This window comes from Pseudomonas sp. 9_2_1 (genome assembly GCF_059295275.1).
This window is the reverse complement of record NZ_CM181239.1, coordinates 2,564,208-2,620,983: the sequence shown is the minus strand read 5'-3', so window position 1 is coordinate 2,620,983 and position 56,776 is coordinate 2,564,208. Positions and strand designations below refer to the sequence as shown.

The following is a 56,776-nucleotide window of genomic DNA, read 5'->3' as shown; positions in this document are numbered from 1 at the left end:
ACGGTGACGCAGGTGGTCCAGGTACAAGTACACCACCGGCGTCGTATAAAGGGTCAGGACCTGGCTGAACACCAGGCCACCAATGATGGTCAGGCCCAGCGGCTGGCGCATCTCCGCACCCTCGGCACGGCTGAGCAACAGCGGCAGGGCACCAAGAATGGCCGCCAGGGTGGTCATCAGGATCGGCCTCAGGCGCAGCAGGCAGGCACGGCGGATCGACTCTTCCGGCGACAGGCCCTGATGGCGCTCCAGCTGCAAGGCCAGGTCGATCATCAGGATGGCGTTCTTCTTCACCACGCCAATCAGCAGGAATAGCCCCAGCAGCGAGATCAGGCTGAACTCGCCACCGGTGACGTACAGCGCCAGCAACGCACCGACCCCTGCCGAGGGCAAGGTCGAGAGGATGGTCAGCGGGTGAATATAGCTCTCGTAGAGAATACCCAGCACCAGGTAAACCAGCACCAAAGCGCCGAGGATCATGAACGGCTGGCCTTCCTGGGTCTTGGCGAAGGCGTTGGCCGTGCCGCCGAGCTTGGCGATCACCTCTTCAGGCAGGCCCAGCTTGGCCACCGCACGCTCCACGGCTGCCATGGCCTGGTCGGTGCTGTAACCTTCGGCGACATCGAAGGCGATGTCCTCGGAGGCGAACTGCCCCTCGTGGCTGACCCGGTCGTTGGCCAGGCTGTTCTCGTAGTGGGCGATGGTCGACAGCGGCACGCGAGCGCCGTCGGCGGTAATCACCTGCACTTGCTCGAGGGTGCTAGGGTCCCAGGCATACTTGGGGTTGATCTCCAGCACCACCTGGTACTGGTTGAGGCTGTCGTAGATGGTGGAGATCTGCCGCTGGCTGTAGGCGTTGTTGAGCACCGTGGTGACCATGCTCATGTCGATGCCCAGGCGTTTGGCCTGGTCACGGTCTACCACCAGGGTCACCTGCTGGGTGCCAGAACCGTCGCGGGCATCGATGGCGGTCAGTTCGGGCAGCGCGCGTATCGCCGCCACTACCTTGGGGAACCACTCGCGCAGGGCTGACAGGTCACCGCTCTGCAAGGTATAAAGGTACTGCGACGAGCTCTGGTCGCGGCCACCACCCCCCAGTTGCAGGTCCTGGTCGGCCATCAGGAACAGCCGCCCGCCGGGCACCTTGGGCATTTCCTTGCGCAACCGTTCAATCACCTTCTGCGCGTCGATCTTGCGCTCGCTGATCGGCTTCAGGCGCACAAGTACCATAGCGTTGTTGGTACCGCTGTTGCCGCCGATGAAACCGGCCACGCTCTGCACGGCCGGGTCCGCCAGCAGCGCCCGGCGGTAAATTTCCATCTTCGGCTGCATCACCCCGAACGACAGCCCGTCATCGCCACGGATGAAGCCCATCAACTGCCCGGTATCCTGCTGCGGGATGAGCGTTTTCGGCACCACCACATACAGGGCGACGTTCAGGCCGATGGTCGCCAGCAGGCTGATCAAGGTCAGGCGCCGGTGGCGCAGCACCCAGCCCAGGCTGCGGTCATAGCCATCGACCATGCGCTCGTGCAGTTTGTCGCTGTAGCGCTGCAGACGCGTCGGCTGGGCGCGGTGCGGCTTCAGCCAGCGGGCGCAGAGCATCGGCGTGAGGGTCAGCGAGACCACAAGCGAGACGATGATGGCCGCCGCCAGGGTGATCGAGAATTCCTGGAACAGGTTGCGCACGATGCCGCCCATGAACAGGATCGAGACGAACACTGCCACCAGCGAGACGTTCATGGACAGCAAGGTGAAGCCGACTTCCCTGGCGCCGAGAAACGCCGCGCGCATCGGCGGCTGGCCGTCCTCGATATGCCGCGAAATGTTCTCCAGCACCACAATGGCATCGTCCACCACCAGGCCGGTGGCGAGAATCAGCGCCATCAGCGACAGGTTGTTGAGGGAAAACCCGCACAGGTACATCACCGCGAAGGTGCCGACCAGCGACACCGGCACCGCCAGGCTGGGGATCAACGAAGCACGGAAACTGCCGAGGAACAGGTAGACCACCAGAATCACAAGCACCACGGCGACCAGCAGGGTGTGCTCGGCCTCTTTCAGGGTGGCCTTGATCACTGGCGAGCGGTCCATCGCCACGTTCAGCTGGACGCTGGCCGGCAGCAGCGACTGCAGGGCCGGCAGCTGTGCGTGGATCTGGTCGACGGTCTCGATGATGTTGGCGCCGGTCTGGCGGTTGACCACCAGCAGCACCGCACTCTGGTCGTTGAAGAAACCGCTGTTGTAGCGGTTTTCGACGCCGTCGGTCACGGTCGCCACATCGGCCAGACGCAAGATGGTGCCATTTTGCTGGCGGATCACGATCGGTTCGTAGTCCTTGGCCTTTTCCAGCTGGTCGTTGGCGCGCACTTGCCAGTTGCGCTCGCCGTCCTCTACAAAGCCCATGGGCCGGCGCTGGTTGGCATTGGCCACGGCGGTGCGAACTTCGTCCAGCGACAGGCTGTACTGGTTGAGCAGTTGCGGCTCGACGGCAATGCGCACCGCCGGCAACGAACTGCCACCGATCTGCACTTCCCCTACCCCGCTCACCTGGGCCAGGCTCTGCGACAGGATGGTATCGGCCAGGTCGTACAGCTGACCCTTCTGCAACACATCCGAAGTCAGTGACAGCACCATGATCGGTGCCTGCGCCGGGTTGATCTTCTTGTAGGTGGGCATGCTGCGCATGCCACTGGGCAACAGATTGCGGGTAGCATTGATGGCCGCCTGCACTTCACGCGCAGCGCCGTCGATGTCCCGGCCCTGCTCGAAGCCGATGATGACCCGCGTCGAGCCCTGGTTCGAGCTGCTGGTCAGGGTGGTAACGCCGGCGATGCTGCCAAGCTTGCGCTCCAGCGGCGTGGCCACGGTAGAGGCCATGACCTCCGGGCTGGCCCCCGCCAGGTTGGCCTGCACCACGATCACCGGGAAGTCCATCTGCGGCAACGGCGCCACCGGCAGCAGGCCGAAGCTGACGCCACCCAGCAGCATGATCGCCAGGCTCAGCAGCATGGTCGCGACCGGCCGGCGAATAAAAGGTGCGGACAGGTTCATGCCTCGGCCTGCTTCGCGTCAGTGGCCGGGCGCCAGCGCTGGGCCAGGCGGTCGAAGTACAGGTAGATGACCGGTGTGGTGAACAGCGTCAGCACCTGGCTGACCAGCAGCCCGCCGACCATCACCAGGCCCAGCGGCTGGCGCAGTTCGGCACCGGAACCGGTGGCCAGCATCAGCGGCACAGCGCCGAACAGCGCCGCCAGGGTGGTCATCAGGATCGGCCGGAAGCGCAGCAGCGCCGCCTGGTAGATCGCATCCTGCGGGCTCATGCCCTGGTGTCGCTCGGCCTCCAGGGCGAAGTCGATCATCATGATGGCGTTTTTCTTGACGATGCCGATCAGCAGGATGATGCCGATGATGGCGATCATGCCCAGGTCGTTGCCACTGAGGATCAACGCCAGCAAGGCGCCGACCGCTGCCGATGGCAGGGTCGAGAGGATGGTCACCGGGTGGATATAGCTCTCGTACAGCACGCCCAGCACGATGTACATGGTCACCACAGCGGCCAGAATCAGCAGCAAGGTGCTCGACAAGGATGCCTGGAACGCCTCGGCGGCGCCCTGGAATTTGGTCTGCACGCCAATCGGCATGCCGATGTCCTGCTGCACCTGCTCGATCACCTTCACCGCCTCGCCCAGCGAAGCGCCGTGCGCCAGGTTGAACGACATCATCACCGCCGGGAACTGGCCGATGTGCGAGATCGCCAGTTGCGCCTGGCGCTGCTCGACACGTGCCAGCGCAGACAGGCGCACCTGGCCGCCGTCGCTGGCCTTGACGTGGACCGCCTCCAGCGCCTGCGGGCCGATGCTTGCCGCATCGCGCGACTGCAGCACCACCCGGTACTGGCTGGCCTGGGTGTAGATGGTCGAGATCTGCCGCTGGCCGAAGGCGTCGTACAGGGCGTTGGTGATCTGCGAAACGTTGATCCCCAGGCGGCTGGCCATGTCGCGGTCAATCACCAGGTACACCTGCAGCCCCTTGTCCTGCAGGTCGCTGGCCACGTCCTGCAGTTCGGGCCGCTGCTGCAGGGCATTGGTCAGCTTGCCGCTCCACAGCGCGAGCAGGTCGGCATCCGGCGAAGACAGGCTGAACTGGTACTGGGTACGGCTGACCCGGTCTTCGATGCTCAGGTCCTGCACCGGCTGCATGAACAGGCGGATACCGACCAGCTTGTCGACCTGCGGCTGCAGGCGGCTGATCACCTCGGCGGCGGTGGCATCGCGCTCGCCATGCGGCTTGAGGTTGATCAGCAGGCGGCCACTGTTGAGCGTGGCGTTGTCGCCGTCCACGCCAATATACGAGGACAGGCTCTGCACCGCCGGGTCCTGCAGGATCACCTTGCTCAAGGCCTGCTGGCGGTCGCTCATGGCGGCGAACGAAGTGGATTGCGGGGCTTCGGAAATACCCTGGATCACCCCGGTGTCCTGCAGCGGGAAGAATCCCTTGGGTACGATCATGTACAAGAACACGGTCAGCACCAGGCTGGCCACTGCCACCAGCAGGGTCAGCGGCTGGTGCCGCAGAACCCACTGCAAGCCGCGGCCATAGTGCTTGATCAGCCAGTCGATCCAGGCGCCACTGGCGCGGTAGAAGCGGCCCTGCTCCTCTTCCTTGGGCTCACGCTTGAGCAGCCGTGCGCACATCATCGGCGTCAGTGTCAGCGAAACCACCAGGGAGATCAGGATCGCCACCGCCAGGGTGATGGCGAACTCGCGGAACAGCCGGCCGACCACATCGGCCATGAACAGCAGCGGGATCAACACCGCAATCAGCGAGAAGGTCAGCGAGATCAGGGTGAAGCCGATTTGCCGGGCACCCTTGAGCGCCGCCTGCAAAGGGGTCTCGCCCTCCTCGATGTGCCGGGAAATGTTCTCCAGCATGACGATGGCATCATCGACCACGAAACCGGTAGCGATGGTCAGGGCCATCAAGGTCAGGTTGTTCACCGAGAAGCCGGCCAGGTACATCACGCCGAAGGTGCCGATCAGCGACAGCGGCACGGCAATCGAGGGAATGAGGGTGGCGCTGAAGCGACGCAGGAAGACGAAGGTGACCATCACCACCAGCACGATGGCGATCAGCAACTCATGCTGCACGTCCTTGACCGCAGCGCGGATGGTCTGGGTACGGTCGGTGAGCACCGATACATCAAGGCCGGCCGGCAGGTTGTCGGTGATCGACGGCAGCAGCTCCTTGATGCGGTCGACCACCTCGATCACATTGGCGCCGGGCTGACGCTGGATATTCAGCAGCACTGCCTGGTTCTGGTTGGCCCAGGCTGCCAGACGCTCGTTTTCGGCGCCATCGACAATCTCAGCGACATCCTTGAGCCGTAGGGGCGCGCCATTGTTGTAGGCCAGGATCAGGTTGGCGTACTCCGCCGGGGTGCGCAGCTGGTCGTTGGCATCGAGCATCGACACCCGGGTCGGGCCGTCGAAGTTGCCCTTGGGCTGGTTGACGTTGGAAGCGCCTATAAGGGTCCGCACATCTTCCAGGTTCAGGCCATTGGCCGCCAACGCATCGACGTTGACCTTGATCCGCACCGCCTGACGCTGGCCGCCAGCAATGCTGACCATGCCCACACCACTGATTTGCGCGAGCTTCTGTGCCACGCGAGTGTCGACCAGGTCATTGAGCTTGGGCAGCGGCATGGTTTTGGACGAGATGGCCAGGGTCAGCACCGGGGTGTCGGCCGGGTTGACCTTGTTGTACACCGGTGGTGCCGGCAGGTCGCTGGGCAGGAGGTTGCTGGCGGCGTTGATCGCGGCCTGCACCTGTTGCTCGGCGACGTCCATGTTCATGTCGAGGTTGAAGCGCAGGGTCAGCACCGAAGCACCGCCGGAGCTGGTCGAGGCCATTTGCTCCAGGCCCGGCATCTGCCCGAACTGACGTTCCAGTGGCGCGGTTACCGCGCTGGTCATCACCTGCGGACTGGCGCCGGGGTACAGGGTCATGACCCGGATGGTCGGGTAATCCACCTGCGGCAACGCCGACACCGGCAGCAGCTTGTAGGCGATCAGGCCGGCCAGGACGATGGCCAGCATGCTCAGCGTGGTGGCGACCGGCCGCAGGATGAACAGGCGCGAGAGGTTCATGCGCCCGCCTTGCCTGCTGCTTTAACCGGCTGTTGCGGAAGCTGCGGCGCACCGCTTTGCGCCGAGCCTTTGGCGTCCTGGCCCTGCAGGTGCTGACCAGGCGTGGTCGGCACTTGCGAGCTGTCTTCGACCACCTCGACCTTGGTGCCTTCGCGCAGGCGATCGGTGCCTTCCAGCACCAGGCGGTCGCCAGCGGCCAGGCCTTCAAGGATGACGCTGTTGTCGCCGTCGCTGGCGCCGACCTTGAGCTTGCGCACGTTCACGGTGTTCTCGGCGTTGACCACATAGGCGAAGGTACCGTCGTTGCCGAACTGGATCGCCGCTGCCGGAGCCATGACCACCTGCTTGAGGGTGTCGGCCAGCAGGCGCACGTTGACGAACTGATTGGGGAATAGCGCCAGGTCCTTGTTCTCGAAGCGGCCTTTGAACTTCAGGGTGCCGGTGGTGGTGTCGATCTGGTTGTCGATGCTGCCTAGCACGCCGGTGGACTGCAGCTTGCTGTCACTGCGGTCCCAGGCCTCGACCGGCAGGCTGGCGCCGCTGCGATAGCGCTCCAGCACCGTGCTCAGCTCGGTTTCCGGCAGGGTGAAGGCGACGTTGATCGGCTCGGTCTGGGTAATGACCACCAGCGCGGTGGCATCGTTGGCTGCCACCAGGTTGCCCAGGTCGAGCTGGCGCAGGCCCACCCGGCCGTTGATTGGCGAGCGGATCTGGGTGAAATCGAGGTTCAGGCGGGCGTCATTGACCTGCGCCTGGTTGGTCTTGACCAGCCCCTGGAACTGCGCCACCTGCGCTTCGGCGGTATCGAGGGTTTGCTTGGCGATGCTGTCTTCGGCGTACAGGCCTTTATAACGGGCCACGTCGACCTGGGCATTTTTCAGCTGCGCCTGGTTCTGGGCCAGGGTGCCTTCGGCCTGCTGCAGGGCGATGCGGTAGGAACGCGGGTCGATCTCGGCGAGCAGATCGCCGGCCTTGACCTGCTGGCCTTCCTTGAAGTGGATTTTCACCAGCTCGCCCGCCACGCGGCTGCGCACGTTCACGGTATTGGTCGCAGTGACCGTGCCCAGTGCCTTGTAGTACAGCGGGAAGTCGCCCACACGTACCGGTTCGACACGGACCGGCACCGGGTCGGTGGAGCCGCCGAAGCCCGGCCGGCCGCCCATGCCCATGCCCTTGCCACCGCGCCCGCCGCCGGCTTCTTGATGCACAGGCGCCGCTGCGGGCCACAGCCACCAGGCGAGGGCCGCCACCAGCAGCAGGATCAGCAGGCCGACGAGCCAGCGACGGGGGGAACGGGAATTGGACGCTTGCATGGGTTGAACGAACCTTGTTCGGAATGACGACTTGGGAGGGTGAACGATAAGCACTGGCATCGTTTTAGCAAAGGCCCTTTACCAGAGGTTTACCTTTGCCTGACGTTGCCAAAACGCGGAATTTTAAATGAAAACGGCCCGGAACGTGTTCCGGGCCGTTACAGGGTTTTGCTTGGAGTGGAGATGGGCCTGAAGGTTTCCGTTGCCTTTGCTGGCCCTATCGCCGGCAAGCCAGCTCCCACAAGCACATCACAGGCATTGAGAACAGCCTTGTACCTGTGGGAGCTGGCTTGCCGGCGATAGGGCCGGTACAGGCTACAAATGCCTGCCCTGCCCCCCCCCCCCGCAACCCTTACTTCAGTACAGCCAGTGCCGCATCGTAGTTCGGCTCGTCAGCAATTTCGCCAACCAGCTCGCTGTGCAGCACCTTGTCGTTTTCATCCAGCACCACCACGGCGCGGGCGGCCAGGCCGGCCAGCGGGCCGTCGGCGATGGCAACGCCGTAGTTTTCGAGGAACTCGCGGCCACGCAGGGTCGACAGGTTCTTCACGTTTTCCAGGCCTTCGGCGCCGCAGAAGCGTGCCTGGGCGAACGGCAGGTCAGCCGAGATGCACAGCACCACGGTGTTGGCCACGTCGTTGGCCTGGGCGTTGAACTTGCGCACCGAGGTGGCGCAGGTCGGGGTGTCGACGCTTGGGAAGATGTTCAGCACCTTGCGCTTGCCGGCGAAGTCTTTCAGCGACTTGTCAGCCAGGCCTTCACCTACCAGGGAGAAAGCCGGAGCCTGGGCGCCGGCCTGTGGCAGGTTGCCGTTGACCTGGACCGGGTTGCCTTTGAGAGTCACTTGAGCCATGACGAAATCCTTATGCGAGGTTTGAAAAGGACACTGAGTTAAGCATGAAGGCGACCGGGTGCCTATGGGGGCAAGTGAAATTGTTCTAATCACAGACGAATTTTTGTGGACAAAATGCCGATACCTGCCGTGACGGCCAGTTGCCGAGCCCATCCCGACCTCCCACTCCGAGCCTGCTACAAAGTTGGTTTCTTGATTGATATGAGCTGCACAATACTACCCTCATAATGGCTGCATGGCTTGAGCTAGAGCGCTTTACGATAAAGTTGAGCCACCCCTGACAAGTATCAGGGTAAAAAAGCCTACAACTTTATCGGACGTTTCGCCACCAAGTTAATCTTGTACATCTTCCAACCCGATCTACCCTTCTTGCGAATGGTTTTCAAAACTCGGCCAACCCTCAGAGACGAAGTTTCCGCTCATGCACTGGCGAACCAGGCGGTACGAATGATGGAAATTTGCGGGCCGACGCTTCGGGCAGTTGAGTGCACTGATTTACTGGATGACGAACGCTATTTCTTGCATTTCCAATCGGCGGGGTTAGTAGCATGAACCGCCCACCGGATTCGCTCCGGCGCCATCTGTGCTCGACGTTGCTGATTCTGTTGTGTCTGTTAGGTGTATTTCCGCTGGATGTGATCCTCCCATCATTCCCTGCGCTCTCAGATGAGTTTCGGGTCGACTCAAAGCAGATAGCGTACTCCGTGAGCTTTTTTGCTATTGGCGTTGCCATGGCGCAACTAGTGATCGGCCCATTGTCGGATAGCATCGGGCGCAAGCGTTTGCTGCTCGCCGGGTTGGGAGTAGCCATTGCTGGGGCGCTCGGTTGCATATTTTCAACCACCTATGAAACGTTCATGGCGTTTCGTTTAATGCAGGCCCTGGGTTGCGGCAGCCTCGTGCTCGGCCAGGCGCTTGTGCAGGATCTGTATAGGGGTAAACAACGCAATGCCATGCGAATCCTGTTAACCAGCGCAAGTGGGTTATTCATCTCTCTGTCACCGCTGGCAGGTGCCTTTCTCCAGCAGCTCTTTGGCTGGGAGGCAAGCTTCACAGTATTCGTGGGCATCGCTGCGATCGTTTCACTTTTGTCGTATGTGCTGCTTCAGGACGCACCTGGGCTGCACCACCGGGCGTCAGGCTTCTCCAGTTATCTGATGATGCTGCGCGACACGCCCTATCTCGCCTATTCCATGCAGTCCAGCCTCGCCTTTGCCTGCCATTTTTCCTTTATCGTCATAGCGCCATTGCTGCTGATGGGCAGGCTGGAGCTGACGACCTATCAATTCTCCATTGTATTTATCGGCTATGGGTTGGCCTATATCGCTGGCGGAGTAGCTGCAACTTATTTGAACCATCGCGTAAGCCCGCAGGCTCAAATAAAAGCGGGTTTCCTGCTGATAAGTGCTGCGGGCGCCACCCTTTTGATATGGGAGCAGCTAGCAGGGTTGTCTGTGGTGGGTGTTCTGCTACCGATGATTGTCTGTACCACCGGGACAACCCTGGTGCGCCCGGCTGCGACGACCCAGGCCCTGGCACGCTATTCGCGCCAGGCAGGTGCGGCAGCCTCGCTCAACACGACACTGCTGTTCGCTTGGGCGGGTTTGACTGGCAGCGTGGTCGCAAGCTTCGAAAGTACACTTCCGGTAGGCCTGGGACTGCTGTTCGTGGTGGCCAGCCTCTGTGGATGGTGGCTGCTTGCGTGCACCAAGGACGATGAAATGCAACGCTGCTGAAACCTTGGTCAGGCTTAAAAAAATGCCCGGGTGGCGATAGCCGACCCGGGCAGCCTTTACTGCAAGCAGCGAATCAGCTCAGCAGGCCGTAGACCACCGAGGTCAGCGCAACCAGGCCGATCACCACGACGAACACATTGGAGGCCGCGCCGCTGTACTTGCGCATGGACGGTACCCGGCGAATCGCGTACATCGGCATCAGGAACAGCAGCACCGCCAGGATCGGGCCGCCCAGCGACTCGATCATGCCGAGGATGCTCGGGTTCAGGGTGGCGACGATCCAGCACACCACCAGCATCAGCCCGGCAACCACGCGGTCGAGTGCCTTGGCACCTGGGCGCGCGCCGGTCTTGGCAATGATGCCCTTCAGGCCTTCGCTGGCACCGATGTAGTGGCCGAGGAACGACTTGGCGATGGCCACGAAGGCGATCAGCGGCGCAGCGAAGGCGATGGCGGGGTTGCTGAAGTGGTTGGCCAGGTACGACAGGATCGACAGGTTCTGAGCCTTGGCCTCGGCCAGCTGGGCGCTGCTCAGGGTCAGCACGCAGCTGAACACGAAGAACAGCACCATCACCACCATCAGCAGGTGGGCACGGCGCAGGATCTGGCCGCTGCGCTCATCGGCGTGCTCGCCGTAGCGGCGCTTCTGGTCAACCGCGAAGGCCGAGATGATCGGCGAGTGGTTGAACGAGAACACCATCACCGGGATGGCCAACCACAGGGTGTGCAGGAAGGCCGAAGGCGGCGGTACCTGGGTGGCGCTGTCGAGGATGCCGCCGGTCCAGTGCGGGACCAGGTACAGGCCGAGCAGCGCCAGGGCGACGATGAACGGGTACACCAGCAGGCTCATGACCTTGACCGTGGCCTGCTCGCCACAGCGCACGATGGCCAGCAGGCCGAGGATCAGCACGAACGACAAAATGGCCCGTGGTGGCGGCGCCATGTGCAGCTGGTGTTCCATGAAGCTGGAAACAGTATTGGTCAGTGCCACGCTATAGATAAGCAGGATGGGGAAGATGGCGAAGAAGTACAGCACGGTGATCGACGCACCGGCGCTGATGCCGAAGTGCTCCTTGACCACCTCGGTGATGTCGCCGCCGTTGCGCCCCGACAGCACGAAACGAGTCAGCCCGCGGTGGGCGTAGTAGGTCATCGGGAAGGCCAGCACGGCCAGGATCAGCAGCGGCCAGAAGCCGCCGAGGCCGGCGTTGATCGGCAGGAACAGAGTCCCGGCGCCGATGGCTGTGCCGAACAGGCCCAGCATCCAGGTGGTGTCTTGACGCGCCCAGCTGCCGAGGGTGGCGGGGGTCGATTCTGCAAAGCGTTGTTCAACGCTTGGGGCCTGCTCATTCATCCGGGTGAAGCTCCACTCGCAAGACTGCAACAGGCTGAGAATGGCGAAATAGACGATTCGCCCAACTCAACCGGGAAAGAGGGGCGCGATTGTGCACGCAAAGGTTGCACTTGCGAAGCCCTTTTCCGAGGAGCGGTTGCACTTGTCTTTACAAGCAGGTTGTAGCAAGGGCTGCTTTGCAGCCCGATTGCCGCCACGCCGGCTCCCAGCCATGCGCTGTACCAGTGGGAGCCTGCTTGCCGGCGCTCGGGCCGCAAAGCGGCCCCGTGCGGTGTTACTTCTGGACGGCAGCGAACGCTTCGGCAACCCGTTGCAGGTTGGCGGGGCGCAGGCCGGACATGCAAACCCGGCCGCTGTCGATCAGGTACACGCCGAACTCGTCACGCAGGCGGCGTACCTGCTCGACGCTGAAGCCGGTGTAGCTGAACATGCCGCGCTGGCGGAGGAAGAACTGGAAGTCCTGGCCTGGCAGCAGCACGGCCAGGGCATCGACCAGCGCCTGGCGCATGTCGAGGATGCGCTTGCGCATCACTTCGACTTCGGCAGCCCACTGGGCATTCAGGCCGGCATCGCCGAGCACGCCGGCCACCAGCTGGGCACCGAAGTTGGGCGGGCTGGAGTAGTTGCGGCGCACGGTGGCCTTGAGCTGGCCCAGCACGCTCAGGGTGGTGTCGGCGTCATCGCACACCACCGACAGGCCCCCTACCCGCTCGCCATACAGCGAGAAGATTTTCGAGAACGAGTTGCTGACCAGGCACGGCACGCCGGCACGCGCCATTTCACGGATGGCGTAGGCGTCTTCCACCAGGCCTTCGGCGAAGCCCTGGTAGGCGATATCGAGGAACGGAATCAGTTTCTGGGCCTTGACCACCTCGACCACTTGTTGCCACTGGTTTTGCGTAAGGTCGGCCCCGGTGGGGTTGTGGCAGCATGGGTGCAGCAGGACCACGCTGTTGGCCGGCAGGTTGCGCAGGGTGGCCAGCATGCCGTCGAAGTCCACGCCACGGGTGGCCTGGTCGAAGTACGGGTAGGTGTTCACCTTGAAACCGGCGCCCTCGAAGATGGCGCGGTGGTTGTCCCAGGTCGGGTTGCTGACCCAGACTTCGGACTGCGGGAAGTAGCGCTTGAGGAAGTCGGCGCCGACTTTCAGCGCGCCGGAACCGCCAACCGTCTGAACGGTGGCTACGCGCTTGCCGGTCACGGCGGGGTGATCGGCCCCGAACAGCAGCGCCTGGATGGCCTGGCGGTAGCTGGCCAGGCCTTCCATCGGCAGGTAAAGCGAGGCTTCGTGGTCCTGGCCGGCCATGCGTTTTTCCACCGCATCCACCGCTGCCAGTTGCGGCACTACACCGGCCTCATCGTAATACAGGCCGATGCTCAGGTTGACCTTGTCGGCGCGCGGGTCGGCCTTGAAGGTTTCCATCAACGATAGGATCGGGTCGCCGGCATAGGCATCGACATGTTTGAACACAGCGTGCAGCTCCTTGGATCAGGACAGTTCGAAAAGGCAGACCTGAGCATACCCGGAGTGCAGGCTCAGGAACATCCACTAATGTGCAAGGTTGTCTATGCAACATTGCATGGCTGGGGATTTGTGCTGGCGGTGATGTCCCTGTCGCCAGCAAGCCAGCGCCCACAGGTACTTCACAACGCTCAGGGTTAGCGGTGTATCTGTGGGAGCTGGCTTGCCGGCGAAAGGGCCGGATCAGCCAAGCAACTCTCTCAGGCTTTGCAACTCCTGCTCGGTCACTGCCACCCCCTCCTCCTCGGCCACCTCGCGCTCGCGGTAACGTCGCTCACCCGGCATGCGCGTCAGCCCAGCGTGCTTCATCTGCTCCACCAGTTCGCGACTGCGCTGGGCGAAGCGCTCGCCCTCGGTCTTGCTCGGGTCGATCACGATGATCACCTGCCCGGTCCACGGCGTTTTCGCCCCCGGGTGCCCCGACCAGTCGAATTCCCACGAGAAATTCCCGCCGGTCAGCGCCGCCGCCAGCAACTCGACCATCATCGACAGCGCCGAACCCTTGTGCCCGCCGAATGGCAGCAAGGCGCCACCTTCGAGGATCGCCTTGGGTTCGGTAGTCGGCTCGCCACTGGCATCCACGCCCATGCCCTCGGGCAATTGCTGCCCGGCACGCGCGGCAATCTGCACGTCGCCGTGGGCCATGGCGCTGGTGGCCATGTCGAAGACGATCGGGTCGTGTTCGGCGCAAGGCGCGGCAAAGGCGATGGGGTTGGTCCCGAACAGGGGCTGGCGCGCGCCATGCGGCACCACGCAGGTCATGCTGTTGACCACGCTCAGGGCCACCAGGCCCTCGTCAGCGAATGGCTCCACATCCGGCCATAGCGCGGCAAAGTGGTGCGAGTTGTGAATCGCCAGCACGGCGATACCGGCGGTGCGCGCCTTGGCCACCAACAACTCACGGGCCGCTGCAAGCGCAGGCTGGGCGAAGCCCCCCGCCGCATCGACGCTGACATAACCGGGCGCCACATCACTGACCTCCGGCGTGGCCTGGCCGTCGACCCAGCCGCTGGCCAGGGTCGAAACATAGCCCGGCATGCGGAACACCCCATGGCTGTGCGCGCCATCGCGCTGGGCGCTGGCGCAGTTGTGGGCCAGCACACGGGCCACCCTCTCGCTGCAGCCATGACGCTGGAAAATGGCCTGCAACAGGTCCTGCAACTCGGTAAAAGGCACACGCACGTCGGTGCCAGTGGAAGGTGCGGACATCTGAAGCTCCTTGTTGGTATTGGAATGGCTACAGCGTTGCAACGACAAAAACTTTCCTGCATGTGACAGCTATCTGTCAAATGTTGACTTGATGACAGAAAACATTCATTTTCTGTCGCAAGCCTCACCCCTGGAGCCGCAGCATGAGCCAACCGATCAAGCAACGCCTGGAAAACAGCCTGGAAGGGGCCGCTGCCTCGGGCCGCAAGATCGCCACCTACATGCTCGCCAACCTGCACGAACTGCCGTTCCAGACCTCGGCCAGCATCGCTGCCAAGCTGGGCGTCAGCGAATCCAGCGTCGGGCGCTTCTGCCGCTCCTTGGGTTATGCCCACCTCAAGGCACTTAAGCAAGACCTGCAGAACGACCTGGGCGATGGCCCCTGGCTGGTGGGTGACCGTTTGCAGGATTACCGCCACAACCAGGACGCCAGCGACAACGCCGGCAGCCTGGAACTGGAAATCGCCGCACTGATGCGTGTGCACGAGTACCGCCAGAGCCCGGCGTGGCACAGCGTAGCGCAACGCCTGGCGGCCAAGCCGCGGGTGTTCGTCGCCGGTTTCCAGACCGAGCGCGGCATCGCCATGTGCATGAGCCACCTGCTGCAATACCTGCGCGATGGCGTGCAACTGGTAGACATCAGCGCCGGGCACTTCGGCGAAGTGCTGCTGGGCCGTGCCGAAGACAGCGCCCTGGTGGTGTTCGAGGCGCGCCGTTATTCCCGCCACGCCCTGCTGCTGTGCCAGAAGGCGCGCGCGGCCGGCATCGCGGTCACGCTGGTGACCGACACTTTCTGTGACTGGGCCGATGCCAACGCCGACGAGGTGTTCCGCATCCCCACGGAGTTCAACCTGTTCTGGGAATCCACCTCGACAATGCTGTCGTGGGTGCACCTGATGGTCAACGAGGTCTGCAAGAAGCTCGGACCTGATGTTGAAAAACGCTTGGAAGCGACTGCCGCTCTACATAACGAATTCGTCGGCTACACCTCGTGGCCGCCGAGCAAACAACAATAGCAAGAGTGCAATGAGGTGCGAGATGAACAAGACCATGGCCTTGGTGGGTGCGTGCGCCCTGCTGCTGACCGGTGCCGCCAGTGCCGAAACCCTGCGCTTCGCCACCGAGGGTGCCTACCCGCCCTTCAACTATGTAGACGCCGATAACAAGCTGCATGGCTTCGATATCGACATCACCCATGCCCTGTGCGAACAGATGAAAGTCGAGTGCACGCTGGTGGCCCAGGATTGGGAAGGCATTATCCCCGCCCTGATGGCGCGCAAGTATGACGCCGTCGTCGCGTCGATGATCAACACCGAGGAGCGACGCAAGAAAATTGCCTTCACCGACCACTACTACCGCACTCCGCTCACTGTCGCGGTAGCCAAGGACAGCAAGATCGACAGCGCCCAGACCGACTTCGTCGGTTACACAGTCGGTGCCCAGTCGTCGTCCACCCAGGCTATCTACGCCGAGGACGTGTACGGCAAGGCCGGTGCCGATGTGAAGCTGTACCCGACCATGGACGAAGCCAACGCCGACCTGGCCGCCGGGCGCCTGGACGGGGTGATTGCCGACAAGTTCCCGCTGCACGAGTGGATGACCAAAAACGGTGGGGATTGCTGCAAGATCCTCGGAGACGTTGCCGATACCAAGGCCGATGCCGCCATTGCCGTGCGCAAGGATGACGAGGCCCTGCGCCAGCGCCTGAACACCGCGCTGCAACAGCTGGTGGCCAACGGCACCTACCAGAAGATCGCCAGCAAGTACTTTGCTTTCGATATCTACAACTGATCTCAGAGCCCGTCTCGCCTGATCGGGCCCCATCGCCGGCAAGCCAGCTCCCACAGGACCGCACAAGGCCTGAGGGATGCGCAGCCCCTTGTGGGAGCTGGCTTGCCGGCGATGAGGCCGGTCAGGTCAACACAAGGTGTTCGTCATGCTCGATCAATTGTCCTTGCTGTCCTTCGCCAGCGGAGGCTGGGGCCAGGCGCTGCTGGCCGGCGCGCTGGTCACCGTTTCCCTGGCCCTGGCCTGCCTGCCCATCGGCCTGCCGCTGGGCCTGGTGGTAGCCTTGGCGGCGCGCTCGCGCAAGCGCCTGCCCCGGGCTTGGGCCACGACCTTTTCCACAGTATTCCGCGGCCTGCCCGAGCTGCTGACACTGCTGATCATCTATTACGGCTGCCAGATCGCGGCGCAGAAAATCCTTGCGGCCATGGGCTACGAGGGAGAGTTCCTGATCAACACCTTCCTGGCTGCGATGATTGCCTTCAGCCTGGTGTTTGCCGCATTTTCCAGCGAGATCTGGCTGGCAGCCTTCAAGACCTTGCCCAAAGGCCAACTCGAGGCCTGCTCGGCGCTGGGCCTGAGCAAGCGCACCGGCTTCTTCAAGGTGGTACTGCCGCAACTCACCCGCATCGCCCTGCCCGGTTTGTCCAACAACTGGCTGTCGCTGCTCAAGGATACTTCGCTGGTGTCGACCATCTCGCTGGTCGACCTGATGCGCCAGACCAACCTGGCGGTCAGCGTGACCAAGGAGCCGATGTTCTTCTATGGCGTCGCCTGTCTGGGCTACCTGCTGTTCGCGGCGCTGTCCGGGCGGGTGTTCGCCTTCATCGAACGACGCAGTAACCGCCACCTGCAAGGAGCACGGGCATGAGCCTCGATCAACTGCTGGCACTGGTTGTCGACCCTGATTTGCTGGAGCGCTACGGGCCGCGCTTTATCGATGGCCTGCTGGTCACCGCCAAGCTGGTGGCCATTTCCTTCAGCCTGGGCGCCTTGCTGGGCTTGCTGCTGGCCCTGGCGCGGATGTCGCGCAGCCAGCTGCTGCAGCGCATGGCCGCAGGCTACGTGTACTTCTTCCGCGGTTCGCCGTTGCTGGCCCAGTTGTTCCTGCTTTACTACGGCCTGGGCTCGTTCAAGGGCTTCTGGCAGGACGTAGGCCTGTGGTGGTTCTTCCGCGAGGCGTGGTTCTGCACCTTGCTGGCGTTCACCCTGAACACGGCGGCATACCAGGCAGAGATCTTCCGCGGCAGCCTGATGGCGGTCGCACCCGGCCAGCACGAAGCGGCGCGGGCACTGAACCTGAAGCGCTCGACCACCTTCTTCAAGGTGATCCTGCCGCAATCGCTGCTGGTGGCCATCGGCCCGCTGGGCAACGAGCTGATCCTGATGATCAAGGCCAGCGCAATCGCCTCGCTGGTGACCATCTACGACCTGATGGGCGTGACCAAACTGGCCTTCTCGCGCAGTTTCGACTTCCAGATCTACCTGTGGGCTGCCGTGCTCTACCTGGTGATCGTCGAGGTGGTGCGCCGCTTGCTGAAACACCTGGAAGGCCGCCTGGGCCGCCACCTGAACTGACCGAAGGATACGTTCCATGCATTGCCAGACCCTTGTCCTCGGCGCCGGCATCGTCGGCGTCAGCACCGCCCTGCATCTGCAGGCCCGCGGGCGCCAGGTGATCCTGATCGACCGCGACGAACCGGGCAGCGGCACCAGCCACGGCAATGCCGGGCTGATCGAGCGCTCCAGCGTCATCCCCTATGCCTTCCCTCGGCAACTGGGCGCGCTGCTGCGCTACGGCCTGAACCGCCAGCCTGATGTGCGCTACAGCCTGGCGCACCTGCCCAAGGTGGCGCCGTGGCTGTGGCGTTACTGGCGCCAGTCGGCGCCTGGGCGCCTGGCCAGCGCCGCCGCCGACATGCTGCCGCTGGTGCAGCGCTGCGTCGAAGAACATGACGCGCTGATTGCCGCCGCCGGCCTGGAAGGGCTGGTGCAGGCCAAAGGCTGGATCGAGGTATTCCGCGAGCCGGCGCTGTTCGAGCAGGCCAAGGCCGATGCCAAAGGGTTGAGCCGTTACGGCCTGCAATTCGAGATCCTCGAATGCGGCCAGCTGCAGGCCCGTGAGCACCAGCTGGACGCCACCGTGGTGGGCGGTATTCACTGGCTCGACCCGAAGACCGTGAACAACCCCGGCGCCCTCACCCGCGGCTACGCGGCGCTGTTCATGCAGCGCGGCGGGCAGTTCCTGCATGGCGATGCGCGCAGCCTGCGCCAGGCCAACGGCCAGTGGCGCGTGGACAGCCGCCGCGGCCCGATCACGGCCGACGAAGTGGTGGCTTGCCTGGGGCCGCAGTCGGCCGATCTGTTCAGCGGGCTGGGCTACCAGATCCCGCTGGCGATCAAGCGCGGCTACCACATGCACTACGGCACCCGCGACGGCGCGCAGCTGGAGCATTCCATCTGCGACACCCAGGGCGGCTACGTACTGGCGCCAATGGCGCGCGGCGTGCGCCTGACCACCGGCATCGAATTCGACGCCAGCAGCGCCCCGGGCAACCAGATCCAGCTGGGCCGCTGCGAAGCCCTGGCGCGCAAGCTGTTCCCGGCCCTGGGTGAGCGCCTCGACGACAGCCCCTGGCTGGGTCGTCGCCCGTGCCTGCCCGACATGCGCCCGGTGATCGGCCCGGCGTCGCGCCACCCGGGGCTGTGGTTCAACTTCGGCCACGCTCACCACGGCCTCACCCTGGGCCCGGTGAGCGGCAGGCTGGTGGCAGAGCTGGTCACCGGCGAGCGCCCCTTCACCGACCCCGCGCCTTACAGCGCGACCCGTTTCGACTGAACCCACGCGGGAGAACAACAAGATGACCGCACCACTGAGCCTTGCCAGCATTGCCCCTGAACCCGACCCGCGCCCGGTGCTTATCCGCATCGAAGGCCTGAACAAGCACTACGGCGCGTTTCACGTGCTGCGCGACATCGACCTGCAGGTGCGCGAAGGCGAACGCATCGTGCTGTGCGGGCCGTCCGGCTCGGGCAAGTCGACCCTGATCCGCTGTATCAACCGCCTTGAAATCGCCCAGCAGGGCAGCATCCACGTCGACGGTACCGACCTTGCCGCCACCACCCGCGCTGCTGCCCAGGTGCGCAGTGAAATTGGCATGGTGTTCCAGCACTTCAACCTGTTCCCGCACATGAGCGTGCTCGACAACTGCCTGCTGGCCCCCACCAGCGTGCGCGGCCTGTCGCGCAAGGAGGCCGAAGAGCGGGCGCGCATGTACCTGAGCAAGGTCGGCATCGAGAGCCAGGCGCACAAATACCCCAGCCAGTTGTCTGGCGGCCAGCAGCAGCGCGTGGCGATTGCCCGGGCGCTGTGCATGAAGCCGCGGATCATGCTGTTCGACGAGCCCACCTCGGCGCTGGACCCGGAAATGGTCGCCGAGGTGCTGGATGTGCTGGTGCAGCTGGCAGGTACCGGCATGACCATGTTGTGCGTGACCCATGAAATGGGCTTTGCCCGGCAGGTGGCCGAGCGGGTGCTGTTCCTGGAGGGCGGGCAGATCCTCGAGGACAGCCCGCCGCAGGTGTTCTTCAACCAGCCACGTACCGAGCGGGCCAAGGGGTTCCTGGCGCAGATTCTGCACTGAGCAAATTGAGTTGGCCCTGTCGCCGGCAAGCCAGCTCCCACGGGTACTGCACCGGGTTTGAAAGCTGCAGATACCCTGTGGGAGCTGGCTTGCCGGCGAGAGGCCCAGTAGCACAACCACAGAACCACCTTCATTGCAGCGCTGCAAAGACCCAACTGCATCGTTAAATATTATTGACCTCCACCCCCGGCAAACCCACGCCGGCACAGGCCCGCATCGGTTTCAGCCCCCAAAAACCGGTGCATTCCCCGCGTTAAAGCCCTCTGCTGTCGTTTGACATATCGAACGGCTCTGGCAAGCTACAGACAAGCCCCGACCGGAATCGTCGCCTCTGACGAGCCGGCAGTGCTCGGGGCTTCAGGCAGCACTCAAGGCCCCGGGCCGTGCGCCTGCACAACAACGACAGGTCGAACCTGTCCCAAGGTGACATATGTCCAACAGCAACATTGGCAACAAGCAACCTTCCCTGCGCAAACCCGTCGTCCTGATGACCATGGGCAGCCAAGAGCGCAAAGGCCATGACTACCAGGTCATGACCCACAAATACATCACCCCGCTGGTCGAGTTTTCAGATTGCGTCCCGGTACTTGTGCCCACCTGCTGCGGCACCGAAGACCTCGAGACTTATCTGGACATGGCCGACGGCGTGTACCTGACCGGCGCTGGCAGCAACATCGACCCAGCCCTGTACGGCCAGGAAAACCAGACCCCGGGCAAGGGCCAGGACCAGAACCGCGACCTGTTCGACATCCCGCTGGTCAAGGCGGCGCTCAAGCGCGGCCTGCCTATCTTCGGCATCTGCCGTGGCATGCAGGAAATCAACGTGGCTCTGGGCGGCGACATCTACCAGAAGGTCTATGCCGAGCCTGGTTTCAACGACCATCGGGAAAACCCCGAAGACCCGGTCGAGGTGCAGTACGCCCAGGTGCACAGCGTGAAGGTCCAGCCGGGCAGCTGGTTGCGCGATACCCTGGGTACCGACGAGATTCGCGTCAACTCGCTGCATGGTCAGGGCCTGCGCACGCTTGGCAGCGGCCTCGAAGCCATCGCCCACGCCGAAGATGGCCTGGTCGAGGCCATTCATGGCCCGAGCATCTCGCCATTCCTGTTCGCCGTGCAATGGCACCCGGAGTGGCAAGCGGCGAAGAACCCTGATTCGATCAAGATGTTCCAGGCGTTCGGCGATGCTTGCCGCGCCCAGGTACGCAAGGCGCAGATCAAGCGCCAGCACGCTGCCTGACCTTCAGTTTCCTCTGCTTTGATCGCGGGGCGGCGCAAGGCCGCCCTCGCTTCCCCGGTCACCCTCTGCTGGTCCCAGAACACTTCCCGTGGATGCGGGCGGCGGGCTTGTGCTTGTCTCCGCGATCGTTTTTTGCCTTTCCTCCAAGAGATACGATGACTGCCAAGTGGTAGTCTTCAGATTTTCTGCGCCTGTGAGATCGAGCGCCGTGCGGGCGGCGCGCGATATCTGCACCAACACAAACCCTAAACCGATCACCTGTGCGCCCTGGCAAAAATTTCCTGCGAGGGGGCTAGTCATCGAACAGGTTGTACGATAACTTACCTCTAACGCAGCACAACACCCATCACCCAAGCGCCACAGGATGCCAACAACAATGAATCCCCAAGAACTCAAATCCATCCTCTCCCACGGCCTGCTGTCTTTCCCGGTCACCGACTTCAACGCCCAGGGCGACTTCCACCAGGCTGGCTACATCAAGCGCCTGGAATGGCTGGCCCCGTATGGCGCCAGCGCCCTGTTCGCTGCCGGTGGCACCGGTGAGTTCTTCTCCCTGGCCGCCAGCGAATACAGCCAGGTGATCAAGACCGCCGTGGATACCTGCGCCACTTCGGTACCTATCCTCGCCGGCGTCGGTGGTTCTACCCGCCAGGCCATCGAATACGCCCAGGAAGCCGAACGCCTGGGTGCCAAGGGCCTGCTGCTGCTGCCGCACTACCTGACCGAAGCCAGCCAGGACGGCGTTGCCGCCCACGTCGAAGCCGTGTGCAAATCGGTAAACATCGGTGTGGTGGTGTACAACCGCAACGTCTGCCGCCTGAACGCCGACCTGCTGGAAAAACTGGCCGAGCGCTGCCCTAACCTGATCGGCTACAAGGACGGCCTGGGTGATATCGAGCTGATGGTGTCGATCCGTCGCCGCCTGGGCGACCGCTTCAGCTACCTGGGTGGCCTGCCGACCGCCGAAGTGTATGCTGCCGCCTACAAGGCATTGGGCGTACCGGTGTATTCCTCGGCCGTGTTCAACTTCGTGCCGAAAACCGCCATGGACTTCTACAACGCCATCGCCCGCGACGACCACGCCGCCGTTGGCAAGCTGATCGATGACTTCTTCCTGCCGTACCTGGATATCCGCAACCGCAAGGCCGGTTACGCCGTGAGTATCGTCAAGGCCGGTGCCAAAATCGCCGGTTACGACGCAGGCCCGGTGCGCACGCCGCTGACCGACCTGACCGTCGAAGAGTACGAAATGCTCGCCGCGCTGATGGACAAGATGGGCCCGCAATAAGCGACCCTGCGGCCTGCCCTTGCCGCATCCGGAGTGGGAAAAGCCCACTCCGGTTACAATTCGTGAGCCCGCACAAAAATAACTAGTGGGAGTATTGCCAGCATGCAAGCGACTAAGAAGACGCATGTGCGCTACCTGATCCTGTTCATGCTGTTCCTGGTGACCACGATCAACTATGCCGACCGCGCTACCATCGCCATCGCAGGCTCCAGCCTGCAGAAAGACCTCGGCATTGACGCCGTAACCCTCGGTTATGTTTTTTCCGCCTTTGGATGGGCTTACGTGGCTGGCCAGATTCCTGGTGGCTGGCTGCTCGATCGCTTCGGCTCCAAGAACGTCTACGCCTTCAGCATTTTCACCTGGTCGCTGTTCACCCTGCTGCAGGGTTTTGTCGGCGGCCTGCCGGTTGCCTGGGCAGTGGTCACCCTGTTCACCCTGCGCTTTCTGGTCGGCTTCGCCGAAGCCCCGTCGTTTCCGGGCAACGCCCGCATCGTCGCGGCCTGGTTCCCGACCCAGGAACGCGGCACCGCCTCGGCGATCTTCAACTCGGCGCAATACTTCGCTACCGCGTTGTTCGCACCGATCATGGGCTGGATCGTGTTCAGCTTCGGCTGGGAGCACGTGTTCGTGGTCATGGGCGCGCTAGGTATCGTGTTCTCGATGGTGTGGCTGAAGACCATCTACAACCCACGCCAGCACCCCCGCATCAGCCCGGCCGAGCTTGCACACATCGAGCAGAACGGCGGCCTGGTGGACATGGACCAGAAGCGCGGTAACGCTGGCCCGAAATGGGGCTATATCAAGCAGCTGCTGACCAGCCGCATGCTGCTGGGCGTGTACCTGGGCCAGTATTGCATCAACGCCATCACCTACTTCTTCCTCACCTGGTTCCCGGTGTACCTGGTGCAGGAGCGTGGCATGACCATCCTCAAGGCCGGCTTCATCGCCTCGCTGCCGGCGGTATGCGGCTTTATCGGCGGTGTACTGGGTGGGGTGATCTCGGACTGGCTGCTGCGCCGTGGCAACTCGCTGACCTTCTCGCGCAAACTGCCGATCGTGTGTGGCCTGCTGCTGTCGACCACCATGGTGTTCTGCAATTATGTCGACGCCGAGTGGATGGTGGTCGGTTTCATGACCCTGGCCTTCTTTGGCAAAGGCATCGGCGCGCTGGGCTGGGCGGTGGTGGCCGACACCTCGCCCAAGCAGATTGCCGGGCTGTCGGGCGGCCTGTTCAACACCTTCGGCAACATCGCCTCGATCACCACGCCCATCGTCATTGGCTACATCATCAGCGCCACCGGCTCGTTCAAATGGGCGCTGGTCTATGTGGGCGCCAATGCCTTGGTGGCGGTATTCAGCTACCTGGTGATCGTCGGCCCGATCAAGCGTATCGAACTGCGCGACGATGCCCCCAAGCCACAGGCTGAGCCTGGCGCCAATGGCGAACTGGCCAGCTCGCGTCACTGAGTGAACACGCCCGCGCCGGACACCGGTGCGGGCGGCTGTACAAAAAGCCTGAGAACCTGACACGTAGGGCCAAAACATGCAGTTGATCGAACATTCCGACTCGCCCCGCTACGTCCGCCTGCACGACGACGACAATGTCGTGGTAGTGGTCAACGACGGCGGCCTGGGCGAAGGTGCCCGCTTTGCCGACGGCCTGACCCTGGTCGAAGGCGTACCGCAGAGCCACAAGGTGGCCGCCGTGGCTATCGCCAAAGGCGAGCCGGTACGCCGTTACGGGCAAATCATCGGCTACGCACTGGAAGACCTGCGCCAAGGCAGCTGGGTACAGGAAAGCCAACTGGCCATGCCTGCCGCGCCAGCGCTGGACAGCCTGCCGCGCTGCGATGCTGTGCCGCAACCGCTGCCGCCGCTCGAAGGTTTCACCTTCGAAGGCTACCGCAATGCCGATGGCACCGTCGGCACCCGCAACATCCTCGGCATCACCACCACCGTGCAGTGCGTGACCGGCGTGCTGGAACATGCCGTCAAGCGCATTCGTGACGAGCTGCTGCCAAAGTACCCCAACGTCGATGATGTAGTGGCCATCACCCACAGCTATGGCTGTGGCGTAGCCATCAATGCCCGCGACGCCTATATCCCGATCCGTACCGTGCGCAACCTGGCGCGTAACCCCAACCTGGGCGGCGAGGCACTGGTCATCAGCCTGGGTTGCGAAAAGCTCCAGGCCGGCCAGGTGATGCACGACAACGACCCGTCGGTCGACCTAAGCGACCCTTGGCTGTACCGCTTGCAGGACGCCAGCCTGGGCTTCGTGGAAATGATCGAACAGATCATGGCGCTGGCCGAAACGCGCCTGAAGAAACTCGACCAACGCCGCCGCGAAACCGTGCCGGCCAGCGAGCTGATCCTGGGCATGCAGTGCGGTGGCAGCGATGCCTTCTCGGGCATTACTGCCAACCCGGCGCTGGGCTACGCATCCGACCTGCTGGTGCGCGCCGGTGCCACGGTGCTGTTCTCGGAAGTGACCGAGGTGCGTGATGCCATCTACATGCTGACCTCGCGGGCAGAAAACCAGCAGGTTGCCGATGCCCTGATACGTGAAATGGACTGGTACGACCGCTACCTGCAGCAAGGCGCCGCCGACCGCAGCGCCAATACCACACCCGGCAACAAGAAAGGCGGCCTGTCCAACATTGTCGAGAAATCCCTGGGCTCGATCGTCAAGTCGGGCAGCGGTGCCATCCAGGGCGTGCTGGGCCCGGGCGAGCGGGTTGAGCGCAAGGGCCTGATTTTCTGCGCCACCCCGGCCAGCGACTTTGTCTGCGGCACCCTGCAGCTGGCTGCCGGCATGAACCTGCACGTGTTCACCACCGGCCGCGGCACCCCGTACGGCCTGGCCATGGCCCCAGTGGTGAAGGTGTGCACCCGCAGTGAACTGGCGCAGCGCTGGCCCGACCTGATCGACATCGACGCCGGGCGTATCGCCACGGGCCGCTCGAGCATCGAGGAGCTGGGATGGCAACTGTTCCACTACTACCTGGACGTGGCCAGCGGCCGCAAGCAGACCTGGGCCGAACAGCACCGCCTGCACAACGACATCACCCTGTTCAACCCGGCGCCCATCACCTGATGGTTCGGGTTTGCCCAATTCAACATTGCAACGCCGTCCCTGTGGGAGCAAACGCCTCAAGCACGTTCTCTTCCCTCACTATTATCTACAGGAGCACCCCATGCCTGAAATCCTCGGCCACAACTTCATCGCCGGCCAGCGCAGCGCCGCTGGCTCACAGCGCCTGCAGAGCCTGGACGCCAGCAGCGGCGAGGCCCTACCCTACAGCTTTGCCCAGGCCACCGAAAGCGAAGTGGACCAGGCGGCCAACGCTGCTGCTGCCGCGTTCGCCGAGTTCCGCCAGCTGGCCCCGGCGCGCCGCGCCGAGTTCCTTGATGCCATCGCCGCCGAACTGGATGAACTGGACGACGCCTTCGTCGCCATCGTCTGCCGTGAAACCGCCCTGCCCGCCGCCCGCATCCAGGGTGAGCGTGGCCGCACCAGCGGCCAGATGCGTCTGTTCGCCCAGGTGCTGCGTCGCGGCGACTTCCTCGGTGCCCGCATCGACCTGGCTCTGCCAGAGCGCCAGCCACTGCCGCGGGTAGACCTGCGCCAGATGCGCATCGGTGTCGGGCCGGTCGCCGTGTTCGGCGCCAGCAACTTCCCGCTGGCCTTCTCCACCGCGGGCGGCGACACCGCGGCTGCACTTGCCGCCGGCTGCCCGGTGGTGTTCAAGGCGCACAGCGGCCACATGGCCACTGCCGACCTGGTCGGCTGCGCCATCGTCCGCGCCGCAGAGCGCACCGGCATGCCCAAGGGTGTGTTCAACATGGTCTTCGGTGGCGGCGTGGGCGAGTGGCTGGTCAAGCACCCGGCCATCCAGGCCGTGGGCTTCACCGGTTCGCTGAAAGGCGGCGATGCCCTGTGCCGCATGGCCGCCGAGCGCCCGCAGCCGATTCCGGTGTTCGCTGAAATGTCCAGCATCAACCCGGTGATCGTGCTACCGGGCGCCCTGGCCAAGCGCGGCGACGCCATCGCCCGTGAGCTGGCGGGTTCCGTGTGCCTTGGCGCCGGCCAGTTCTGCACCAACCCAGGCCTGGTGATCGGCCTGCAGTCGCCGCAGTACAGCCAGCTGCTGACGGACCTTGGCCAACAGCTCGGCCAGCAGGCCGGCCAGACCCTGCTCAATGCGGGCGGCCTGCGCAGCTATGCGGGCGGCCTGGAACACCTGCATGCCCATGCCGGAATCCAGCACCTGGCCGGGCAACCGCAGGAAGGCAGCCAGGCTCGCGCCCAGCTGTTCAAGGCCGACGCCCGCCTGCTGGTCGAGTCCGACCCGCTGCTGCAAGAAGAAGTGTTCGGCCCTACCACCGTGGCCGTGGAAGTGCAGGACACCGAGCAGCTGCGTGCTGCCCTGCTGGGCCTGCGCGGCCAGCTGACCGCGACCCTGATCGGCGAGCCCGAGGATTTCGAGGCCTTTGCCTGGCTGGTGCCGCTGCTGGAAGAGAAAGTCGGGCGGATACTGGTCAACGGCTACCCGACCGGTGTCGAAGTGTGTGACGCAATGGTGCACGGCGGGCCATACCCGGCCACTTCCGATGCGCGCGGTACGTCTGTGGGCACCCTGGCCATCGACCGCTTCCTGCGCCCGGTGTGCTACCAGAACTACCCGCAGGCGCTGCTGCCCGAGGCGCTGCGCGACGGCAACCCGCTGGGGCTGCGCCGGCTGGTGAATGGACAGTGGAGTGACGAGGCGGTCTGATTGATTGCCTGAAAGCACAAAGCCCTGCGCAAGGCAGGGCTTTTGTACTGGAGGTTGTGACCTATTCGCGGGCTAACCCGCGAATAGGGCCTCAAGCCCCTTGCGCCTCAGCCTCTTCATGCGCCTGGCGCAAGCGTTCGCGGCTATTGCTCAGGTGCATGCGCATCGCCATCTTGGCCCCTTCGCTGTCACGCCGGGCGATGGCTTCGTAGATCGCCTCGTGCTCGTGCATCAGCCGGCTCATGTAGTGCGCCTGGTCATCATGGGCCAGCCGCGCCGAATTCAGGCGGGTCCGCGGGATGATGCTGGTGCCCAGGTGGTTGATGATGTCGGCGAAGTAATGGTTGCCGCTGGCCTGGGCGATGCGCAGGTGGAACTGGAAGTCCGCCGACACGGCATCCGTGGCATTGGCTGCCCCCTCGTTGAGTTCATCCAGCGCCGCACGCATGCCCGCCAACGCCTCATCGCTGCGCCGCTGCGCCGCCAGGCCTGCCGACTCGATTTCCAGGGCGATGCGCAGTTCCAGCACCGCCAGCACTTCGCGCAGGGTCACCACGGTCGCCGGGTCGATACGAAAGCCCCCGGTGGATGGCGCGTCCAGCACAAAGGTGCCGATGCCGTGGCGGGTCTCCACCTGCCCGGCAGCCTGCAGCCGCGAGATCGCCTCACGCACCACGGTGCGGCTGACGCCCTCTTCGGCCATGATCTGCGATTCGGTCGGCAGCTTGTCGCCGCGCTTGAGCTGGCCGCTGCGAATACGCTCGGTCAGCACCGTGACCAGTTCCTGGGCCAGACTGCGCGGCTTGCGCCGGGTCCTTGCCTGTACCTGCTGCTCTGTCATTGCCCTGTGTTTCACCTTGAAAGACAGCGCTCATCATAGCGCAAGCAGTTGTACGATCACATACACCGGGTGCGGTATTTATTGCTCAAGCCTTGGGATCACGGTTTGGGTAACCCGGCACAAGTGCTGGCCCCGAGCCTGCACTGCGCGGTACCTTGTGCCTTCACGCTCACTTATCCATGGAAGGAAACGCAGCATGAAATCTGTCGACCGCGCTTTACTCGCCAGTGGCCTGCTGATCCCCTTGTGGCTGCTGACAGGTGTATGGCTCACGGCACGCGCGTATCCCGGCTACGACCACCTGCAACAGGCCATGAGCCAGCTCGGCGCCGCTGGCTCGCCTACCAGCAGTTGGTCGCCGCTGGTCAACAACTTCCCGCTGGCCGCGCTGTTTGCACTGTTCGCCTGGGGCCTGGCACGGCGCTGGCGTGGCTCGAAGCTTGCGCTGCTGAGCGCCGGCCTTGTGTTGCTGCATGGCGTTGGCAGCCTCGGCACCGGCTGGTTCCCCTGCGACCAGGGTTGCGCAGCCGCGCAGCCGTCCACCTCCCAGCAACTGCACAACCTGTCCGGGTTGCTGATGTTTCTCTCGCTGACCCTGGCCAGCGCCCTGTGGGCCTGGCTGGGCAATCGGCTTGCCGGCTCGCGGGCCTTGGCGTTGTTTTCCCTGGCGTGTCTGGTGCTTGCCATCGTCACTGCCGGGTTGATGGGCCAGGCGGTCGAGAGCGGCCAGCTGTTCGGCCTGTACCAGCGCCTGAACTACGCTGTGTCGGTGCTATGGGTAGCGGGCCTGGCATCGGCCAGCCTGCGCAAGCCAGCTGCCAACCCGTTGCGCCTGGCGGTCATCTGACGGCAAATTGCTGGCCCCCGACTGCCGAAAGCGAAGGCAAACTTCGTTTTTCTTCAGATGCTTAGGACAGCAACATGCGAGTACTTCTAGCAACGATGGCCGGCTGCCTGCTGGCCACGCTCGCTTCGGGCGCCCAGGCGCGGGCCCTGAGCCAGAATGATCGCCACACCTGCGGCTGGGGTGCACAGATTGCCGCCGAGGCGCAGCAGGCCAAACTTTCCGGGGTAACCCTGTATGCCACGCGCAAGAAGCTCCAGGTGCGTAAGTTTGCCAAACCCTGGATGCGTATGACCGCCTTTGGCATTACCGAGCAGACCTACAACAGCCGTTCTCGGCTGAAGCCTGCGGCGATCAAACAGACATACTATGAGCAATGCGTGCAGCATGCTGTAGCAAAAAGATAAATTGATATTTATCAATTAGTTAATAAATAAATATAAAGCTATTTAGGAGAAATAATTCACTGGCGCCAGGGCGCGCCGGCGTTGAAGCGCTCTTCAAGCCACGCCTTGAAGGCGCCCAGGGCAGCCGTTATTCAGGCGTGCGCTCGGCCGTACCAGGTAGATGCATGCCGCCACGTCCAGCTGCCAATCCGGCAGCACCCGCACCAGGCGCCCGCTGGCCAGGTCTTCGCCCATCAGCCAGTCACCGCCAGCAAGAATGCCCACGCCACGCCGAGCCGCTTGCAGCAGCGCTTCGTTATCGTTGCTGCGCAGGCTGCCGGTGACCTTCACGCTTACTTGCTGTTCACCACTCATCAGTCTCCATTCAGGAAATGAGCGCAAGCCACTGAAACCTAAACAATTGTGGTCCGTCAACTGATGCGGATTCACTGGCGCACCCTGGCGCGCCAGATAGTCGGGTGATGCGCACAGGATGCGCTGGTGATCGCACAGTTTTCTCGCCACCAGGCGATTGTCCGCCAGTTCCCCAATGCGGATGGCAGCGTCGAAACCCTCGCCGATCAGGTCGACGAAGCGGTCGGCGTACTCGGCCTCGACCATTACCTGCGGATACGTCAGCACAAAGTCGGCCACCATCGCGCTCAACCAACGCCGGCCCATGGCTGCCGGCAACGCCAGGCGCAGGCGACCACGCACGCTTGCCGCGCCTTCGGCAGCCTCCTGTTCCGCCTCGAAAATCAGATGGTGGGCCTCGCGCACCTTGGCCACCAGCCGCTCACCCTCATCGGTAAAGCGCAACTGCCGCGTGCTGCGAGGCCACGTCCACGCCTTGCCCGTGGGTCAGCTCGCGCACCTGACTGTGTTCCAGCCAGACCTCGCCTGCCGCTGGTGGTAGCACGTTCAAGTGTTCGAGCTGCATGACATCGGCCGGGCCGGTGCTGTCGAGCATGATGCGGGTAGCCATGATCGAATCCTGTTGGATGGAAGTTCGAGTCAGGCTATTGGGTCAGGCAAAATTGAACAATCAGGCGGGGTGCAGATGATTTCTGCACCCCTTGCAGCGATCGCTCAGTGCATCAGCACCCGGTCAGCACCGCAGGGCGCCGTTCGCCGGCGAAGAACAACGGGCGCAGGCGCACGCCGATCAGGTTGCCGGTATACGCCGCCACCAGCCACAGCCAGCCATGCACGCTGCCCGAGGCGATGCCGCTGAAATACGCACCGATGTTGCAGCCATAGGCCAGGCGCGAACCGTAGCCCAGCAGCAGGCCGCCGATTACCGCAGCAACCAGCGACGCAAGCGGGATCTTCAGGCTTGGGGCAAAGCGCCCGGCCAGGCCAGCCGCCAGCAAGGCACCCAGCACGATGCCCAGGTCCATGACCGTGGTGACGTCCTGCCACAGCGGCGAGGCCAGCGCCTTGGCATTGGCCGGGGCCTGCCAGAACACCCAGCTGCCGACATCCACGCCAAGGCCGTCGAGGGCTTTGGCGCCCCACAAGGCGAAGGCCGAGGTAATACCCCACGGCCGTCCGGCCAGTGCCAGGGTGGCGTAGTTGAGCAGGGCCAGCGCGATGGCACCCCACAGCAAAGGCCACGGGCCGCGCAGGAAGCGACGCAGGCCCTGGTACTTGCTGGCAACGGGTGCCTCCAGCGCGCCATGGCGGCGTTTTTCCAGCAATACGGTGGCCCAGGCTATCAACCCGAACACCGCCAGGCTGACCAGCAGCGCCGGCCCGACACCCCAGGCCTGCACAATCGAGGTTGCCGGCAACGACGGCAAGGCAAACCACCAGTCGGCGTGGTGGGTGGCAGTGACCGAACCGATGATGAAGAACAGCAAGGTCACCAGCATGCGTGCATTGCCGCCACCTACCGTGAACAACGTGCCCGACGCGCAGCCGCCGCCCAGTTGCATGCCGATGCCGAAGATGAAGGCGCCGAACACTACCGAGACCCCGGCCGGGGCCACCAGGCCGGTGACCGGGTTGCCGAACAGGCTGCCAGCCGACAGCGCCGGGAAGAACAGCAGCACCGCCACGGCCAGCATGACCATTTGCGCCCGCAGACCCGCGCCACGGCGCTCGTTGATGAACACCCGCCAGGCCGAGGTGAAGCCGAAAGCCGCGTGATACAACGTCAGGCCAAGCGCGGCGCCGACAAGTAGCAGCAACACCTGTTTGAAGCTGGCGTTGAGATTGAGAAACCAGGCACCGGCCAACAGCAGGGCCAGGGCAATTACGGGTGCGCCCAGGCGACGCGGTTCGGGTGTGGCGGTTGCGGAAAGACCCATCGGTGTACTCGGATAACAGTGAAACGGGTGGGGAGTATAACGCCTGTGGCGGCCTCGGTCGTTGCAGGACCGCGCGCAGCCGAGGTATTTGATAAGCTGATCAAGCCAGCCAGAACTGACCAAGGCCATTCACCCTATGGATGAACTGCGCAAGATCGACCTCAACCTGCTGCTCGCCCTGCACGCGCTGCTCAGCGAAAAGCATGTGACCCGCGCCGCCCTGCGCCTGCATCGCAGCCAACCGGCGGTAAGCCACGCCCTGGCACAGTTGCGCAAACATTTCGACGACCCTTTGCTGGTGCGTCAGAATGGCCGCATGGTACTCACCGCCCGTGCACAGTCCCTGGCCACACCGCTGCAGGACGCTCTGGGCAACCTCAACGGCCTGCTGGCCACCCCGCAGTTCGAACCCGCCAAGGCCCAGCGCCGTTTCAGGCTGTCGCTTTCGGACTACTCCTCGCGCATCATCCTGCCACCCCTGCTGCGCCACCTGCGCCAGGTTGCCCCAGGGGTGGACCTGGCCATCAGCCAGGCGAGCCGCGACAGCATGCTGGCCCAGTTGCTCGACGGTGAACTGGACCTGGCATTGGGGCTGTTCCCCGACCTGCCGCAGGACATCACCGTCCAACCCCTGTTTGCCGACAGCTTCATCAGTGTCGCCGATCGCCAGGTGTTGCCCGACCGCGGCGGCCTGGCCCTGGATGACTGGCTGGCGCGACCGCATGTGTTGATGGCCATGCGCCCGGATGCCTTCGATGAGATCGAGCGCGCGCTCGCAGCCCAAGGCCTGCGCCGACGTATCGCCCTGGCCTTGCCGCACTGGAGCGCAGCGGTCGAGGTACTGGCCGGTACCGACCTGATCCTGACCGTGGCCAGCCGTGCAGTGGGCTCACTGCGCCAGCACCCGACGTTGCGCAGGTTCGAGCCTCCACTGGCGATACCCGCATTCGACTACCAACAGGCCTGGCACCGCAGGAAGGACAGCGACCCAGGCCACCGCTGGTTACGCGAAACGGTATGGGCGTGCAGCCAGCCGGGCCGCTAGTCAGCCGTCAGACTGTTTTACAACCGGGGCGGTAGTCACCTTTGAATCCGCAGCCCACGTGCCCTGCACTAGCAGCACTCCGCACAGGATCAACCCCACCCCCGCCAGCCTGGCCACGCTCAGCGGCTTGCCGCCCAGCCCCATCATCCCGAAATGGTCGGCGACAACTGCCGTGATGATCTGCCCGGCAACCACCAACACCAGAAACCCCGCCGCCCCCAGCTTGGGGGTAAGCGCCGCAGCGCCGGCCACGTACAGTGCGCCCAGTACACCACCCACCCATAACCACCAAGGGCCTTGCAGGGCTTTGCCCAGGTCGGGCGCCGGCACCCGCAGCACCAGCAACGCGGCAATCACCACCACTGAGCTCACCGTCAGCGAGGTGAACGCGCCCCACAACCAGTGCCCCAACGCCCGGCCGACAGCGGCATTGCCCGCCGCCTGGAACGGCAGCACCGCCCCCGCCACTAAGGCCATGGCCACTGGCAACACCAGCAGTATCATCGGTTTGCTCAGCACGATCGTTCTCCATCTGTCTACGCATGACCCACATGATGGTTCGGTCAGCCCCGATGATGGAAATCAAAGACATGCACGCCCATTATTCGTAGCATGCATGCACCGCACGACCACATGGAGGTGGCTGAAATGAATGAACGTACAACCTTGATCGACCTTGGCCAGTTGCCCACGCGCAACCTGGCCGAATGCCTGGCAGTGAACCAGGCGGTCCTGGTCAACGCATTGGCAAGCCAACTGCCCGGCTCCTTGGCACAACAGTTGGCGGAGTGTGCCGAAGCCGCCCAGGCGATGGGCCTTTCGAAAAAAATCGCAGCGATCGGGCTGGCGCTCGGTCAGTGGCTGGAACAGGCACCGCCATCCGTTGCCGAAGCCGTCTTCGAGCACTGCAGTGCGCACCTGTCCGATACGGTGCGCAGTTGGGCGGCCTTCGCCCAGGCGTACCTGTCGCGCGACCTGGACCTTGAAGCAGCCTTCCTGGCCCAGCTGCGCTTTGCGCGCGATGAGCATTTCGGCGTCCGCGAATGGGCCTGGATCGCCCTGCGCCCGCGCTTGACCCACAACCTGGACAGTGCGCTGGTGCTGCTCGCCCGGCATGCCAGCGACAGCAACCCGCTGGTACGTCGCTTCTGCATCGAGGTGCTGCGCCCGCGCGGCGTCTGGTGTGAGCACATTGCCGAGCTCAAGCAAACGCCGGAAGCAGCCGAGCCACTGCTGGTACCGAACCTCGCCGAAACAGAGAAATATGCGCAGGACTCGGTCGCCAACTGGCTCAACGATGCCAGCAAGACCCGGCCCGATTGGTTGATTCAGCTATTTGAACGATACCCGCCGTCATGCAAGGCATCACGGCGGATCCACCTGCGGGCAACCCGAAGCCTGCCCAAATGATTGTCAGCGCGAGGTTTCTATACGCAGTACCTCCGTGTAGATCGCATCGACCGTCTGCCCGACCTTGAGATTCTTCATTCGCGCTTGCAGGTCAGGGTTTTCTACCTTGACCACCTGCAGCTTGCCCTCGGGTGGCAACAGGCTTACCTCATGCTGTTTCAGGTCGATCTTCTTGATCTGCGAGGTGACCCTGACCTGGCGGAACGCTTCGCCGCCCGGGTTGGGGTTCGCCGCCGTGGCCCGGATGGTGCCGGACTCCTCGCTGGCCTTCGGCGCCCCGCCCACTTGTGTATTCAGTACATAGGCCACCGCCCGGGTGACGTAGATGTCGACCTGGTCCCCGACTTTGAGGTTGGGCAGCGCCTTGGCTTTTTCGGTGAGCTGGAAGGTCACATCTTTCTTGTCATCCGGGCCCTTCACTGTGACCTGGCGGTTGGCCATATCAATGGCCGTGACCTGCGTGGTGACATGGCTTTCGAGCGCCTCGCTGGCAATGGGGATATCGGCAGCCTGCGCCGTGAAGCTGGCAGCAGAGGCCAGCGTGGCGAGGGCAACAGCACGAGCAACTGAGCGAATAGGGTTCATAGGCCTGCTTCCATGTGATCAAGACCGAACGGGTGGGTGAACTGTGTATGCGCTGACAAGCATAGCCATTCCCTGCCGCTGTGCCGGAACCCGCCCTTGCGACCCATTTTGTCTGCTGGTCTCTGTGGGAGCGGGTTCACCCGCGAACACCGGCTAAGTCGGTGTTCGCGGGTGAACCCGCTCCCACCCGAGGATGCGCCATCCTCGGTAAGTACGTTGAAGCAGCCGCCTGGTAGTTCTCAGCGGTTACGCGTCACCCGCCACACCGTGTTCGCCAGGTCGTCGGCAATGATCAACGCCCCGCGCGGATCCACCGTCACCCCCACCGGCCGTCCACGGGTCTTGCCATCTTCACCCCTGAATCCCGTGGCGAAGTCGATGGGTTCCCCCGCCGGCTTGCCGTCGCTGAAAGGCACGAAAATCACCTTGTAGCCCACCGGATTGGGCCGGTTCCAGCTGCCGTGCTCGCCCACGAACACGCCATTGGCGAAGCGCTCACCCATGGCCGGGATCGAAAAATCGACGCCGAGCGCTGCGACATGCGAACCGAGGCTGTAGTCCGGCTTGGTGGCCGAAGCGACCTTGTCAGGGTTTTGCGGGCGTACCCGGTCGTCGACATTCTGCCCCCAGTAACTGTAGGGCCAGCCGTAGAACGCCCCCTCCTTGACCGAGGTGAGGTAGTCCGGCACAAGGTCCGGTCCCAGCTCGTCGCGTTCGTTGACCACCGCCCACAGTTGCCCGGTCTGCGGCTGCATGGCCAGCGCCGTCGGGTTGCGCAGGCCGGTCGCGTAAGGCCGGTGCGCGCCGGTTTCGGCATCTACCTGCCAGACCATCGCCCGGTCGATCTCCACCTCCAGGCCACGCTCGGTGATGTTGCTGTTGGAACCGATGCCCACGTACAGATAGCGGCCATCCGGGCTCGCAGTCAGCGACTTGGTCCAGTGGTGGTTGATCTCGGCCGGCAGGTCGGTGACCTTGGTCGGCGGGCCACCGGCTGTGGTCTGGCCGTCCTGGTAGTCGAAACGCACCAGCGCATCCTGGTTGGCCACGTACAGCTTGCCGTTGGCAAACGCCAGGCCATACGGCGCGTTGAGGTTGTCCGCGAACACGGTCTGCACCTCGTAGGTGCCATCACCGTCGGCGTCGCGCAGCAGCGTCAGGCGGTTGCCACCTTTGACCTGGGTGTTGCCCTTGGCCTTGATCTGGCTGGCGATCACATCCTTGGGCTTGAGCTTGGCCGCGCTGCCACCCCTGCCCTCGGCCACCAGAATGTCGCCGTTTGGCAGCACCAGGCTCTGGCGCGGAATCTTCAGGCCGGTGGCAATGGCCGTGACGCTGAAGCCCTCTGGCACGGTGGGTTTCTGTTCACCCCAGGCGACCGGTTCGGCAATCTTCATGCTCGGCAGCAGACCGCGCTGCGGGTCAGGCAGTTTCGGGTCTGGGCCACGGGCCTGGGTCGGCTCGCCATCCCCGCCACACGCGCTCAGCAGCAGCGCCACGCTTAACAGGCTCAATGCATGCAAAGGCTTCATGCCGCACCTCCCGAACGCAAGTTGCTCAGGCCGGTCCAGGCAGCTACCACTGCAAGCACCGTCACGATCACCGACAACACCAGCCCCGATGGCATCACCGCCCAGGCGTCCTTGGCATGCTCGAAGGCATTGATCAGCCCGAGTACCCAGGTCACCAGCAGCAGCAGGAAGTACAGCGTCGGCCGCCCGCCCTTGCGCTCGGCGCGGACCAGGTTGGCCAGCGCGAACAACAGGGTCAGGCCACAGAACACCAGGCCACCGGCTATCAGCCAGGCAGCGAAGTTGCTCCACTGAATCTGGTAACTGTTGAAGTAGGCGATGTCGCTCAGTAGCGCGCCTAGAAACAAGGGCACACTGCCAGCCAGCAACAGTGCATGCAGTGGGCTGGGCGTGCAGCGGTACAGCGCTTGGTCAGATGCGGTCACGGTGCCTCCTTTTCATTCAGTGACCCGGGCTGATGGCTGTGCACCATCAGGTGAGCGCAGGATGCGCCTAGCAAGGGAGCCCCTTGACGACGCGATAGTTCACCGCTTCGCTTGAAATGAAATATTCTGTCAGGCATTCCATGCCCAGCGCAGAAGAGGACCCCATGAGCAGAACACAGATCCATCCGGTCGGATGCTGGGCGCTGACCGCGCTGCTCGCCCTCAGCCTGGCGCTCACCGCCGGCTGTTCCAGTAAAGCCGGCAAGGCGCGCTACGCGACGCCTGCCACAGGCTCCAATTGCTTCGCCAAAGCCGTACCGACAACTGGCGAAGGCGGCCTGGCGTGGGGCGACACCCTGAGCATTGCCCGGCACAAATCCATGAACAATTGCATGCGCTATGCCAGCCGGTCGGGAGGTACGCCCAGGACTTGCCAGGTGGTGATGGCCAAGTGCAAAAACTGAGTATGTAGGCTATTTGCTGTCAGATAATTCCTACAACTTACAGCACAACTTCTCCCGCACAGTATCGCGCAAACAAAAACACAAACATACCTCAATAAAATCTTACACTTTCAGCCTCGACCAAAACGCAGGAATGGAGGCATTGTCTTTTACACGCAAGTAATCAGCTTGCGCCAGCATCCAAAGCGAAAGTTGCACCCCGCAGATAATTCAAGCAAAGAAGCTCACACCATCTCAAATACCTGAGCCTTGGTTTGAAAAGGCTTCGCCATGAATAAGGAACTTGCATGAATAATGCCTCCGTCAGCAGTGCCACCTCCGGCCCTGCCTGCAGTGCACGCGTGCCGATCCTGCCGGTGCGCTATGCCATCGTGCCGCGTACCGGCGCTACCCCTGCCTGCCGCTACGCCGACGCAGGCTTCAACCTGGAACAAGGCTTTACCCCCCTGCAGCACTCCGCCTACACCCTGCGTGCCCTGCGCCCTGGCTACATCTACATGTTCATGCAAGGCCCCCAGGGCGAAAAGCTGGTCATTCATGAATACGACGGCGAAGGCCACTACAAGGAACTGCACTACCGGGGCCTGGAGGACTATCACCTGCGTCATCGCTACCAGGCCAGCCGGACCGTGGGCTGGGTGTGGGCCGATACCTGCCCGGACACCGCCAAGGAAGTGTGGATCGGCTACAGCCCGCATTTGTGGACCAACGCCACGACCGCGCGCATCACCGGTTCAGCCGCCTTGCGCAAACGGCATATGCGCCAGCTGGACATGGCCGAGCTGGTGGCCAGCAACCAGTCCCCGTCCAGCCAGCCCCATGTGTTGCCGGTCAGCGCCCTGCAAACCTGGGTCGAAGATTTCAAGCCAGCCAGCCGGCGCATGCCGCTGACCTGGAGCAGCCATCCGTTCACCGACACGCTGCCCATCGGCAACCTCACCGCCATGGCGCGGCACTACCCGAGTACCCAGCCGAAAGTCCCGGTGGTGGTGGCCCTCGCCGATGCCGAAGGCATGGCCCTGGACCTGGGCCTGTCGGTGTCGGCCTACCAGCATCAACTGCGTGACCTGATGCCCGCCGAGCAGCTGGAACATACCCGCCCAGCGCAAGGCCCCGAGCATGAACGGGTGCCGGCGTGCTACCGGCTGGATGCCGAACAGCTGAGCCGACAAAGCCGCGATTTCCACCATCGCAACCTGGTGGGCATGCTGCTGAACAAGACGCTGGAAAGCCTGTACCCGGCCGATGCACCGTCACCGGAGCTGGCCGCCTTCAGGATCAACACGGAACGCCGCGGCCCCGAGCTTGCTCCGGCAGCGGCACGCTTCGAGGCCCTCACCCACCAGGACTATTCCCCCGGCGGCGCACGCCTGGCACAGCGCATCGATACCGCCAAATACCTGCGCTTTCTCGCTGAACGCGATGCGCTGGAAGAGCGGCTTGCAAGTCTGCGCAAGCTGGCCTTGCAAGCCAGCAACGATCACGACGTCTGGCTGGCCACGGCGGAGGCCGCTGCTGTCAATAATCCCTACAGCCTTGCTGCGGCGCTGGCCTGCTACGACCGTGACGAACGCCTCTCCGCCCGCGGCCTGGAAATATCTCTGGCGCTGATAATCAATCCAATGGGTCAGCCAACACCCGGTACCGAAGACCAGGATCGACGCTTCAAACGCCTGGAACAGTGGCTGGATCAGCACGACAGCCCGCTGTACACAGCCCTGGCACCGTTCAACCCGTTCAAGGACAAGGCCGACTCGATCGGCAGTCTGTTCGGCGCCAGCGACAATGTGGTCGAGGGCCTGGCCGGTCGTTTCCCGGCCATGGCCGACATCACCGACCTCACCGCCCAGTCGGTCAATGCCGTGGTGCTCAAGCGCTTGCGTGGAAAGACAAGGTGGGATGCCAGTCATGGCCTGCGTCAGCAAGTGCTGCTGGCAGCACGTGAAGGCAATGCCGAGAAAGCGCTGGGGCTATTGGCAGCCCGGTATCGGATCACCGAGCAGGCCGTTCGGGAAAATCCGTTCAGTCAGGAAGTGGAGAAATACCTCAAGAACGGGATGGCGCAAGTTGAAGAAATGAAGCAACTGCGTATCTCGGGAAGCCGAATGGTGTCAATTGAACTGACCACTACCGCGCGGGTGAAGCCTAACTTTGTCGGGTTGCTTGTTTCTGGCGGCGGAGGCGGTTTGAACGCGGGGATGCTGTGGTTCAACGTGCTGTCGCTGAAGACGGCCTATAACAGCCTGCAGAAGAGCGATGCCCCGGAATACACCATGGGGTTTGCTTCATCCATTTTCGGCGTGATCGGTGCAGCGGCGGCAACATTGGTCAGCGTAAGGGCAGCGCAAAGAGTTGTAATCTCGAGGCTTAGCCCAATGGCGCCAGGCATTGCCTTCGGCAAGGGAATCATCACGCTACTCAATAGTCACCTGTTCGCGAGAGCATCAGGCTACCCGGCGATAATACTGGGCCTTCTATCTGACTTTACCAAGGGATGGCGCCAATCACAAAACGGTAATTCAGTTACCGGTCTATATAATATTACCGGCGGCGCGGTAAGTGCCATAGGCTCCGCCCTCATATTAGAGGGGAGCCTTGCCATCGCTGGTCCGACATTTTTTATACCTTTCGCAGGCTGGGCCGCAGCGGGTGTAGTGTTGATGGGAGCCTCTCTTATGGCAGGAGGGCTATATCTCTATTCCAAGGCGCATGAACGCTTACACAGCCCGATAGAGTTATGGGCGAGCAGATGTATTTTTGGAACCAGACAAAGCGATGGCGAAATCCGCCCTGACTTGACTCTAGACTTTGAGCAAAAACTTCCTCGCTTCGATAACATAATTATGGAAATCGAATCATGGCATTCTGAGACATATGCTCCATTAGCACTTTCGCTGGATCACTCTACACAATTAGGTCTAGAAGGGCTTACCACAGACCTTAGCGTAAACAGCCAATGGCCTACCCCGGACTGGGCAACAATTATACACAGTCAAGTATCACAGGCCACGCCCACAATAGAATTCACCATATTGCTGCCAAACTTCATGCTCGAACAAAGCGAATGGTCAGGAGCGTTGGAGTCCAGCGATCGTGATGGACATACAACAACGATTACCACGCTACCAATATGCTATATAACACCAGCTGGCTTAGTACTCCATTACAAGACCCAAAAAAAAGCAACCAAAAGCGCAAGACTAACAATCAACTATCATCTAAATCATGGATTAGCCACACGATTAAAGCTAAATACCCAATTCTGTATCGAGAGGTGACGCATGGCAACCATATGGTTATTCAACCCCCATCAAAAAAACGACATAGAACCTAAAATCTCAGACCAGCTAGTTGATTCCACCAGCTTCTTCCTGCGCTTGAGAAATCCATGGGTTACTGACTCAGTATTTATGGGGAAAATGTACACGGCAATGTGCCTAGCTACTGCAATATTTGTGTACACTCTTCTTTTAGATGACACAACCAACTATGAGCTAGAGGGCGCCTACGCATTTCTGGTAGCGCAGATTATAGTACCTTTTATTTTTACACCTTTCCTAGCCTATAGAATAATCTATATAAAAAAGCTTTCTGACATCTACCTGAATAGGACAACACAAAAAATCTATTATAAACGCTTCGGAAAACTATTCACTTTTGATTGGAACAACATCAGGGGAGGCCGATTCAAACGCACTGAATTCGGTGGATCATCCTTTACCACCAGCTACGCCTTAGCCTTCGCCCCTCGCCGAGAAGATGGCAGCCTGCACCAGAAAGACTGCCTGTGGGTCGACAGTAACTCGCCCACCGAATCCGACATTCAGTACGTCGCCGAAGTCTGGGAATACCTTCGCCACTTCATGGACCACGGCCCGGACAAACTTCCCCCGCCAGGCGAACCCAACTGGTGGCACAAGCCCCTGCACGCGATCTGCCTGACCCCGGCGGAAGCCTGGCGCCACTATGCCCCATGGCGAACCGGCGAGCCGGGAGAAATGCAGGGCAAAAAGAACTGGCAATTGCCATTCTGGGCCGTTCTGTTCCCTTACAACCTCACAGTCGCCATTGCCTGGTACTTCGTCTGCAAGCTCTTCAATGTCCGCGCAGCGGCGCCACCCGCTGAGGCTTTTGAAAGCGCGCCTGCTAACGCTCTCGAGTGACCACCACCTCGAGATACTCACTCGGCACCACCAGCGACGATGGGCCACCCACATTGTTTGCATTCAACAATTCAGCCAGATCACGCTCCAACGCCTTGGCCGCCTCCGGCTCCAAAGCGGCGAACGCCTTGTGCACCGGCCCGTACCATGTCCGGAAAACCTCGATGAAGTGCGCTGCCGAGCGGTAGCGGAAATTGAAGTGCTGGCGGCTGACGTTCAATTCGCCATGCGCGCCCTCGAACATCACGCGCAGCTGGGCCTCATCGCCCCAGCGCGAAGGCGGCAAAGCCCCGGCGGGCGGTGGTACATGCCGGCCAAGGGTCTTGAACATCTGGCCTACGAAGCCTTGCGGGGTCCAGTTGGCCAGGCCGATGCGACCACCGGGCCGGCACACCCGCGCCAGCTCGCGCGCGGCTTGGGTCTGGTCGGGGGCGAACATCACACCGAAGGTGGACAGCACTGCATCGAAACTGCCATCGGCGAATGGCAAGGCTTCGGCATCGGCGGCCTGGAACACCACGTTCAAGTGCTCGGCCCGCGCCCGTTCTTCGCCGCGCTTGAGCAGTTCGGGCACGTAGTCGGTGGAGGTAACGCGACAGCCGCGCCGGGCAGCGGCCAGGGTGGCGTTGCCGTTGCCGGCGGCAACGTCCAGCACCTGCTCGTCCCAGCGTAGGTCACAGGCCTCGGCCAGGCGTTCGCCAACCAGCTGCAGAGTGGTGCCGATTACCGCGTAATCACCACTTGCCCAAGCGGCTTGTTGGCGGGTTTTCAGGGCATTGTTGTCCAAAGGGGTGCTCATGGTCTGCGCCTTCTTGTTGTGCGCGGCCGAGGTCCTTCTGGCGGTGTATGCGCCGGTGGATCAAAAGGATGGGTGCAGAAAGCTACGCCTTTGGCAGGCGAAGCGGCAAGACGAAATAGGGATAGGGACAAGATCGAGGCGTTATATGAGGTATGCCCGGCCCTTCATATGACTTGGCATTGATTGTTGGCGGTGATATCGGATTCGCCGGCAAGCCCGCTCCACAGGGACCACATGATCCCTGTAGGAGCGGCTGGATGCAGCTGCGGTCAGGCCATTTTGGCCCTGGCGGCGTGCAGTTTCTTGTAGCTTTCGATCAGGCGCAGATGGCGGTCAAGGCCTTCGAGCTTCAGGCTGGTAGGGGTGAGGCCGTGGAAGCGCACGCTGCCGTCCACCGATCCCAGCACAGCGTCCATGCGCGGGTTGCCGAACATGCGGCGGAAGTTGACCTCGTAGTCGGCCATTTCCAGCTCGTCGTCCAGTTGCACTTCCAGCACCACGTTCAGGGCCTGGTAGAACAGGCCGCGCTCGACGGTATTGTCGTTGAACTGCAGGAACGCCTCGACCAGTTCCTTGGCCTCTTCAAAACGCTGCACCGCCAGGCAGATCAGCAGCTTCAGCTCAAGAATGGTCAACTGCCCCCACACCGTGTTTTCGTCGAACTCCACGCCGATCAGCGTGGTGATGGTGGTGTAGTCATCGACGTCACAGTTGTCCAGGCGCTTGAGCAGCAGCTTCAGCGAGCGGCTATCGAGGCTATGCAGGTTGAGGATGTCGGCACGGAACGACAGGGCGCGATTGGTGTTGTCCCAGATCAGGTCCTCGACCGGGTAGATTTCCGAATAACCAGGCACCAGAATGCGGCACGCGGTGGCGCCAAGGTTGTCATACACCGCCATGTACACTTCCTTGTCCAGCGCTTCGAGGATACCAAACAGGGTGGCGGCTTCCTGGAGGTTGGAATCCTCACCGTGGCCGGAGAAGTCCCACTCCACGAACTCGAAGTCGGCCTTGGCACTGAAGAAGCGCCACGACACCACACCGCTGGAATCGATGAAGTGCTCGACGAAGTTGTTCGGCTCGGTCAGCGCGTGGCTTTCGAAGGTGGGCTGCGGCAGGTCGTTCAGGCCCTCGAAGCTGCGGCCCTGCAGCAGTTCGGTAAGGCTGCGCTCCAGCGCCACTTCAAGGCTAGGGTGGGCGCCGAACGAGGCGAACACGCCGCCGGTACGCGGGTTCATCAGGGTCACGCACATGACCGGGAACTCACCGCCCAGCGAGGCATCTTTCACCAGCACCGGGAACCCCTGCTCTTCCAGCCCCTGGATACCGGCGACGATGGCCGGGTACTTGGCCAGCACCTCCTGCGGTACGTCCGGCAGGCACAGCTCGCCTTCAAGGATTTCGCGTTTGACCGCGCGCTCGAAGATTTCCGACAAGCACTGCACCTGCGCCTCGGCCAGGGTGTTGCCGGCGCTCATGCCGTTGCTGAGGAACAGGTTTTCGATAAGGTTGGACGGGAAGTACACCACCTGCTGGTCGGACTGGCGCACGAACGGCAGCGAGCAGATGCCGCGCGCCTTGTTGCCCGAGTTGGTGTCGTACAGGTGCGAGCCACGCAGCTCGCCATCCGGGTTATAGACCTCGAGGCAGTGCGCATCGAGGATTTCGGCCGGCAGCGCATCGCGTGGGCCAGGCATGAACCACTGCTCGTTCGGGTAATGCACGAACGACGCGTTGGCCAGGTCTTCGCCCCAGAACTGGTCGTTGTAGAAGAAGTTGCAGTTCAGGCGCTCGATGAATTCGCCCAACGCCGAGGCCAGCGCGGCCTCCTTGGTCGAGCCTTTGCCGTTGGTGAAGCACATCGGCGACTGCGCATCGCGTACATGCAGCGACCACACGTTAGGCACGATATTGCGCCACGAAGCGATCTCGATCTTCATGCCCAGCCCGGCGAGAATGGCGGACATGTTGGCGATGGTCTGCTCCAGCGGCAGGTCCTTGCCGGGAATGTAGGTGCTGGTGTCCGACACCGGCATCAGCAGCCCCTGGGCATCGGCATCGAGGTTGTCGACCACTTCGATGACGAATTCCGGGCCGGTCTGCACCACCTTCTTGACCGTGCAGCGGTCGATGGAGCGCAGGATGCCCTGGCGGTCCTTCTCGGAAATGTCCTCGGGCAGCTCCACCTGGATCTTGAAAATCTGGTTGTAGCGGTTTTCCGGGTCGACGATGTTGTTCTGCGACAGGCGGATGTTTTCGGTGGGGATGTCGCGGGTCTGGCAGTACAGCTTGACGAAGTAAGCCGCGCACAAGGCCGAGGACGCCAGGAAGTAGTCGAACGGGCCTGGGGCCGAACCATCGCCCTTGTAACGGATCGGCTGGTCGGCGATCACCGTGAAGTCGTCGAACTTGGCTTCTAGACGGAGATTGTCGAGAAAATTGACCTTGATTTCCATGCGGGTTTACCGTGATTTAAGCGTGCAAAACGAAATTGGCCGGCATTATCCGGGTTTTCACGCAGGAAGTCCTCCCCGCATCTGAACGCAGCGCGGCCGCAGGCTTGCGCATTTCACCGGATTGCTTGCCCGATCCTCTGCCGCCGCCCGGTCAAGGGACGCGCGGTCGTAGAGGTGTGCTAGCGTTTCTGCACTGGAGAACAACGTATTCCCCAGGCAAAAAACACAGCGACAGCAACCGTGAATGGCAGGTGAACCATGGAACTACGCATCAACCAGAAGACCTACCAGGTCGAGGCGGACGCCGACACGCCCTTGTTGTGGGTAATTCGCGATGACCTGGGCCTGACCGGCACCAAGTATGGCTGCGGCCTGGCCCAGTGCGGCGCCTGCTCGGTGCTGGTGGACGGCAATGTGGTGCGCGCCTGCGTTACCCCGGTGGCCGGAGTGGTCGGGCGCGAGGTCACCACCATCGAAGCGATCGAGGCCGATGCGGTCGGCAAGCGCGTGGTCGCCGCCTGGGTCGAGCACCAGGTGGCCCAGTGCGGCTACTGCCAGTCTGGCCAGGTGATGGCGGCCACGGCGCTGCTCAAGCACACCCCCAAACCCAGTGACGCGCAGATCGAAGCGGCGATGGTCAACCTGTGCCGCTGCGGCACCTATAACGCTATCCATGCCGCCGTGCATGACCTGGCTCAGGGGGAAACAGCCTGATGAACACCCCAGCCGATACCCCCGCCGAACTGCTCAAACTGCAGCTTGGCGAAACAGTCAATCTGTCACGCCGGCGCTTTATCGCCGGCACTGCGGTCGGCGCCTTGGTACTTGGCTTCGGCCTGCCCATGGGCACGGCCCGGGTGCAAGCGGCGACCACAGCAAGCGCGCAACGCGGCACCCAGGTGCCGGCGTTTCTGGAGATCCGCCCGGACGGTACGGTGCGCCTGCTCAGCCCGTTCATGGAAGGCGGCCAGGGGCCTTTTACCGCCATGGCGCAGATCGTCGGCGAAGAGCTGGATGTCGACCCTGCCAACTTCGTGGTGGACAGCGCGCCACCCGGCGAAGCCTATGTGGTGATGGAAAACGGCATGCGTATTACCGGTGGCAGCATGTCGGTGCGCATGAGCTACCCGACCATGCGCCGCCTGGGCGCTTTGGCCCGTGCCATGCTGCTGCAGGCAGGCGCCGAACAGCTCGGCGTCCCGGTCGAACAGCTGTCCACCACGCCGGGTAACGTAGTACATACCACGACTGGCCGCTCAATTCCCTACGGTGAGCTGGCCGGGCGCGCGATGGACCTGCCGGTGCCTGATCCGAGCACGGTCAAGTTGCGCGACCCCAGCCAGTTTCGCTGGATCGGTAAACCCGTGCGCCGCCTGGATGCCTATGACAAGTCAACCGGCAAGGCCCAGTACTGCATCGACATGAAAGTCGACGGCATGCTGCATGCCGCCGTGCAGCACGCACCCCGTCTGGGCATGACCGTGGGCAGCCTGCGCAATGAGGATCAGGTCAAGGCCATGAAAGGTGTGCATTCACTGCATCAGCTGCCAGGCGCCGTCGCCGTGGTCGCCGAGCGCTGGTGGCACGCCAAGCGCGCGGTGGAAGCGGTCCAGGTAGACTGGAAAGAGCCGGCGGCGGACACCAAGGTGCGGCCGATGCCCGCGGACTTTTCCAGCGACGGCTGGCGCGAGCACCTGGCCACCGTGCAGGGGCCGGCCCGCGACGAGGAGAACGAAGGCGATATCGCCGGCGCACTGGGGAATGCCAAGACCAGCATCGAAGCCAGCTACCATAACCAGTACCTGAACCACGCCCAGCTGGAGCCACCCTCTGCCCTCGCCCGCTACAACCCCGACGGCACCCTGGAGGTCTGGCTGCCCAACCAGGCACCGGACATGTTCCGTGACGACATTGCGAAGCGTACGGGCCTGGACCCTGAACAGATCCTCCTCCACTCGCCGCTGCTGGGCGGTTTCTTTGGCCGCCACTTCCTGTACGACTCGGCCAACCCCTACCCCCAGGCCATCGCCCTGGCCAAGGCAGTCGGCCGGCCAGTGAAGCTTATCTGGAGCCGCGAAGAGGAGTTTCTGCGCGATGTGCTGCGGCCCGTTGCTGTGGTGAAATTCCGCGCTGGGCTGGACGCCGAGGGCTGGCCGGTTGCGCTGGAGGCGGTGAGTGCCACTGAAGGCCCCACCGAGGCCATCGCCGGCAAGCAAGGCGACAAAGTCGACCCAACCGCGCTTGAAGGGCTATCGGGCAAGGCCTACGCCATTGCCAACAAGCGCATTGCCCAGATCTACGTCAAAGGCCCGGCCATGCTGGGTTACTGGCGCTCGGTCGGCAATTCGCTGAACGACTTCTTCTATGAAAGCTTTCTCGACGAACTGGCCGACAAGGGCGGCAAGGACCCGTTCGAACTGCGCCGCCACCTGCTACGCGACAACCCGCGCCTGACCAACCTGCTGAACGCGGTCGCCGAATTGTCCGGTGGCTGGAAACGCGGCCCGTTCACCGCCGAAGATGGCAGCAAGCGCGCGCGGGGCGTGGCCATGGCCTCACCGTTCGGCTCGGAGGCCGCGGTGATTGCCGAGGTGTCGATCGACAACGGCCAGGTCAAGGTGCACGACATCTGGCAGGCCATCGACCCGGGCAGCATCGTCAACCCGGCGATCATCGAGCACCAGGTCAACGGCGCAGTCGCCCTGGGCCTATCGCAGACGTTGCTGGAGGAAGCGGTGTACGTGGACGGCAAACCGCGCGCGCGCAACTACGACCTGTACCCGATCCTGCCACCCTCGCGCATGGCCCGGGTGCATGTACGTATTGTCGAAAGCGGCGCGAAGATGGGTGGCATCGGCGAGCCGCCGCTGCCCGCCGTGGCACCGGCCGTGGCCAATGCAGTCGCGCAGCTTACCGGCCAGCGCGTGCGCAGCCTGCCATTGAGCCGCCATACCTTCAGTTGACTGCACAAGGAACGCCCCATGACCCATCGTTTCGCAAGGACCGCTGGCTGGCTGGTGCTGCCCTGCCTGGTCGCGGCAGGCCTGCTGGCCTGGTACGTCACCCGCGAGCCCGCCTCGCCGTTTGCCGGGACGCCGATCGTGGCCAGCGACCCGGCGCTGGTCAGCCGCGGCGAGTACGTGGCCCGTCTCGCCGACTGCGTGGCCTGCCACAGCCTGCCAGACGCCAGACCGTTTGCCGGCGGACTGGAAATGGCCACCCCGCTGGGCGCAATCCACGCCACCAACATCACCCCTGATCGCGACACAGGTATTGGCAACTACAGCCTGGCCGACTTCGACCGCGCCGTGCGTCAAGGCGTGGCTCCTGGCGGACGGCGGCTGTACCCGGCCATGCCCTACCCGTCCTACGCCAAGCTCAGCGATGATGATGTGAAGGCGCTTTATGCGTTCTTCATGCACGGGGTGCAACCTGCCCGGCAGGCCAACCTGGCCAGCGATATCCCTTGGCCGCTGAACCTGCGCTGGCCCATCGCCCTGTGGAACGGCCTGTTCGCTGCCAACACACCATACACCGACAAACCCGAGCAGGATGCGCAGTGGAACCGTGGTGCCTACCTGGTCCAGGGGCCCGGCCATTGCGGCAGCTGCCATACCCCGCGGGGCCTGGCTTTCAACGAGAAAGCCCTGGATGACAGCGGCAAGCCGTTCCTCGCCGGCGCCCTGCTCGATGGCTGGTACGCACCGAGCCTGCGCGCCGACCCCAATACCGGGCTGGGGCGCTGGAGCGAGGCGGACATTGCGCAGTTCCTGAAGACCGGGCGAAACCGCCATGCGGTGGTGTTCGGTTCGATGACCGAGGCGTTCAACAACTCCTTGCAGTTCATGCATGACGAGGACCTTGCCGCCATTGCCCGCTACCTGAAATCGCTGCCCGGCGACCCGCAGCGCGACGGCGTGCCGTGGCAGTACCAGGCAGAATCTGCAACGGCGCGGCTCGACAGCCCGGGCGCACATACCTATGTGACCCGCTGCGCAACGTGCCACGGCCTGGATGGCAAGGGCCAGGCCGAATGGATGCCGCCGCTGGCCGGGGCCACGTCGGCCCTGGCCAAAGAGGCGGCCTCGGCGATCAACATCACCCTTAACGGTTCGCAGCGCGTGGTAACTGCCGGGGTGCCGGATGCCTTTCGCATGCCGGCTTTGCGCGAGCAGTTGAGTGATCAGGAGATTGCCGAGGTGCTGAGCTTCGTGCGCACGGCATGGGGCAACCACGGTGGTGCGGTGAATGCGCAGGCGGTGGGGAAGCTGCGTGAACATACCGACCCGGCCAGCAGCAGCCCGATCATTCTGCATATGCGCTGAAGCAGGGGCGGGCTGCTACGGCTGCGCCCGCTCCAGGTTCTGCTTCAACAACCGCTCCGGCAATTCCCCGGCAACGATCCTCTCCATCTCCCGTGCCAGCGCTTCACGCAGCTGTGACTGGTTGCAGCGCGAGTTACGCGACAGCGCCAGGTACAACCCCTCACTGGAAACCGGCGGCTCCAGCACCTGGAGAGTACCTGTGATACCCAACGTGCGCGCCAGCGCCATGCCGGGGTACTGCTCGTACACCACGTAATCGCTGCGCTTGTGCATCAGTTTCTCGAACGCCTGCCGGGCACCGGGCACCGCTTCAAGGGTGAGGTTGGCCTTGGCGTAGTCGTCGAATTGCTGGCCGTGGCTGTTGTTGACCAGCGTACCGCCCTTGCGACCTGCAAGATCGGCCCATTGCCGATAGGCAAAGGCGTTGTCCCGGCGCACCCACACCACGCTGGGTGTGTGCAGGAATGGCGGTGCGACGAAGTCCATCTGCTGCCGACGCGCATCGGTCTGAAAATACCCGGCCAGCAGGTCGATCCGGCCAGTACGCACTTCTTCCTGCGCGCGCGACCAAGGCCCGGCGTAGATCACATCGATTTCCAGCCCAAGCTGCTTGCCCAGGTATTTGAGCAGGTCGGCATTGGCGCCGATCAGCTGCTGGGGGTTTTGCGGGTCGCGCCACAGGTACGGGGGGTATTCCGGGTTACCTGTGGCGGTCAGCCGTCGACATTGCTCCGCCGCTGCCGCCGCCAAGGGAAGCAGCAGGCACAGAAAAACTGGCAAGGCGTAGCGAAAGCAACGCTCGATCATCGACGACCCTCGGCACCTGTGACATCCGCCGACCCGGCGGAGCGGCCAAAGGCTGCCACCTCCTGTGGTCGACTGCAGCAATCATCTGCGCGTGCTGCAGACAGTCTGGACCATCAGCGGCTAGCAGGCTGGCCTTTCATCGGCCGGACCACGCATTTTCACGCGCCTTGGCGGCGCATCGCCAGGATCGCTGCACCAAACCCGATAAAGGTCGTACCCACCACCCGGCTCACCCAGCGCGACAGCGACGGCCGCGTCAATACCCCTTTTGCCCGCGCAGCCAGGGCGGCATACAGGCTCAGTGAGGTAAGCGACAACGCCACGAAAATCCCGGTAAGGGTCAGGAACTGCGGTAGCAATGCGGCGCCCTGGTCGATGAACTGCGGAAACAATGCAGTGAAGAACATGGTCGCCTTGGGGTTGGTGACCGCCGTGAAGAAGGCCGACTTGAACAGCTTCACAGGCGTAGGCCGGACCTTGGCCACGCCCTCTGCACTTCCCGCTACCAGCATCGGGCTTTTTTTCAGCAATTGCCGCGCCCCGAGGTAGAACAGGTAGCCCGCCCCCAGGATCTTCACGGCATTGAACAGCATTTCGGAACTGGCCAGCAGCGCGCCCAGCCCCAGCATGGCGGCTGCCGACAGGCAGAACAGGCCCAAGCCATTGCCCAGCGACGACCAGATCGCGCTGCGCTGGCCGTGGGCCAGGCTGTTGTTGATGGCCATCAGGGTGGCAGGGCCAGGGCTGGCAATCGCAATAGCGGCAACCAGGGTAAAAGCAAGCAGCGAGTGGGAATCCATTTCAGGCTCGTCAGGCAATCGGCAAAGGCTGCGTGGATGGCACGCAGGTTCAGTCGGCATTCTGCCGTTTGGCCGCCTTTTTGGCGATAGCCTTCATGCGCGTCGCCGCCCGTTGCACGGTGGCCATCTTTTCCGGGCGTTTCATGCCCCGCCATTTGCGGATTTCGTCACGGCTACGGCCACAGCTTACGCACAGCTCGCTGTTGAGCTGGCATAACGAGACGCAGGGGTTGTCGATGTCTTTGGCCATGCCGGTGCTCAGCCAGACAATTGCGCACGCGCGCGCTCGGCGGCGTCGTGGAAAACCTTGCGCAGTTCTGCAGCCTTGACCTTGCTGACCGACCTGGGCGGCAGCAGTTCATCGACCACGCGAATGCCTTGGGCCAAGGCGGTATTCAGTTGCTCAGTGTCGGAGGCGTCGGCGATATCACCCAGATAATGCGCGATGAGATACACGTAACGGTCCTGCAACTTCAGCGCTTCAAGCGCGTCGAGAGCCTTCTGGAACCGATCGGCTGCGTCAGGGCTCATGCTCAGTTTATCGAAATGAATCAGGCTCACACGGTCAGTGGCCATTGACGAATCTCCGTTTCCTGGTACGGCCTGGCCCACAAGCAGCAGCGCTTCTACGGTGCTCGGATGTGCAGGCCCGGGTAATGACCGTCAGGTTACCAGAACGCGAGGTATAAAGGGTCATGGCCCCCGGAACTAAAAGCAGTTGGCAGGTCGCGCAATGGACGCCCCAGGGCGTAATCGGGACAGGAGCCGCCTTTTGCGGCACAGGATAATCGCGGCGGCAACTCACCCGGCCGAGGCCGTCATCGAGCTCGGTAGCCCACACAACAACAAGCCTGCACCTGCAGGTAAGCCACAGGGGCCTCATTCTTCATGGCAAAGGAACACATCACCGAAACGCTCGACCTTGGGGTGACCGACCCCTCGAAAACCGCAGAAGCCCGCCAGGACCGGCGTTTCGAGGGCAAGCTCGACTGGATCGTGTTTGGTTGCACCAGCGTCCTGGCCATCGCATTCGTGCTGTGGGGCCTGCTCAACCAGGCCAGCCTCGCCAGCAGCGCTTCCAGCGCGCAATCCTGGGTCATTCTCAACTTCGGCTGGTTCTTCGTGCTCACTTCCACCCTGTTCGTGGTGTTCGTGCTGTGGCTGGCCGCCAGCCGTTACGGTCGGGTGCCGCTGGGGCGTGATGGCGAACTGCCAGAATTTCGCACGGTGTCCTGGGTGGCGATGATGTTCAGCGCCGGCATGGGTATCGGCCTGATGTTCTTCGGCGTGGCCGAACCGTTGTCGCACTATGTGTCGCCGCCGCCTGGTTCGGCCAGCCCCCAGTCGAGCGAAGCGATGCAGGTGGCCATGGCCACCACGCTGTTCCACTGGACCCTGCATCCTTGGGCCATGTACGCCATCGTCGGCCTGGCTATTGCCTACGGCACCTTCCGCCGCGGCCGCTCGCAGCTGATTTCCGCTGCCTTCCGCCCCTTGATCGGCAAGCACGCCAACGGCCCGCTGGGCCGGCTGATCGACATGATGGCGATCTTCGCCACGCTGTTCGGCTCGGCCGCCTCGCTGGGCCTGGGTGCGCTGCAGATCGCCGGCGGCCTGGAGTACAACGGCTGGATCGAAAGCCCGGGCAAGCTGTTCTACATTTCGATCATTACGCTGCTGACCATTGCCTTCGTCACCTCGGCGGTATCGGGCATCGGCAAAGGCATCCAGTGGCTGTCCAACACCAACATGGTATTGGCACTGCTGCTGGCGCTGTTCGTGTTCGTGGTCGGGCCGACCCTGCTGATGCTCAACCTGCTGCCGACCTCGATCGGCATCTATATCAAGATGCTGCCGGAAATGATGGCCCGCACCAACGCCAGCGGCGGCGAGCAGATGGACAACTGGCTGGCCGGCTGGACGGTGTTCTACTGGGCCTGGTGGATCTCCTGGACACCGTTCGTGGGCATGTTCATCGCCCGCATCAGCCGTGGCCGCACCATTCGCCAGTTCGTGACCGGCGTGCTGCTGGTGCCGAGCCTGGTCAGCCTGGTGTGGTTCACCGTGTTCGGCGGCGCGGCCATCGACGCCCTGCGCGACGGCGCGCTGCAACTGGCCAACGGGGCGGTCAACAGCAACCATGCGCTGTACCAGTTGCTGGACAGCTACCCGCTGGCCTCGGCCACCTCGGTGCTGGTGATGGTCCTGGTGGGCATCTTCTTTGTCTCCGGTGCCGATGCCGCTTCGCTGGTGATGGGCACGCTGTCGGAACATGGCACCACCGCGCCATCACGGCGCACGGTGATTTTCTGGGGTGCACTGACCGGTACGGTGGCGGCGATCATGCTGGCGATCGGCGACCCGGGTGACCCTGGCGAGGCGCTGACCGGGCTGCAGAACCTGACCATTGTCGTGGCCTTGCCGTTCGTGGTGGTGATGGTGCTGCTGTGCCTGGCGCTGTACCGCGACCTGCGCAAGGACCCGATGATGCTGCGCCACCTGCGTGGCAACGAGCTGATCGAAAAAGCCGTGCTGTATGGGGCGGTAAAGCATGGCGAGGAGTTCTACATCGTGGTGCAGGAGAAGAAGGCCTCAGTGAAGCCGGCGGCAGAGGCCAATGAAGTGGCCCAGCGCTGAAACCGGCTGGCGCTCGTCTCTTTGGGCTTTACCCGCAAATGCGTCGTTGGTTTGGCCAACGCATTCGCGGGTGGGCTCTCGTAGAACTGCACATAACTCACTGATTTAGCAGGGACCCTGTGGGAGCGGGCGTGCCCGCGAACACCGGCGCAGCCGGTGCCATGCACCGGGTTGGATTCTTCGCGGGCGCGCCCGCTCCCACAGGGTACGCGGAGCGCCCAGCATCCGTTCTATGCGCGACACCGTAGCCCAATGAGCTGGGCGATCTCCTACCGGGCCTTGGCAAGCCTGCGGATGTGTTGTTTTTCAGGGCCAGTCAATCGCCCAGGAAGCTGTCCTCGAACGCGTAAATGCAGGCCTCCACGCACAGCGCCATGCCCGCCTGCAGCTCGCCTTCGTAGCCATAGGATTCAGGGTCTTCCGGGTAACCAATGCTCGGGTACTCGTCGCACAGCCCCGCAGCACCGCTGGGGCGGAATAACGGGGGCGCGATCTCGGTGGAAGCGCCCCACAGGGTCACGCATCACCCGTTCAACGCCGCCTCTATACCGGCCACATCAATCTTGCCCATCTGCATCATCGCGTCGAACGCGCGCTTGGCCGCCGCACGGTCGGGGTGGCCGATGGCTTCGATGAGGATGCGCGGGGTGATCTGCCAGGAGATCCCCCATTTGTCCTTGCACCAGCCGCATACACTGGCCTCGCCACCGTTATCGATAATTGCGTCCCACAACCGGTCGGTTTCGGCCTGGTCCTCGGTGCTGACCTGAAACGAAAACGCTTCACTGTGCTTGAACGTCGGGCCACCGTTCAGGCCCACACAAGGGATGCCCATCACCGTGAACTCCACCGTGATCACGTCGCCCTGCTTGCCCGACGGGTAATCACCCGGCGCTTGGTGCACCGCGATCACGCTGCTGTCGGGAAACGTGCTGGCATAAAAATTCGCGGCCTCTTCGGCATCGTGGTCGTACCAGAGGCAGATTGTGTTCTTGGCCGTCATGGTGGTGCTCCATGAATGAGGGAGAACGTTAGAGTCTAGCCTCGGCATTGACCCAAGGCCCGCACAGCCGATTTTACCGTACGCCTGTACGATAAATCCCCCTGCTGCGAGCCCTTCCATTGACCTGCCGTTGGCGGGCTTGCTTGCGGGGTCTGGGCATGGGGGTCTCGCGACTGCTGTTGTGGCGAGGATAGCAAGCTTGGCGCTGCGCTCAACAATCTGCCCGGCGATGGCGGTCAGCAACATCGCCACAGTCAACGACAGCAGGGGCGCTGCCTGAGGCCGGGCGCCGCAACATTCTGCAGACATTTCCGACATCAGGTAGTGAACCTGCTTACAAAAAAGCGGTCTTTCGCTGACGGTCAACTCACCGACCGGTTCACCGGCCCAGTCACCGGGCCTACTTTTGTCCTGTTTCAGCGAAGACCCAACATGCCCGAATCCCGCCCAACTGCCTCCGCCCTCATTGCCCTGCGCGGTGGCCTGATCGCCACCGTGGTGGCCCTTGCCGCACCGGCGCATGCCGAAGAGCCTGCCAGCGATGCACGCTGGGTCAGTGACAGCCTGAGCACCTACGTGCGCAGCGGCCCGACCGACGGCCACCGCATCGTCGGCACGCTCAAGTCCGGGCAGAAGCTGACCCTGGTCGGCAGCCAGGGCAACTACAGCCAGGTACGCGGGCAGAATGGCGATGTGGTGTGGATCCTCAGCAACGACCTGCAGTCGGTGCCCGGCCAGAACGAACGCCTGCCGTTGCTCGATGCCCAGGTCGCAGAGTTGACCGGGCAGTTGAAGACCATCGACGACAGCTGGAAGAACCGTGTGCAGGGCATGCAGGAAACCCTCGACTCACGCAAGAAGCTGGTCGACGAACTGGAGGCGCGCAACAAGGCGCTGAGCGAGCAGCTCGATGAGAGCCAGTCGACCCTGCGTGATACCCAGGCGCGCCTTGGCGATGAGAACAAGCAGGTGATGATGCGCTACATGGTGTATGGCGGCAGCATTGCCGGCGCGGGGCTGCTGATGGGGCTGATCCTGCCGGCGTTGACCCGCGGCCGGAAGAAGAACGACCGCTGGTTCTGATGCCAGCTATGCCGGCGTCTTCGCAGGTTTGTTCCGCGAAGAGGCCGGCACGGCTCACACCTACTTGCTACGCGCCTTGTTGTAGATGGTCTTGGCCTGGTCCGCAGCCGACTGGCACTTGGTCATGTCACCCTTGTCCCGCGCCGTCTTGGCCTCCTCCATTTTCACCTTGAAGTCATGTGCCATGCCACCGTGCATCGCCTGACCGCTAGCTTTGTGGAAGTCTTCCAACTCCTGAATCTTCGCATCGCAGTTGGTCTTGGGATCCGCATGTGCAGCAAAACTCAGCACCGAAGCAATCACCAGCAGTGTCATGGATTTCATGCAACATTCTCCTGGGAAATTCGAAAGATGCTCGAGCGACATCGGCTCGACGCCACACACAGCATAGTCCCCCTCGGGCAACCACACCTGCGCTCAGCCGTGTGATCGTGCGCCTTCAGCGAACAGATAGTCGATGAATACCCGAAGCCGCAGCGGCATGTGCCGGGCCTGCGGGTAGATCAGCACGAACGGCCGCGAGGTGCCGCCGTACTCGGCCAGCACCTCCACCAGCGCGCCGCTGTCCAGCGCCTCCTGCACGGTAAAGCGGTAGGCCTGCATCAGCCCGGCGCCGTGGCGCACCAGGGTTGCGGTGGCAAGAAAATCGCCAAGGCAGGTGAAGCTGCCATCGGTCTCCAACTCCAGTTCTCGGCCATCGCGGCGGAAACTCCAGCGCGGGCGCCGGCCGCTGCTGGCCAGTTCGAACTGGATGCACTCGTGCCCAGCCAGGTCTTCCGGCACTTGCGGTGTGCCCCGGCGTGCCAGGTAGGCGGGCGTGGCCACCACCACCAACGGGGCATCTTCCAGGCGCCGCGCCACCAGCCGCGAGTCGGCAGGCTCGCGGCCACGGATGGCGAGGTCGAAGTGCTCCTCGGCAAAGTCGACGTTGCGATTGCTGACATGCACGTCCACCTGCACCTGCGGGTAGCGTTGCTGGAACGCTGGCAGCAACGGCAGCAGCCGGTGGTGCGCGTAAGGCGTCGGCACACTGATGCGCAGGCGGCCGCTGGGCGCGACCTGGCCGCCTGTGACCTGGCGCTCTGCCTCGACCAGTTGCCCGAGCGCCTGGCGGCATTGCTGGTAATACGCCTGCCCAGCCTCGGAAAGCCGCATCTGCCGGGTGGTGCGCACGAACAGGCGCACTCCCAGGCGTTCCTCCAGACGGGCCACACTGCGGCTTACCGCCGCCGGAGTGACGCCAGCCTCGGTGGCTGCGGCAGTAAAGCTGCCGCTGTCGGCGGCAAGGCAAAACAGCTCCAGGCTGCCCAGTTGCAGGTCATCGAAGTGGCGGGACATGAGGGCTCGATTGATTACATGGTGTATTGATTGAAATGCTATCCGGCACATTTTTCAAGCATGTGTTGCAGCCTACAGTGAGCTCCACCCGAGCCATCGGCTCACCTTCCGGAGTACGCAAGCATGACCCAGCCAAGAACCGTCATCATCACCGGGGCCTCCAGCGGCCTGGGCTTCGCCCTGGCCGAGGCGTTCCTCGAACGCGGCGACAATGTCGTCGGCAATGCCCGCAGCCAGGCGCGCCTGGAGCAGGCCGCCGGCCGCCTCGGCAATCCTTCGCGCTTTGTTGGTGTGGCCGGCGACATCGCCGAACCAGGCACGGCTGAGCGGTTGTTCGCCAGCGCGGTGCAAACCTTTGGTGGGGTCGACATCCTTATCAACAATGCCGGCATCTTCATTGCCAAACCGTTTACCGAGTACACCGCAGTGGATGTCGACGCGCTGGTCGGGACCAACCTGAAGGGGTTCTTCTACCCGGCCCAGGAAGCGGCGCGGATCATGGCAGGGCAAGGGCACGGGCAGATCATCGCCATCACCGCCTCCATCGCCTTGCAACCAGACACCCGCGTACCCGCGTTGTTGCCGGTGCTGGTCAAGGGCGGCCTGAACCAGGCAGTAAAAGGCCTGGCGCTGGAGCTGGCGGCCAGCGG

The 56,776-nt window shown here is 63.1% G+C and carries 49 protein-coding genes and 1 pseudogene (2 of these 50 only partly in view); 25 read left to right on the top strand and 25 right to left on the bottom strand.

The genetic code is table 11. From position 1 onward, the window contains the following. The 4 genes from AC5O5I_RS11770 to tpx form a co-directional block, all read right to left on the bottom strand. Window positions 1-3,054, bottom strand: the 5' portion of a protein-coding gene (locus AC5O5I_RS11770; RefSeq protein WP_172220051.1) for an efflux RND transporter permease subunit. 54 nt of this gene lie to the left of the window's left edge; 3,054 of the gene's 3,108 nt are visible here — the first part of the coding sequence; it begins with the start codon at window positions 3,052-3,054; the stop codon falls past the left edge of the window. Beyond that, on the bottom strand, window positions 3,051-6,149 hold the full coding sequence (locus AC5O5I_RS11765; protein WP_172220054.1) for an MdtB/MuxB family multidrug efflux RND transporter permease subunit: 3,099 nt from the start codon (window positions 6,147-6,149) through the stop codon (window positions 3,051-3,053). Before AC5O5I_RS11765 ends, AC5O5I_RS11770 begins: the two co-directional genes overlap by 4 nt. Next, window positions 6,146-7,462 carry an MdtA/MuxA family multidrug efflux RND transporter periplasmic adaptor subunit gene (locus tag AC5O5I_RS11760; RefSeq protein ID WP_172220057.1) on the bottom strand — a complete coding sequence of 439 codons (1,317 nt, stop codon included), beginning with the start codon at window positions 7,460-7,462 and terminating at the stop codon, window positions 6,146-6,148. Before AC5O5I_RS11760 ends, AC5O5I_RS11765 begins: the two co-directional genes overlap by 4 nt. A gap of 352 nt (window positions 7,463-7,814) precedes the next feature. Then, window positions 7,815-8,315 carry a thiol peroxidase gene (gene tpx, locus AC5O5I_RS11755; protein ID WP_172220060.1) on the bottom strand — a complete coding sequence of 167 codons (501 nt, stop codon included), beginning with the start codon at window positions 8,313-8,315 and terminating at the stop codon, window positions 7,815-7,817. A gap of 548 nt (window positions 8,316-8,863) precedes the next feature. On the opposite strand from tpx, the gene AC5O5I_RS11750 reads away from it, so the two are divergent. Next, window positions 8,864-10,051: a Bcr/CflA family efflux MFS transporter gene (locus AC5O5I_RS11750; protein WP_172220063.1), complete on the top strand. Its 1,188-nt coding sequence runs from the start codon at window positions 8,864-8,866 to the stop codon at window positions 10,049-10,051. Between the two features lie 73 nt (window positions 10,052-10,124). Here the strand turns inward: AC5O5I_RS11750 and AC5O5I_RS11745 are convergent, their stop codons facing one another. The 3 genes from AC5O5I_RS11745 to AC5O5I_RS11735 all read right to left on the bottom strand — a co-directional run bounded on the left by AC5O5I_RS11745 (window position 10,125) and on the right by AC5O5I_RS11735 (window position 14,136). Continuing rightward, window positions 10,125-11,405 (bottom strand): serine/threonine transporter, encoded by a 1,281-nt coding sequence (locus AC5O5I_RS11745; RefSeq protein WP_172220066.1) that lies wholly within the window; start codon window positions 11,403-11,405, stop codon window positions 10,125-10,127. A gap of 274 nt (window positions 11,406-11,679) precedes the next feature. Further along, a complete protein-coding gene (locus tag AC5O5I_RS11740) occupies window positions 11,680-12,876 on the bottom strand; it encodes an amino acid aminotransferase (RefSeq protein WP_172220069.1) in 1,197 nt (398 codons plus the stop codon). Window positions 12,877-13,110: 234 nt separating this feature from the next. Further along, window positions 13,111-14,136, bottom strand: coding sequence for an Ldh family oxidoreductase (locus tag AC5O5I_RS11735; RefSeq protein WP_172220072.1), 1,026 nt, complete (start codon window positions 14,134-14,136; stop codon window positions 13,111-13,113). A 143-nt stretch (window positions 14,137-14,279) separates the two neighbouring features. On the opposite strand from AC5O5I_RS11735, the gene AC5O5I_RS11730 reads away from it, so the two are divergent. The 11 genes from AC5O5I_RS11730 (at window position 14,280) to AC5O5I_RS11680 (ending at window position 26,871) form a co-directional block, all read left to right on the top strand. Then, window positions 14,280-15,152, top strand: coding sequence for a MurR/RpiR family transcriptional regulator (locus AC5O5I_RS11730; RefSeq protein WP_172220075.1), 873 nt, complete (start codon window positions 14,280-14,282; stop codon window positions 15,150-15,152). 22 nt (window positions 15,153-15,174) lie between these two features. Then, window positions 15,175-15,927 (top strand): transporter substrate-binding domain-containing protein, encoded by a 753-nt coding sequence (locus AC5O5I_RS11725; protein WP_172220078.1) that lies wholly within the window; start codon window positions 15,175-15,177, stop codon window positions 15,925-15,927. A 145-nt stretch (window positions 15,928-16,072) separates the two neighbouring features. Continuing rightward, window positions 16,073-16,792 (top strand): ABC transporter permease, encoded by a 720-nt coding sequence (locus AC5O5I_RS11720; protein ID WP_172220081.1) that lies wholly within the window; start codon window positions 16,073-16,075, stop codon window positions 16,790-16,792. Beyond that, the gene (locus AC5O5I_RS11715; RefSeq protein WP_172220084.1) at window positions 16,789-17,499 is read left to right on the top strand and encodes an ABC transporter permease; all 711 of its coding nucleotides are present in this window, start codon (window positions 16,789-16,791) and stop codon (window positions 17,497-17,499) included. Before AC5O5I_RS11720 ends, AC5O5I_RS11715 begins: the two co-directional genes overlap by 4 nt. A 16-nt stretch (window positions 17,500-17,515) precedes the next feature. After that, a complete protein-coding gene (locus AC5O5I_RS11710) occupies window positions 17,516-18,760 on the top strand; it encodes an NAD(P)/FAD-dependent oxidoreductase (RefSeq protein ID WP_172220087.1) in 1,245 nt (414 codons plus the stop codon). Window positions 18,761-18,782: 22 nt separating this feature from the next. Beyond that, window positions 18,783-19,565 carry an amino acid ABC transporter ATP-binding protein gene (locus AC5O5I_RS11705; protein WP_172220090.1) on the top strand — a complete coding sequence of 261 codons (783 nt, stop codon included), beginning with the start codon at window positions 18,783-18,785 and terminating at the stop codon, window positions 19,563-19,565. 430 nt (window positions 19,566-19,995) lie between these two features. Then, window positions 19,996-20,805: a gamma-glutamyl-gamma-aminobutyrate hydrolase family protein gene (locus AC5O5I_RS11700; protein ID WP_172220093.1), complete on the top strand. Its 810-nt coding sequence runs from the start codon at window positions 19,996-19,998 to the stop codon at window positions 20,803-20,805. Window positions 20,806-21,181: 376 nt separating this feature from the next. Continuing rightward, a complete protein-coding gene (kdgD, locus tag AC5O5I_RS11695; RefSeq protein ID WP_494512620.1) occupies window positions 21,182-22,093 on the top strand; it encodes a 5-dehydro-4-deoxyglucarate dehydratase in 912 nt (303 codons plus the stop codon). Window positions 22,094-22,195: 102 nt separating this feature from the next. After that, a complete protein-coding gene (locus AC5O5I_RS11690) occupies window positions 22,196-23,560 on the top strand; it encodes an MFS transporter (protein WP_172220098.1) in 1,365 nt (454 codons plus the stop codon). 76 nt (window positions 23,561-23,636) lie between these two features. After that, a complete protein-coding gene (garD, locus tag AC5O5I_RS11685; protein ID WP_494512619.1) occupies window positions 23,637-25,190 on the top strand; it encodes a galactarate dehydratase in 1,554 nt (517 codons plus the stop codon). 100 nt (window positions 25,191-25,290) lie between these two features. After that, window positions 25,291-26,871, top strand: coding sequence for an aldehyde dehydrogenase (NADP(+)) (locus tag AC5O5I_RS11680; protein ID WP_494512618.1), 1,581 nt, complete (start codon window positions 25,291-25,293; stop codon window positions 26,869-26,871). Between the two features lie 91 nt (window positions 26,872-26,962). Here AC5O5I_RS11680 and AC5O5I_RS11675 read toward each other — a convergent pair whose 3' ends face one another. Further along, window positions 26,963-27,712 carry a FadR/GntR family transcriptional regulator gene (locus AC5O5I_RS11675; RefSeq protein WP_172220107.1) on the bottom strand — a complete coding sequence of 250 codons (750 nt, stop codon included), beginning with the start codon at window positions 27,710-27,712 and terminating at the stop codon, window positions 26,963-26,965. Between the two features lie 196 nt (window positions 27,713-27,908). On the opposite strand from AC5O5I_RS11675, the gene AC5O5I_RS11670 reads away from it, so the two are divergent. Further along, window positions 27,909-28,559, top strand: coding sequence for a DUF998 domain-containing protein (locus AC5O5I_RS11670; protein WP_172285631.1), 651 nt, complete (start codon window positions 27,909-27,911; stop codon window positions 28,557-28,559). A gap of 74 nt (window positions 28,560-28,633) precedes the next feature. Next, on the top strand, window positions 28,634-28,963 hold the full coding sequence (locus tag AC5O5I_RS11665; RefSeq protein WP_172227892.1) for a hypothetical protein: 330 nt from the start codon (window positions 28,634-28,636) through the stop codon (window positions 28,961-28,963). Window positions 28,964-29,019: 56 nt separating this feature from the next. Here the strand turns inward: AC5O5I_RS11665 and AC5O5I_RS11660 are convergent. The 3 genes and pseudogenes from AC5O5I_RS11660 to AC5O5I_RS11650 all read right to left on the bottom strand — a co-directional run. After that, window positions 29,020-29,776: pseudogene (locus AC5O5I_RS11660) on the bottom strand (substrate binding domain-containing protein); the annotation flags it as partial. Then, window positions 29,745-29,927 carry a hypothetical protein gene (locus AC5O5I_RS11655; RefSeq protein WP_172227890.1) on the bottom strand — a complete coding sequence of 61 codons (183 nt, stop codon included), beginning with the start codon at window positions 29,925-29,927 and terminating at the stop codon, window positions 29,745-29,747. The gene AC5O5I_RS11655 and the pseudogene AC5O5I_RS11660, both read right to left, overlap by 32 nt. A gap of 112 nt (window positions 29,928-30,039) precedes the next feature. Beyond that, entirely contained in the window at window positions 30,040-31,254 is a 1,215-nt protein-coding gene (locus tag AC5O5I_RS11650; protein WP_494512617.1) for a YeeE/YedE family protein, read from the bottom strand. 136 nt (window positions 31,255-31,390) lie between these two features. Here AC5O5I_RS11650 and AC5O5I_RS11645 point away from each other — a divergent pair, with 136 nt between their 5' ends. Beyond that, entirely contained in the window at window positions 31,391-32,299 is a 909-nt protein-coding gene (locus AC5O5I_RS11645) for a LysR family transcriptional regulator (RefSeq protein WP_494512616.1), read from the top strand. Here the strand turns inward: AC5O5I_RS11645 and AC5O5I_RS11640 are convergent, their stop codons facing one another. Then, window positions 32,300-32,818 (bottom strand): DMT family transporter, encoded by a 519-nt coding sequence (locus AC5O5I_RS11640; RefSeq protein ID WP_494512615.1) that lies wholly within the window; start codon window positions 32,816-32,818, stop codon window positions 32,300-32,302. A gap of 129 nt (window positions 32,819-32,947) precedes the next feature. Between AC5O5I_RS11640 and AC5O5I_RS11635 the strand changes: the two genes are divergently transcribed. Continuing rightward, window positions 32,948-33,709 (top strand): hypothetical protein, encoded by a 762-nt coding sequence (locus AC5O5I_RS11635; RefSeq protein ID WP_494512614.1) that lies wholly within the window; start codon window positions 32,948-32,950, stop codon window positions 33,707-33,709. Window positions 33,710-33,712: 3 nt separating this feature from the next. Here AC5O5I_RS11635 and AC5O5I_RS11630 read toward each other — a convergent pair whose 3' ends face one another. The 3 genes from AC5O5I_RS11630 to AC5O5I_RS11620 form a co-directional block, all read right to left on the bottom strand. After that, a complete protein-coding gene (locus tag AC5O5I_RS11630) occupies window positions 33,713-34,294 on the bottom strand; it encodes a hypothetical protein (protein WP_172227880.1) in 582 nt (193 codons plus the stop codon). Between the two features lie 239 nt (window positions 34,295-34,533). Next, window positions 34,534-35,826, bottom strand: a complete 1,293-nt coding sequence (locus AC5O5I_RS11625) for a PQQ-dependent sugar dehydrogenase (protein ID WP_172227878.1) — start codon at window positions 35,824-35,826, stop codon at window positions 34,534-34,536. Next, complete coding sequence (locus AC5O5I_RS11620; RefSeq protein WP_172227876.1) at window positions 35,823-36,251, bottom strand: DUF2231 domain-containing protein; 429 nt, start codon at window positions 36,249-36,251, stop codon at window positions 35,823-35,825. The genes AC5O5I_RS11625 and AC5O5I_RS11620 overlap by 4 nt, the downstream gene beginning before the upstream one ends. Before the next feature lie 164 nt (window positions 36,252-36,415). Here AC5O5I_RS11620 and AC5O5I_RS11615 point away from each other — a divergent pair, with 164 nt between their 5' ends. The 3 genes from AC5O5I_RS11615 (at window position 36,416) to AC5O5I_RS11605 (ending at window position 40,878) form a co-directional block, all read left to right on the top strand. Further along, a complete protein-coding gene (locus AC5O5I_RS11615; protein ID WP_494512613.1) occupies window positions 36,416-36,715 on the top strand; it encodes a hypothetical protein in 300 nt (99 codons plus the stop codon). Window positions 36,716-37,002: 287 nt separating this feature from the next. Then, window positions 37,003-39,993 carry a T6SS effector BTH_I2691 family protein gene (locus AC5O5I_RS11610; RefSeq protein ID WP_494512612.1) on the top strand — a complete coding sequence of 997 codons (2,991 nt, stop codon included), beginning with the start codon at window positions 37,003-37,005 and terminating at the stop codon, window positions 39,991-39,993. Between the two features lie 3 nt (window positions 39,994-39,996). Further along, window positions 39,997-40,878 (top strand): DUF6708 domain-containing protein, encoded by an 882-nt coding sequence (locus AC5O5I_RS11605; protein ID WP_172285293.1) that lies wholly within the window; start codon window positions 39,997-39,999, stop codon window positions 40,876-40,878. Here AC5O5I_RS11605 and AC5O5I_RS11600 read toward each other — a convergent pair. Next, on the bottom strand, window positions 40,862-41,677 hold the full coding sequence (locus tag AC5O5I_RS11600) for a class I SAM-dependent methyltransferase (protein WP_494512611.1): 816 nt from the start codon (window positions 41,675-41,677) through the stop codon (window positions 40,862-40,864). The genes AC5O5I_RS11605 and AC5O5I_RS11600 overlap by 17 nt on opposite strands. 269 nt (window positions 41,678-41,946) lie before the next feature. Beyond that, window positions 41,947-44,133 carry an OsmC domain/YcaO domain-containing protein gene (locus tag AC5O5I_RS11595; protein ID WP_494512610.1) on the bottom strand — a complete coding sequence of 729 codons (2,187 nt, stop codon included), beginning with the start codon at window positions 44,131-44,133 and terminating at the stop codon, window positions 41,947-41,949. A gap of 258 nt (window positions 44,134-44,391) precedes the next feature. On the opposite strand from AC5O5I_RS11595, the gene AC5O5I_RS11590 reads away from it, so the two are divergent. Genes AC5O5I_RS11590 through AC5O5I_RS11580 form a run of 3 tightly spaced genes read left to right on the top strand, consistent with a single transcriptional unit; the run spans window position 44,392 to window position 48,458 of the window. Further along, the gene (locus AC5O5I_RS11590; RefSeq protein WP_172285291.1) at window positions 44,392-44,847 is read left to right on the top strand and encodes a (2Fe-2S)-binding protein; all 456 of its coding nucleotides are present in this window, start codon (window positions 44,392-44,394) and stop codon (window positions 44,845-44,847) included. Further along, window positions 44,847-47,096 (top strand): xanthine dehydrogenase family protein molybdopterin-binding subunit, encoded by a 2,250-nt coding sequence (locus AC5O5I_RS11585; RefSeq protein WP_494512609.1) that lies wholly within the window; start codon window positions 44,847-44,849, stop codon window positions 47,094-47,096. The genes AC5O5I_RS11590 and AC5O5I_RS11585 overlap by 1 nt, the downstream gene beginning before the upstream one ends. Window positions 47,097-47,114: 18 nt before the next feature. After that, window positions 47,115-48,458, top strand: a complete 1,344-nt coding sequence (locus AC5O5I_RS11580) for a c-type cytochrome (protein WP_494512608.1) — start codon at window positions 47,115-47,117, stop codon at window positions 48,456-48,458. Between the two features lie 15 nt (window positions 48,459-48,473). On the opposite strand, the gene AC5O5I_RS11575 is transcribed toward AC5O5I_RS11580, so the two are convergent. The 4 genes from AC5O5I_RS11575 to AC5O5I_RS11560 all read right to left on the bottom strand — a co-directional run bounded on the left by AC5O5I_RS11575 (window position 48,474) and on the right by AC5O5I_RS11560 (window position 50,641). Beyond that, a complete protein-coding gene (locus AC5O5I_RS11575) occupies window positions 48,474-49,265 on the bottom strand; it encodes a substrate-binding periplasmic protein (protein WP_172227796.1) in 792 nt (263 codons plus the stop codon). Between the two features lie 158 nt (window positions 49,266-49,423). Beyond that, entirely contained in the window at window positions 49,424-50,065 is a 642-nt protein-coding gene (locus AC5O5I_RS11570) for a LysE family translocator (protein ID WP_172285288.1), read from the bottom strand. Between the two features lie 49 nt (window positions 50,066-50,114). Continuing rightward, complete coding sequence (locus tag AC5O5I_RS11565; protein WP_172227792.1) at window positions 50,115-50,315, bottom strand: DUF1289 domain-containing protein; 201 nt, start codon at window positions 50,313-50,315, stop codon at window positions 50,115-50,117. 8 nt (window positions 50,316-50,323) lie between these two features. After that, complete coding sequence (locus AC5O5I_RS11560) at window positions 50,324-50,641, bottom strand: hypothetical protein (protein WP_172227790.1); 318 nt, start codon at window positions 50,639-50,641, stop codon at window positions 50,324-50,326. 312 nt (window positions 50,642-50,953) lie between these two features. Here AC5O5I_RS11560 and AC5O5I_RS11555 point away from each other — a divergent pair, with 312 nt between their 5' ends. Further along, window positions 50,954-52,702 carry a BCCT family transporter gene (locus AC5O5I_RS11555; RefSeq protein ID WP_494512607.1) on the top strand — a complete coding sequence of 583 codons (1,749 nt, stop codon included), beginning with the start codon at window positions 50,954-50,956 and terminating at the stop codon, window positions 52,700-52,702. Window positions 52,703-53,018: 316 nt separating this feature from the next. Here AC5O5I_RS11555 and AC5O5I_RS11550 read toward each other — a convergent pair whose 3' ends face one another. Next, on the bottom strand, window positions 53,019-53,222 hold the full coding sequence (locus tag AC5O5I_RS11550) for a hypothetical protein (RefSeq protein WP_494512606.1): 204 nt from the start codon (window positions 53,220-53,222) through the stop codon (window positions 53,019-53,021). A gap of 3 nt (window positions 53,223-53,225) precedes the next feature. Then, a complete protein-coding gene (locus AC5O5I_RS11545) occupies window positions 53,226-53,705 on the bottom strand; it encodes a VOC family protein (protein WP_172227786.1) in 480 nt (159 codons plus the stop codon). Window positions 53,706-54,137: 432 nt separating this feature from the next. Between AC5O5I_RS11545 and AC5O5I_RS11540 the strand changes: the two genes are divergently transcribed. Then, entirely contained in the window at window positions 54,138-54,788 is a 651-nt protein-coding gene (locus tag AC5O5I_RS11540) for a TIGR04211 family SH3 domain-containing protein (RefSeq protein ID WP_172227784.1), read from the top strand. Between the two features lie 60 nt (window positions 54,789-54,848). Here AC5O5I_RS11540 and AC5O5I_RS11535 read toward each other — a convergent pair whose 3' ends face one another. Further along, the gene (locus AC5O5I_RS11535; protein ID WP_172227782.1) at window positions 54,849-55,112 is read right to left on the bottom strand and encodes a PA2433 domain-containing protein; all 264 of its coding nucleotides are present in this window, start codon (window positions 55,110-55,112) and stop codon (window positions 54,849-54,851) included. Window positions 55,113-55,205: 93 nt separating this feature from the next. Next, window positions 55,206-56,126: a LysR family transcriptional regulator gene (locus AC5O5I_RS11530; protein ID WP_494512605.1), complete on the bottom strand. Its 921-nt coding sequence runs from the start codon at window positions 56,124-56,126 to the stop codon at window positions 55,206-55,208. A gap of 123 nt (window positions 56,127-56,249) precedes the next feature. Between AC5O5I_RS11530 and AC5O5I_RS11525 the strand changes: the two genes are divergently transcribed. Continuing rightward, on the top strand, window positions 56,250-56,776 hold the 5' portion of the coding sequence (locus AC5O5I_RS11525; RefSeq protein WP_172227778.1) for an SDR family NAD(P)-dependent oxidoreductase. 208 nt of this gene lie beyond the right edge of the window; only the first 527 of its 735 coding nucleotides appear in the window; it begins with the start codon at window positions 56,250-56,252; the stop codon falls past the right edge of the window.

Bases quoted from the DNA above. Each gene is read 5' to 3' on its own strand.
- AC5O5I_RS11765 (WP_172220054.1), bottom strand. From the start codon at position 6,149: ATGAACCTCTCGCGCCTGTTCATCCTGCGGCCGGTCGCCACCACGCTG.
- AC5O5I_RS11760 (WP_172220057.1), bottom strand. From the start codon at position 7,462: ATGCAAGCGTCCAATTCCCGTTCCCCCCGTCGCTGGCTCGTCGGCCTG.
- tpx (WP_172220060.1), bottom strand. From the start codon at position 8,315: ATGGCTCAAGTGACTCTCAAAGGCAACCCGGTCCAGGTCAACGGCAAC.
- AC5O5I_RS11750 (WP_172220063.1), top strand. From the start codon at position 8,864: ATGAACCGCCCACCGGATTCGCTCCGGCGCCATCTGTGCTCGACGTTG.
- AC5O5I_RS11745 (WP_172220066.1), bottom strand. From the start codon at position 11,405: ATGAATGAGCAGGCCCCAAGCGTTGAACAACGCTTTGCAGAATCGACC.
- AC5O5I_RS11735 (WP_172220072.1), bottom strand. From the start codon at position 14,136: ATGTCCGCACCTTCCACTGGCACCGACGTGCGTGTGCCTTTTACCGAG.
- AC5O5I_RS11730 (WP_172220075.1), top strand. From the start codon at position 14,280: ATGAGCCAACCGATCAAGCAACGCCTGGAAAACAGCCTGGAAGGGGCC.
- AC5O5I_RS11725 (WP_172220078.1), top strand. From the start codon at position 15,175: ATGAACAAGACCATGGCCTTGGTGGGTGCGTGCGCCCTGCTGCTGACC.
- AC5O5I_RS11720 (WP_172220081.1), top strand. From the start codon at position 16,073: ATGCTCGATCAATTGTCCTTGCTGTCCTTCGCCAGCGGAGGCTGGGGC.
- AC5O5I_RS11715 (WP_172220084.1), top strand. From the start codon at position 16,789: ATGAGCCTCGATCAACTGCTGGCACTGGTTGTCGACCCTGATTTGCTG.
- AC5O5I_RS11710 (WP_172220087.1), top strand. From the start codon at position 17,516: ATGCATTGCCAGACCCTTGTCCTCGGCGCCGGCATCGTCGGCGTCAGC.
- AC5O5I_RS11705 (WP_172220090.1), top strand. From the start codon at position 18,783: ATGACCGCACCACTGAGCCTTGCCAGCATTGCCCCTGAACCCGACCCG.
- AC5O5I_RS11700 (WP_172220093.1), top strand. From the start codon at position 19,996: ATGTCCAACAGCAACATTGGCAACAAGCAACCTTCCCTGCGCAAACCC.
- kdgD (WP_494512620.1), top strand. From the start codon at position 21,182: ATGAATCCCCAAGAACTCAAATCCATCCTCTCCCACGGCCTGCTGTCT.
- AC5O5I_RS11690 (WP_172220098.1), top strand. From the start codon at position 22,196: ATGCAAGCGACTAAGAAGACGCATGTGCGCTACCTGATCCTGTTCATG.
- garD (WP_494512619.1), top strand. From the start codon at position 23,637: ATGCAGTTGATCGAACATTCCGACTCGCCCCGCTACGTCCGCCTGCAC.
- AC5O5I_RS11680 (WP_494512618.1), top strand. From the start codon at position 25,291: ATGCCTGAAATCCTCGGCCACAACTTCATCGCCGGCCAGCGCAGCGCC.
- AC5O5I_RS11675 (WP_172220107.1), bottom strand. From the start codon at position 27,712: ATGACAGAGCAGCAGGTACAGGCAAGGACCCGGCGCAAGCCGCGCAGT.
- AC5O5I_RS11670 (WP_172285631.1), top strand. From the start codon at position 27,909: ATGAAATCTGTCGACCGCGCTTTACTCGCCAGTGGCCTGCTGATCCCC.
- AC5O5I_RS11665 (WP_172227892.1), top strand. From the start codon at position 28,634: ATGCGAGTACTTCTAGCAACGATGGCCGGCTGCCTGCTGGCCACGCTC.
- AC5O5I_RS11655 (WP_172227890.1), bottom strand. From the start codon at position 29,927: ATGGCTACCCGCATCATGCTCGACAGCACCGGCCCGGCCGATGTCATG.
- AC5O5I_RS11650 (WP_494512617.1), bottom strand. From the start codon at position 31,254: ATGGGTCTTTCCGCAACCGCCACACCCGAACCGCGTCGCCTGGGCGCA.
- AC5O5I_RS11645 (WP_494512616.1), top strand. From the start codon at position 31,391: ATGGATGAACTGCGCAAGATCGACCTCAACCTGCTGCTCGCCCTGCAC.
- AC5O5I_RS11635 (WP_494512614.1), top strand. From the start codon at position 32,948: ATGAATGAACGTACAACCTTGATCGACCTTGGCCAGTTGCCCACGCGC.
- AC5O5I_RS11630 (WP_172227880.1), bottom strand. From the start codon at position 34,294: ATGAACCCTATTCGCTCAGTTGCTCGTGCTGTTGCCCTCGCCACGCTG.
- AC5O5I_RS11625 (WP_172227878.1), bottom strand. From the start codon at position 35,826: ATGAAGCCTTTGCATGCATTGAGCCTGTTAAGCGTGGCGCTGCTGCTG.
- AC5O5I_RS11615 (WP_494512613.1), top strand. From the start codon at position 36,416: ATGAGCAGAACACAGATCCATCCGGTCGGATGCTGGGCGCTGACCGCG.
- AC5O5I_RS11610 (WP_494512612.1), top strand. From the start codon at position 37,003: ATGAATAATGCCTCCGTCAGCAGTGCCACCTCCGGCCCTGCCTGCAGT.
- AC5O5I_RS11605 (WP_172285293.1), top strand. From the start codon at position 39,997: ATGGCAACCATATGGTTATTCAACCCCCATCAAAAAAACGACATAGAA.
- AC5O5I_RS11600 (WP_494512611.1), bottom strand. From the start codon at position 41,677: ATGAGCACCCCTTTGGACAACAATGCCCTGAAAACCCGCCAACAAGCC.
- AC5O5I_RS11595 (WP_494512610.1), bottom strand. From the start codon at position 44,133: ATGGAAATCAAGGTCAATTTTCTCGACAATCTCCGTCTAGAAGCCAAG.
- AC5O5I_RS11590 (WP_172285291.1), top strand. From the start codon at position 44,392: ATGGAACTACGCATCAACCAGAAGACCTACCAGGTCGAGGCGGACGCC.
- AC5O5I_RS11585 (WP_494512609.1), top strand. From the start codon at position 44,847: ATGAACACCCCAGCCGATACCCCCGCCGAACTGCTCAAACTGCAGCTT.
- AC5O5I_RS11580 (WP_494512608.1), top strand. From the start codon at position 47,115: ATGACCCATCGTTTCGCAAGGACCGCTGGCTGGCTGGTGCTGCCCTGC.
- AC5O5I_RS11575 (WP_172227796.1), bottom strand. From the start codon at position 49,265: ATGATCGAGCGTTGCTTTCGCTACGCCTTGCCAGTTTTTCTGTGCCTG.
- AC5O5I_RS11570 (WP_172285288.1), bottom strand. From the start codon at position 50,065: ATGGATTCCCACTCGCTGCTTGCTTTTACCCTGGTTGCCGCTATTGCG.
- AC5O5I_RS11565 (WP_172227792.1), bottom strand. From the start codon at position 50,315: ATGGCCAAAGACATCGACAACCCCTGCGTCTCGTTATGCCAGCTCAAC.
- AC5O5I_RS11560 (WP_172227790.1), bottom strand. From the start codon at position 50,641: ATGGCCACTGACCGTGTGAGCCTGATTCATTTCGATAAACTGAGCATG.
- AC5O5I_RS11555 (WP_494512607.1), top strand. From the start codon at position 50,954: ATGGCAAAGGAACACATCACCGAAACGCTCGACCTTGGGGTGACCGAC.
- AC5O5I_RS11545 (WP_172227786.1), bottom strand. From the start codon at position 53,705: ATGACGGCCAAGAACACAATCTGCCTCTGGTACGACCACGATGCCGAA.
- AC5O5I_RS11540 (WP_172227784.1), top strand. From the start codon at position 54,138: ATGCCCGAATCCCGCCCAACTGCCTCCGCCCTCATTGCCCTGCGCGGT.
- AC5O5I_RS11535 (WP_172227782.1), bottom strand. From the start codon at position 55,112: ATGAAATCCATGACACTGCTGGTGATTGCTTCGGTGCTGAGTTTTGCT.
- AC5O5I_RS11530 (WP_494512605.1), bottom strand. From the start codon at position 56,126: ATGTCCCGCCACTTCGATGACCTGCAACTGGGCAGCCTGGAGCTGTTT.